A 48,604-nucleotide genomic window follows, 5' to 3' on the forward strand; every position below is an offset into this window, starting at 1 on the left:
TAAAGAGAAATCGAATTGACTGTTATAGTCACTCAGTTCAGTTGAGACTCTAAATTTTCGTGCGTCATTCAGTAAACTGAATTTCGCTGTTAGAACTCAATCTGTACGAGTGCCCACACAGATGATTGCTTCATATTTTTAAAGAACAGTGCGATAACTTGTCATCGCTGCGCTGTTAGCGCTGAGGGTTGTGCATTCTAATCACTTCCCATTTTATGTCAACACTTAATTTTGAAAAGTTTCAGAATCAAGTTTTATCTGACTTCCAACTCGTTGGCTTGTTGCTTTTCAGCGTTGTGCCCCGTGTTGGTGGATGCGCATTATAGGGAAATCGAACCTCAGCGCAACCCCTTTTTTGAAGAAAAATACCCAACCCGACTCATTCGAACAAATAACACACAAAAAAAACCGCTTAGCTTCAATTTAAGCCTGAAATTCATTCAAATAAAAAAGGTTTCCAGCTGAGCTTAGAAACCTTTTTATTATTCTTATAATATATTTTAGCCTGGAAGTAATAACCTGTGTCATCTAGAGAACGCCAAGTGTAGACACTATAAATGATTACCCAGATTGCTATAAAAAGAATACCTATTTATCTAGACGCAAACCGCATCATAAAAGTATCGCTTGTGCTTTTTTACCGATGTACCCGACTGCTCAACTTCCATCATATTGTTGTCATCCAGGCATACGTGGAATTCACTGTGCCCTGTAGACGCACTCAAAGGCATCACTAACTTAGGGTTAGACCAAGAGTCACCAAAACCAACCTCCAGATCTTGTAAATCCTCAAACTCGGCTGACAGCCTATAACAAGAGCCAGGAAATATCTGCGTCAGGGTAAGCGCTTTGATATCTCCTTTTTGACATAGAAATGCGAAAATTGGCTTTGATGTTTTGTTCTCATAAGTAACAGCAATATTTGTAATCACAGTGGCATTCTCTGACTGAATAATCTATGTGCAAACTATAGATTTCTGACAGATAAAAGCAATTACGGGCCATTACAGTTTTGTTCCTTACACATTACCTCACGCTCTTATGCTTATGTATCTGATGTAACTGCCACAGCACATTTAGGATCTGCCATTCGCCGGAGGCCGTTTTATATAAATGCATATAGTCTATCCACTCGTCAGTGATCAGTTTTACAGTAGCCACACGTTTATCAATATCTAAAATTCTCAGTTCCATTTTAGGTTGGGCTGCAAAACGAGTACCCACACGGTTGTATTCTGCGGCAAGTTCGATCATTCCTTGTTTACCCATAGCCATGACGAATTCCTCGCCTTGCTGATCGCGCCAATAAGTCCGCTTTATCAGCTCATCATCTGTTACTTTTGCCATCAACTCAGGGCGAACTTCTATCTGTGCAATCAAATAGCCCTTAGCTGCGAACTCTATCGCTTGCTTATCAGCTTCTGTTGTTGCATAGCTATATCCCGATACCAAAACACAGCAAGTTAAAATAAGTTGAATATATATCGCCATCGTTGGCTCCTTCGCAAAAACTGTTGTCATTCCGGCAGCCAGACACGGCTTCCGTGTCAACAAGGTTAAAGGTATCGCTCAGCCATACAACTTAAGGTTTTCTGATCCCGCCGTTTGAATAAATAAAACTCTTAATTTCAAAAAGGTAGTTTAATATTAAATCGACACTCTCCTCACTATTGGCTAGATTTGCTACTCTAGCGACTTCAAAAAGCAATTAAGCCAGAAAGGACTCTCATGTCGACCACAACGTGCCACGACCAACCCAACGAATCACCGATTGTATTTGCCTTAGTGTCAGCCATGCTATTTTGGGGAATGAGTTGGATTTCAGGAAAAATTATCGCAGAGGTTGCACCCGCTCAGGTCACCGTATTCTACCGACTTTTTCTGGCTGCAATCAGCATGCTTCCTATTATGTGGGTAATGCAAAAATTCAACTTGCTGAACCTCAGGTTCAATAAACGCGCTTTAGCATGGTCACTACCAGCAGGCTTTTTTCTCGCTTTTTACAATCAGTTGTTTTTTCTTGGCCTGGCCGATGGGTTGCCAGGTAAGGGTGGTATGCTGGTCACCACCTCCAATCCCGTGTTTACCTTTATTTTGAGTGCCATATTATTGGGGCAAGCCATCAACCGGCGTCAGGGGGTTGGGCTGGCGATGGGTCTGGGCGGTGGACTAATGATGATTGAAGTGTGGCATTTCGACCTTGATCAGATACTGGCTGCAGGTAATCTGTACTTTATCCTCGCATCACTCACCTGGGCCTTTTTGACCCTCATCAGCCAACGCGGGACCCGTTATGCTGACTTCATTACATTTAGTACGCTCATGTATTTTTGGGCTTCGTTATTAAGCTATGCATTTGCTTATCAACATGACCCTTTCATCGGTGCAGCAAAGTTTCCGGCGTATTACTGGCATCACTTGCTGTTTTTATCGATTGTCGTGGTAAGCATCGCAACCAGTGTATTCTTCCTGGCAACACAAAAGCTTGGTCCCAACCGTTCAAGCTCTTTCGTCTTCGTGGTACCCGTCACGGCAATGGGACTGTCCGCCTGGTACTTTGGTGAACGGCTCAGCGTAGGCGTTGCAGTGGGCGGTGCGTGTGCTTTGTGTGCTGTTTATTTGCTCAATAAGAAAGCGTCAAGCTAGAACGCAATAAAGAAAGCCGGTCCATAGTATCGGCTTTCTGACCACGACCAACCTTAGCCAGCCTCCCTCGTTACAGATTTGGTACCGAATCGTTCAAATAAGATGGGCAATACAAACAACGTGAGCAAGGTTGAAGTGAACAAGCCACCGATAACCACACTGGCTAAAGGTTTCTGAACTTCTGAGCCTACCCCCGAGGACAACAGAATAGGCATTAATCCCAATGCGGAGGTGAGCGCAGTCATCAATACCGGGCGTAATCGGGACGCGGCACCTTCTTGTATTGCAGTCGATAGCTCTTCTCCTGAGGCAATGCGACGATTAATGCTCTCCACGAGGACCACCGCGTTCAATACTGCTACACCAAACAACGTAATAAACCCTACAGAAGCCGGAACAGATAAGTATTGCCCAGACCAATATAAAGAAAAGACACCGCCAATAACGCCCAGCGGAATGCTCATCATTACAAGAGCAGCCTGACCTGCGGAATTAAAGGTCACGAACAGCAACAGAGTCATTAGCAGCAGAGCACAGGGAATAACGAGCGCCAATCTCTTGTAGGCACGTTGCTGGCTTTCAAACTGGCCACCAAGCTCAACACTGTAACCAGGAGGAAGTGATAACGCGCCGTCAATCTTTGCTCTGATATCTTCTACAACGCTGCCCATATCCCTGCCAGACACATTGGCCTGCACAACTATTCTGCGCTGCACGTCATCGCGGCGGATCTGTACCGGGCCTGACGCAAACTCTACATTTGCCACTTCTTTTAAACTGACCCAGGCACCTGAGGGGGACAGAAGTCTCAGAGATTCTATTACAGCGGAGTTGCGCCTGGCAGGTTCAGTCAGTCTGACGTAAATATCATACCTTTCATTCCCCTTTACAACCTGACCCGCCGTATTGCCCCCTAAACCACTGCTGACCAGCTCCATTACATCACTGACAGAGAGTCCAAAACGCGATAAAGCTTCCCTGTCTGGTGTGATCACCAATTGCGCCTCCCCACTCAGCTGCTCCAATGCGACATCCACTGTACCGGTGACGCTCTGGACTAAGTGCTCAAGCTCCTCTCCTTTTTCCATCAATACAGTTAAATCCGGACCGAGCAGTTTAATCGCTAGCTGAGCTTTAACGCCCGATAGCAACTCATCAACGCGAGTCGCTATTGGCTGAGAGAAGTTAAAAAGCAAACCCGGGTGAACGGCAAGTGCCACCGCCATTTTCTCTTGCAGCGCTCCCCTTGTGTCCGCATTTTTCCACTGGTCAACAGGCCTGAGTCCAATATAGATTTCAATGTTGTTGACCGGCTCGGGATCGCCACCGACCTCTGGGCGGCCAATGCGGCTCAGTGCATAAGTGACTTCTTCAAATTCCAATAACGTTTGCTCCAGTTTAGGCGCAACAGACAAAGCCGTTTCCAGACTGGCAGACGGTGCCAGTGTTACACGTAAATTCAAGGTCCCTTCTTCCAGCTCAGGGACAAACTCAGTGCCAATTTGTCCCAGTGTGTATATCGAAAATACAAACAAAACCGAGATGACCATAAGCAATGCTTTGCCGTATCGCTGCGCTTGTGTCAGTAACTGTCGATAGTACTCTTCCACTTTTGCTAACATCGCATTACGCTGCCCCGGTTTGCGGCTTTTCAGCAAATAGCAGGCTAAAGGCGGCACCACCAGTAAAGCAATCACAACGGCACACACCATGGCCAGCATAATGCTGATAGCCATGGGTACGAAGAGCTTGGCTTCAACGCCCTCGAAGGAAAACAAAGGCAAAAAAACCAACAGGATAATCGTGGAAGCAAAAAAGATAGGTCTGGCGACATCCATTGCAGCTGTGGTAACCAGTTCATGAAAGCGCCAGCTCTCCTCGCCGGAAGGCGCCAACTGACAGGACTGTCGTTGCAATATGCGCTCGACCATAACAACCGAGCCATCCACCAGCATACCAATAGCTACCGCCAGCCCACCCAGCGACATCAAATTTGCCGACATTCCCACCACAGACATCAGCCCCAGAGCCAGAATAATTGCCGCAGGCACCGAGAGTATAACCAGGATTGCCGCGCGCAGATTAAGTAGAAACAAGATTAACACCACGGCAATAAACACAAATGCCAGCAAAAGCGCCTGGGTTACTGTGCTCACAGCCTTGTCTATCAACATACTCTGATCATAGAAAGGTACAAATTTCACACCCGGCGGCAGCGCTCGGTTGATCTGCGCCACTTTTTCGTTTATCCCGTCAATTGTCGCTTTGGTATTAGCCCCCATACGTTTAAGAACAATACCACTCACCACCTCACCCAGGGGCTGCTGCTTGCCTGTATGATCACGCTGGGTCATGGTCACCGCTCCCTGACGGATCTCCCCCCCCAATTTGACCTGTGCAATGTCACTCACTCGAACCACAGTTCCATTCTCTGTCTTGACGGGGACCTGACGAATTTGTGCTAAGCCTGGCTCACCACTTGCGAACCAACCAACTCCACGGATCACAAGCTGTTCCTGACCCCGGTCAAGATACCAACCACCTACATTACGATTATTGTCTGTCAAGGCTTGCTGCACCTGAGCCTGGGTGAGCTTATAAGCCAACAAGCGCGCAGGATCCAGATCCACCTGGTATTGTTTAACCTGCCCCCCGAATGACAGCACGTCAGTCACCCCTTCTACCGGCATCAGCAAGAGTTTAACCACCCAATCGTTGATGCCACGCAGCGCCATTTCATCAAAGCCTGAACCGGGCTCGGCCACCAGCAGATATTGATAAACCTGACCCAGTCCAGAGGTATTCGGGCCCATATCTGGGGTTCCCACGGAATCAGGGATCAGTGAGCGGGCGGCCTGCAGCCGCTCAAACACCAACTGCCTGGCAAAGTAAATATCTGTCCCTTCCTTAAACACGACTGTCACCCCGGACAACCCTGTCTTCGACACTGAACGTACCTGCTCAACATCCGGCAGCGCATACATTACGGCTTCAATCGGGTAAGTGATCAACTGCTCAACTTCCTGTGCCGCTAACCCAGGCGCTTCAGTGTTTACGGTTACCTGAACATTGGTCACATCCGGAAAAGCATCCAGATTCAGGCGAGGTATTTGCCAAAGCGCCCAAGTCAGAATAATGAGTGCCACAAATAGCACCAGGGCACGGTGTGTAATTGCACCTTTTATTATCTTGTCTAACATCTTATGCGCCCTCAGTGGTTATGTGGATCAAAGCCACTTTTTGCTAATTCGGAGGCAACAAAGAATGCGCCTTGAATAACCACTCGGGTGCCCGCCTCAATCACTTGCGAGGGCGACGCAGATTCAATTGTCACCCTATCCCCGATCAGCTTGCCGCGTATAACAGGTATAGCGACAAACTCACCCGTGTCATGTTCTACAAACACCTGCCACTTGCCCTCAGTATCGCGCACCAGAGCTGATTCAGGCACTGCAATAACAGGGCTTGTTGTGTTGAACATAAAATACGCACTGACAAACATCCCGGCATGTAACGTATCGTCTGGATTGTCTACTTGCAGGCGAACCACTCGGGTACGTGTGAGAGGGTCCAGTGTGTGCCCCTGCTGGATCACCTCTGCCGGGTAGCGACGAAGATTGTGTTCAATCTCAACACGCGTATGGGTATTGATCGGGTCCTGCTGTGTGGCAGCTAGCCTGACTTCAACCCATAAAGTTGATTCATCGGCGAGCTGCATGATGGCCTCACCCGGCTCAAAGCGTTGGCCCTGCTCAAAGTTATCCGCCAGGACAATCCCGCTGCGCTGTGCGGACAAGGTATAGATACCCAACGACTGAGCCTCAGTCTCTTGTAAACGGCCGATATCAGACAGACTCATCCCCATCGCCAGCAGTTTGCCCTGCGCCGCCTTGAACTGGGCCTTCGCGACAACCTGCTGGTTTACACTCACGCTCGAATCGGTTAGGCGCGCGACTCGCTGCCATTCACTGGCAGCAATAAGATAGTCTGCCTGCGCCTGTGCCATATCCTGACTAAATAAGGTAACAAGCATATCGCCTTGTTTAACCATCTGGCCCAAAACGGCATGACGGCGCTCAATTACGGAGTCAATGCGTGGCGTAACGACATAGCTGGTAAAACTATTGGCTTTGAGTTCACCTGGTGCATAAAGTGGAATGCGTTCATATACTGGCTGGACTGCCATCAATTTTAGGTTGATCTTTGCCTGTTGAGCTTCGCTAAGCATCACACTTTGTGCATGAGGCTGGGTAACGTGAGAAGCCTCAACTGGCGCATGTTGTTCTTTATGGCTATGGTCTGGATCGGTGCTCAAACCGGCACTGACCTGCAGTGATATCAGCACTAACCCTGTAGCGTAACTAAAAATACCTTTGTTCATGGTTGTGTAAATCTCTAATTCGTAGCTTGTCGTGCATCAGGTATGCTCACAAGCTTCAGCCTGTCTGTTTCAGGCAAAAATGGGACGACCAATCGCACCGCCCATTGTCATATGACAACAGGCAAACGGCGGCGATCCGTCAAACGGAAAAAACAAACGCTGACCTAAACAAGATCAGGAGGCGCAGAATTAGGCGATGGGAGGTTTAAACTGAGATTCAATACGTCGGCGAACCTGAGTGTCGCCTGGTAAAAACGAGGTTTCAGGTTTTATTAATCCAGATACCAGTGAGAGCCTGGCTGACATCCAGATAGTATGACTACCACTACAATGACCACAATGGTGACAGTCGGAGATCACATGTCCCTGCTCATCAAAAATAAGCCTGTCCGAGGCAGAATAGTTGTCATCATGAACGTGCTTAGTTTGCAGGTGTGCTTGATCAGGTTGATGAAAGTTGCCGGGATCGACAGCAGCAGTCACCGATTGAACGCCAATCAGTAACATCATAATTATGCTGAGCAGACCCTGTAGTAAACGCAACTTACCTTCTCACGATTGATTAAGTTGCCAGCAATATAGGCGGGCCAGGAGGCGATGTCAATGCCTCTTTATAGCCTATGGTATTGATATGAAATAACATTATTTTTTAGTCGAGCCATTTATACATGATATGGCTATCAGTAAAGCCCAAACGAGGATGACGATAAGCCTTTGGAATTGTTCCGATTATTTGATACCCCAATCTTTGCCACAGCTGCACCGCCACCTGATTACTGGCAACCACTGAGTTAAACTGCATAGCCAGGTAGCCTCTTGCTTTTGCCTCATTTTGGGAATGCTCACACAAGACGCGCGCAACTCCTTTACCCCTAGCCTGAGTTGTGACCATATAGCCACAATTGCAAATATGATCGCTCGGGCCCATCGCATTGGCTTTTAAATAATAGCTTCCGAGGATCTCGTCTTCTTCGACCATGACATAGGCACAGTCTACTTTTTCGCACCACAGTGCATAGGCCGCCTGCTGCGACATGTCGGGGTCAAAAGCATAGGTCTCTTGTTGTTCAATCACCGCTTTAAAGGTTGGCCAGAAACGTTGAAAGTCGCTTTGTGTCATTATTCTTATCATTTTCTCTCCTGCTTCACGTTTAGTCTTATTCGAATACATGCCTGCGTAAAACCGCACTGGTGATCTCAATCCGCTTTTATAGCGTATGAATTTCATTCAACTACACCATGTTTTGACTATAATTTATAGCCCGTCGCCTGATAACAGCCGTATTTAATCAGCGCAGTCCAACACGCCGTGACTTGAAAGGAGACACAGCAATGCAAGCAAATGACCGCCCTGGCACCTGTCCGATATTACATAACAGCCCCACAACAGAGCAATTGGCGCAGCCAAAATGGTGGCCCAAAACATTGAATCTCGACATACTGCACCAACACGACAGTAAAACTAACCCAATGGGTGAGGAATTTTGCTATCGCGAAGCCGTCAAACAACTCGATTTTGACGCCCTTAAACAAGATCTGCATGCGCTGATGACCAACAGTCAATCCTGGTGGCCGGCAGACTGGGGGCATTACGGTGGACTAATGATACGTATGACCTGGCATGCCGCAGGGACGTATCGAATTGCCGATGGCCGTGGTGGTGCCAGCACCGGGAACCTCAGGTTTGCGCCGCTTAATTCCTGGCCCGATAATACTAATCTGGATAAGGCCCGCCGCCTGCTTTGGCCAATTAAACAAAAATATGGAAACCGACTGAGCTGGGCTGACCTAATCGCCTATGCCGGGACCATCGCATATGAATCTATGGGCTTGGCAACTTACGGGTTTGCATTTGGCCGCGAAGACATTTGGCATCCTGAGAAAGACATTTACTGGGGCCCGGAATCTGAATGGCTCGCCACCAGCGACAGCGACAACAGTCGCTATCACAGTGAGCGGGAACTACATAATCCTCTTGCCGCCGTGATGATGGGTCTTATTTATGTCAACCCGGAGGGGGTCGACGGAAAGCCGGATCCACAAAAAACGGCCGAAGATGTGCGCACGACATTTGCCCGTATGGCCATGAACGACGAAGAGACGGTTGCACTGACCGCAGGTGGACATACGGTAGGCAAATGCCATGGCAATGGCGATGCACAAGCACTTGGCCCCGAGCCCGAAGCAGCCGACCTGGAAGCCCAGGGATTTGGCTGGCTCAAAGACGGCGCCACTGGTAAACATGCCGTAACCAGCGGACTGGAAGGTGCCTGGACAAGCGAGCCGACTCGCTGGGACAACGGCTACTTTCATTTGTTGCTTAACTATGAATGGGAACTAAAAAAGAGCCCGGCAGGCGCCTGGCAGTGGCAGCCCATTAATGTGAAAGAAGAAGACAAATATCCGGATGTCGCCGACCCTCAAAAGCGCCATAGCCCAATTATGACGGACGCCGATATGGCGATGAAAATTGACCCCGTCTATCGTAAAATTTCTCAGCGTTTTTACGATGATCCGGACTATTTTTCAAAGGTGTTTGCACAGGCCTGGTTTAAACTTACGCACCGCGATTTGGGCCCCGTGTCGCGTTATATAGGGCCTGATGTGCCAAAGGAAACCAGTCTATGGCAAGATCCGGTTCCGGTCGGTAATACCAGCTACGACCTTCAGGCGCTCAGACAAGCCATCGCGACCTGCGGACTGAGTATTGCAGAACGTGTTGCGACGGCCTGGGACAGTGCAAGAACGTTTCGCGGTTCAGATCGGCGTGGCGGTGCTAACGGCGCGCGTATTCGTCTGGCACCACAAAAGGATTTGCTAGGTAACGAACCTGCACGACTGAGTAAAGTACTGGCTACCCTCACTCCCATCGCAAAGCAACACAATGCCAGCCTGGCTGATACGCTGGTGCTGGCTGGCAATCTTGCTGTTGAGCAGGCCGCGCAAGCAGCAGGTTTCGACATTCAAGTGCCGTTTACACCCGGACGGGGCGACGCCACCGATGAGATGACGGATGTCGAGGCGTTTGCCGTCCTGGAGCCATTGCATGATGCGTTTCGTAACTGGTTAAAAGCCCCCTATCAGGTGAGCCCGGAAGAGCTCATGCTGGACAAGGCCCAGTTGCTGGGGCTCACAGCCCCGCAGATGACGGCACTGCTGGGTGGCATGCGTGTACTCAACACCAATCATGGTGCCACGCAACATGGTGTATTTACAGCTCAGCCTGAAGTATTAAGCAACGACTTTTTTATTACGCTGACCGACATGCAATACCAGTGGCAGCCGAAGGATGAACACACTTATCTATTGATTGACCGTCAGAGCGGGGAAGTGGCGTGGACGGCAACCCGCGTCGATCTGGTTTTCGGCTCTAACTCAGTATTACGCAGTTATGCCGAATTTTATGCACAGGACGATAACCGTGCCAAATTTGTACAAGATTTTGTTGAGGTTTGGGCAAAAGTGATGCACGCCGATATGGCATAACGGTCAGACGAACAAGGCACCGACCCGGGATGAGTCGGTGTTTCAGGCTAGCCTTTGTTTTGTTGCAACCAGCGGTCCAGGCTGTTGGCAAACTGTTGTTTTTCTGCCTGCCCCAGCGGAGGTGGACCGCCACTGACCATACCACTGCTGCGCATGGTATCCATAAAATCACGAATATTCAGCCGGGAGCGGATATTTTCCCGGGTAAATTCTTCGCCACGCGTGCTCAGAGCTAGTCCCCCTTTCTCTATGGCCTCTGCCGCCAGCGGAATATCACTGGTGATCACTAAATCCCCCGCGTTCATGCGACGTACAATTTCGTTGTCAGCGACGTCAAAACCACTGCTTACCTGTAGCTTGTGAATGTAGGGTGACGGCGGTGTTTTTATATACTGATTGGCGACGAATGTGACGGGCATCTGGGTTCTTGCTGCGGCACGAAATAAAATCTCGCGGATCACCACAGGACACGCATCTGCATCCACCCATATGTTTTTCTTGTTGTCCAAAGTTGGCTCATTTACTCTATTGGTTATGCGACAAGTGTACAACTTGCCGCAGCCAAGCTAAAGCGTGAATTTCGACAGCAGCCCCTCTTGTTCATGAGCATGTTGTGCCAGCACCTTGCTGGACTCGTACTGACGAATCGCAAAACTCCCTACCTCTACGCTAATATCATTGATATTAGAGGTATTTTTATTAATTTCCTCAATCACCACGCTTTGTTCTTCTATGGCAGTTGCAATCTGAATATTGCGATCCATGATGTCTTTGACGGCTTCGGATATCTCATTAAGCATACCCGTGGCCTGCTCTGTTTGCTCCACACAAAGCAAAGTTTTATCGCGACTGCTGCCCATCGCACTTTGGACTTGTATCGACGAGGCTTGGATCTGCTCTATCATGGACTTAATTTCGGTAGTCGATTCTTGCGTTTTGGTCGCCAGTGAGCGTACTTCATCAGCGACCACGGCAAAGCCCCGCCCTTGCTCACCAGCCCTGGCTGCTTCAATGGCGGCATTCAATGCCAACAGGTTTGTTTGTTCTGCAATACCGTTGATGACAGACAAGATGTTTTCAATACTTTGGCTATATTCGGCCAGTTGCGTACTCATTTCGTGTGATGTATTAATTTCATCTGCTAACGCGCTAATTTCTCCACGGGTTTTCTGGAATACCTGCTGACCCTGCGCCGCTTTTTCATTAACGGAAGTAATAGATGTTGCCGCATTCTGCGCGCTGCCAGCTATCTCACTGGAGGTGGTGCTCATTTCGTGCATTGCCGTTGCCAGCCCCTCGATTAACTGTACTTGCTCAGTGAGCTGAGAGCTGGACTGATTAGCCAAAGTTCGTGCCTCGTCACAACTGGCAACCACCATATCAGCCCGCTGTTTCACGTCAGTTACCAAGCTATGTAACGACCCCAGAAACTGGTTAAACTCCTGCGCCACCTTACCGCATTCATCCTGGTGTTTTATGCGTACACGCTGCGTCAGATCGCCACTACCCGACGCAATGTTGGTGATCGCATCGTTGAGGTCTTTCAATGGTCTAAGTAGCTGAATTGCTAACGCACGACTCAGAAATGCCCCTAGCAGGATCGCCACGACAGCCAGCATCAGAGTGCTCATAGACAACTCTCTCAGATCACGAAACACCAGCGCTTTATCAAGCAAGACTGCCAGATACCAATCCGTACCGTATTGCTGAGACAATGGATAAAAGTAGAGTAGCTTCGCCTCCCCTTTTACTGTCACTTCCAATAGGGTCTGCTCTGCTGATTTATGCAATTGAGGCGATAAAGCACTTAGCGGCTTGCCATTGAGCTTGGCATTTTGGTGAGAGACAATGGTCCCTTTGCTGTCTACTAAAAAGGCATACCCTGTGCCATCAAAGTTCACTGCATTGACACTTTTGGCAATGGTATCCAGACTAAGATCGCCGCCAATGGCACCGCGAAACTGGCCACCCGAATTGATAGGTGCCACCACTGAGAGCAATAACTCTCCCGTCGCGGCATCCGTATACGGGCTGGTAAACACCGTCTTGCCTTTGTCTCTGGCCAGTTTGTACCAGCCCCGCTCCCGAAAGTCGACATCCGGCGGATTTTGCCGATTAGGATTGTTCGACCTTAAAATGGGCTCGTTGCTTAAAGTACCAAATGCCAGCAAAAATGCCTCTTTAAAATAGGGTGATTCAAGCCCCTTTTGAAATTGATCCGGACTAAAATCAGCTTCAATCTGACTTCGCAATAATCTAATCAAAGCGGCTTTCTCGGCCAGCCAGTTATCAATTCCCAGCGCCAGTAACTGCGCGGAATCACTCACATAGGCGGTGGTTTTCTTATTCATAGAAGTATTCACCAACCAGTACGTGGTTGTGCTAATCACTAAGATGATCACAAAGATGAGAAGCGCCGATGCCAAAGAGAATTTGCTGCGGATTTTCATATAATTTAGGCCAATTAAAATCACCCTTTGCCAAAGTGTTGTCTATAATTCGGTTTATCGCAACTAACGCAACGAATTTGGTAATTTGCTATGAAAATCGCGATCTCTTCTGTAGCTAAAGCTATCCTGCTAGCGCTGTGTATCCCATTGACCAGCAGCCATGCAAGCTCAGAGCGCCCTGTCACAATGGCAGACATCGAAGCTCTGGAAGCGCAACTGCGGGCATTAAAAGCACGCTTTGAGAAACAACACCCACCTACAACAGCAACGCACGTATCAGAGCCTGCTGCCAAAACCTCACAACCGACAGCGGACAAACAAAAGCCTGCTCATACATCCAAGGAAACAGCCCAGGAAGAAAAGCGTAAATTAGACGTCTATGCCACTATGCGCCCGACTTACGGCCGCCTTGAAACTAATGGCGAGGACAATTGGGACGTACGCGATGCACTGTCTCACGCGGGACTCAAAGTAACGCACGAATTCGACGAAGACTGGAGTGCTGAGCTGCATGGTGAATGGAGTATTGACGTTGCAAATGAAGGCAATTTTGGTCGCTCTCGGCGAGCCTACACTGCCTTAAATACACCCATAGGCCGCTTTGGTATTGGCAAGCAAAGACCCGCACAGTATTTATTCATCGCCGAATACGTTGATATCTTCAATCATGCTAACAGTCCGTTCGCTTATGATCCTGAGAGCTTGTTCTTTGTTGACAACCTAATAAGCTACCGACTTACCCCTGGGCCCTTTACTTTTGTTGCCGTTGCACAATTTAATGGAGAATCAGGCAGCAACTCTGACGATTTGGTCAATGTCGGCGTAAGCTACGATGCTAACGACTTACACGCTGCGCTCACCTATCAGCAAAACGATGTTTATGCAGACGATGTTCAGCTTGGAGACAATAATCTCTGGGCGACTTCTGTTGCTTATCAGTTTACTCCCCGCTTCTATGCTGCGGTTGCCTATCAGGACAAAAATTATGACAGACGCGCTCCGGGCGCCGATCGCAGCGGCCACACCTTTGATCTGTCATTCGCCTATCAACTGGCCAAAGCCTACAAGTTGAAAGCTGGGTATTTTGATTTTGATGACGGTTTTCAGGATTCAGATCCGGCAGCTGGCAGCTTTGATGGGTTTAACGTCACCCTGGAATGGAGCCCAATCAAGGTACTCAGGGTACACCTGGAGTACCTTAACAAGTCGTTTGTCAACGGTGATGACTTCGACTCCATTTCAATCGGTTTTAGGTACGATTATAAAACCACGATTGAGTACTAAGGCTGGCTTTGGTTGTAGAGTACGGGAGACTGACCCTGCCATTGCCGCCATAAGCCTGAGTCCAGTGCCAGCTGACACATAAAGTGGGCAACATTAATACGACTGGTTTGCCCGGCATTAAAAATGGCATCTCTTATTGGCGATGGGTGAACGTCGTAGGCACTCATCTCAGGCTCATCAATCAGTGAATCTGGACGAACGACCACCCAGTCAACGCCTGTGTCGACGGTCGAGTACGCCCGCAGGGTGCGTGCGGCCGCTTCGTTGTCCGGATGAGGTGGCAGACATAATCTGAGTGATGCGACTACCGCTCGATGTGCCAAAGATGGGCGTTCATTCAGCAGCTCATTGCGACATCCGGTACTGTTCATCAAGATGAATTTTACCTGAGTGTGGGCATGATTCTTATCGATTGCCTCACACACATTACGCACAGCATCACACACCAAACGGCGCGGCGGGCCATAAATGCCCTGAAACGTTGCTCTATGTCCCAGACAACAAATCACCGTCTGTACGCCCGATACCAAGGCATTAAGCTCATTAGTACTGAGCTCAGCGATATCACCGACTCTGACATCCAGTTGAGGGTTAGCTTTCAACCATGCCAGTTGAGTACTGCACTTTCGTACCAGCACTCTGACTGGTTCCTGCGCCGACAGCAACTGCTCAACAACCAGCTTACTCGTCGCGCCACTTGCGCCAAGCACTAAGATCATATTGCTTCCTTGGTTTTTAAACTGTCATCAGTGTACCGTGAGGGAGACGGATAAAAACAGGTGCAATTGTGACAATTGGTAAGCAAAGTTGTCAGCCGACCTGATAAGCCGGCCAAGTGCAGATAAATCAGTTCAGTTCTTTATCTTTCCAGAACTTGGTGCCTTTGATGGTCGCCTGTAACGCCAAACCACTTTCGGTAAACGTATAAACAGTGACATCCCCATAATAAACTTCACCTTCAATGGATGCCCCTTTTTCAGCAGCCCTGGCCGCCGCATCAGCGTTCCCGCCAAACGTCCACCCCGACTCGACGAATTGTTTCATGGCCGCTTTAGTGTGAAACACCATCACGATGCGATAATCCTTGGCACCCAGACCAAGCCCGACTCCTCCTTCAGCCATATTCATGTAGGTTGACTTGCCTGCGGTATTATCCTCCACTACGCCATAACCTGTACCGGCGGCGACAAAAATGATATTCAGATTCGCATTGGAAAACACCGCATAACCCGGCGCATTACTCAACTGCGCACGGATATCCGGTTTTTTACTATACAGTTTAGTCAGAGTTTCTCGTTTCATTTTATGGATTTCGGCGCGCTTTTGTGCGGCGTCGCCCGGTCCCATCGACGCACAGGCACTCAGCAACACAGATAAAACAACCGACATCAACAATGGAATTGTACGCATACCTTTTTCCTTTTACAGTGGTACAGACAATAAAAGCACTGTCTGTTGAAAAGTGTCATCTTAAAGGTAGGCAGGTTAGGCGCAGCTGAACAGAATAGACAGGCAAAAAAAAGGCCGCATAAAGCGGCCTTAACACACATCATGGGTAATCATGAAGGGATAAATGTGAAAACAAGATCATTGTAGCTCGCCCGTTATAAAATAAAATCATATTATTACGTTTTGTTAGTTCGTAATTTTCGATTGATTTTATTTGTCTTGTTGATCCTTGCTCACTAAACAAGGTTGCTGCAATGACAGCGCCTTAAGCAACGAAGCCGTATTACTTTTAATGGAACTGTAGAGGCACCTTTTCCTGCTGGAAGAAAACAGTGGGACACCTGCAGCATAAAAACTATTTTTAGGGTTTCAGATGCAACGCAGCAGAAAATGCTGACAAAAAAAAGGCCGCATAAAGCGGCCTTAATACACATCATGGGTAATCATGAAGGGATAAATGTGAAAACAAAATCATTGTAACTCGATACTTATAAAATAAAATCATATTATAACGCGCTTTTAGTTCGCTATTTTCGATGATTCAATCTTTACTTGCTCAAACAAGTTGCACCGAACTTAATCAAAGTTGCGTTAAGCGGCTGGCCAACAGTCACCTAGTTTCTGTTATTCGCTGTTTTCATTAGATTAATCAACTCCTGCTGCGGTATGATCCCGCACATCCTTGCTACACTGAGTAACTTACCTGATATGTATCACTTGATTTTTATCACCCTGGTGTGGGCATTTTCATTCAGCCTGATCGGCGTCTATCTGGCAGGTTCCGTTGACTTGTGGTTTGCGGCACTCAGTCGTATTGCACTGGCGACTCTGGTTTTCTTGCCGTTTATTAGCTGGCAGCAAACCGCCCGCCCTGTGATATTCAGATTAATGGCAATCGGCGCTATCCAGATAGGTGCTATGTATGGTTTCTATTACCATGCTTTTTTATTCCTGTCCGTGCCCGAAGTACTTTTATTTACCGTTATGACGCCGGTGTACATCACTTTACTCAATGATTTGTTTGCACGGCGTTTCAATGCCCGCTACCTAATGGTTGCACTGCTGGCCACACTTGGCGCTGTCGTGATCCGCCTCACTACGCCTAACCCTGACTTCTGGCTGGGCTTTATCATCGTTCAGGGCGCCAACCTGTGTTTTGCACTGGGTCAGGTCCTTTACAAGCGCCTTGCTGAGCAACACACGTTGGTGCATCATCAAAGTTTTGGTTTTTTCTTTCTTGGCGCGTTACTCGTCTCTTTGCTGAGTTTTGCTTTGTTTGGCGATCTGAGCCGGCTGCCAGCAACCCCACAGCAATGGGGGATCCTGATTTACCTGGGCGTTATTGCATCTGCACTGGGCTATTTTGTTTGGAACAAAGGTGTCACTTTGGTATCGGTCGGGGCGCTGGCGGTAATGAACAATGTATTGATCCCCGCGGGGATCCTGGTAAATATCCTGATCTGGAATCGCACTGCGGATCTGGTCACTTTGGGACTGGGCAGTGCAATTATTTTTGCAGCCTTAGGGCTCAATCAATACTTTGATACGCGCGTGCGTTAAAGCGCCTTGCGAAATCGGATCTGAACATCCAGCAATGTGTCTGTCGGCGTTGCTGGATGAGTCAGCTCCGCTATATGATAGTCATGGCTTACCAGCATCTGCATCATGGTTTTAAAGCGGTTCATCGTCTTAACTTCAATGTGACTGAAGCCCTGTTCACGGCACCAGTGCTCCTGCTCAAGCAATAGTGCGCGTGCCACTCCCTTGCCACGACAAGCTGGTATCACAGCCCCAAGCCAGCTATAAAACTGTTGCGCAGCCTGCTCATAACCGAGTTTATAGGCAACCGGCTGACCATCACAGCTGGCGACTAACGCCAGATATTTGCGCCCAGCCAGCCTCTGAAGGATGTCCTCCCGAGTCTTGGGGTTTGAAAACTCAGGGATCTGCTGCTCAACCACCAGCATGTCTTCAATGCTCCCCTGATGAATATGCCACTGCGCTTGTGTCATTACCTTACCTTTATAAGAGTTCCGTATACGTTATCGTTATAAATTAACGTCGACGCTTACCACGCTGACCCAGTACGCGCTTTTTATCACGTTGACGGCGAGATTTGGCTGAGTTTTGTCGCTCATTTTTAGGCTCACGGGTCAGATCAGGTTCATAACCGCTTAACCACTGAGGCGTAAGGCGCTCATCCAGCAGCACTTCGATCTCTTCCAGTAACCATTGCTCATCAATGCTGACCAATGAAATCGCTGTCCCCGCTTCTCCTGCCCTGCCAGTACGACCTATACGGTGTACATAGTCTTCAGCCACATAGGGTAGCTCCGCATTGATAACGTAATTCAGTTGCTGAATATCAATACCACGCGCCGCCACATCGGTTGCAACCAGTACTCTAATTTCGCCGTCTTTAAATTGTGCAAGCGCTTTATTCCGGGCCCCCTGAGACTTATCGCCGTGGATAGACTGCGTCTTCAGACCATCCTTATTTAACTCTTTCGCGTAGTCATCAGCTTGCTTTTTGGTGCGTGTAAAAATGAGCACCTGATGCCAGTTTTGCTTGCCAATCAGATGAGCGATCAGCTCACGTTTGCGTTCTTCATCCACCGCATAGAAGATTTGCTCGACCTTAGCTGCGGTTTGGTTCTGAGCTTCTATGCCTATTCGTTTGGGTTCTTTCAACCAGTCTTTGACCTGATTAAAAATGGCCTCATCAACCGTCGCTGAAAACAGTAAAGTTTGCCGCTCAGATGGCATCTTGCGCATAATACGACGTATTTCACCCATAAATCCCATATCAAGCATTCGATCCGCTTCGTCGAATACCAGATACTCTATCGCTGATAGCGTTAATGTGCCTTTGATCAAATGATCCAACAGCCGTCCGGGTGTGGCAACCACAATATCAGCACCCTCTCTCAGTGCTTTCTCCTGAGGCCCAATGTTGGCTCCACCATGCAGACAAACAGTCACCAACTCGTTGTGAGCTGCATAAGCATTGGCATGCTGCGCCACCTGCTGAGCGAGTTCACGAGTAGGGGCCAGTACCAAAGCGCGGACACCTTTAGCCGGTTTGCTTATCAGCTGTGTCATTATTGGCAACATAAACGCCGCGGTTTTACCTGTACCCGTTTGTGCACATGCCAGTAGATCATGACCTGCCAAAACTAAGGGAATACTTTGTGCCTGAACAGGCGTCGGCTCGATAAAGTCGAGCGCCGCAAGCCCGTCTAAAAGGGTCGGCGCAATGGCGAGAGATTCAAAGGACATAATTGTGTAAAGCTCAAAAAATTCGTCGCGGGAGTATAGCAAAAATGTCACTCAACACCGCAAAGAAATATGCACTTATGAAAGGTTTAGCTCCATATAAACGCTCAGCGGATCGGGCTCGTAACAGCCAAACGCCTCTCGTTCAATAAATCCCAATGACGTATAAAGCCCAATAGCTTCGGTTTGCCGGATCCCTGTTTCAAGCCTGAGTACCTTGAATCCGCATTGTCTGGCATACCCAATGAGTGACTGCATAATCTGTTTGGATACACCTAAACCTCGATATGGCGGCTGCACATACACGCGTTTGAGCTCCCCATAACACGCCAGCTCGCCAGCCTCATCGGTTTTTGGCACCAATGCCCCACAACCCATCAGCGCTTGTTCTGTTCTGGCCCCAACAAAATAGACATCCGGTGCAGCTAGCTCATCCGCAGGGATCAGCTGGTTACTGCTTGGTGGGTACAATGTATTCATCAACGCATCTATGTCTCTCAGTAACTGCGACACTTCCGGGTGATGCGGATCAAGATTAATTATTTCCATAGCGTGATTTACCTTGCTAGCCCAATCAGATTAACTGCACGACGCATGACGGTATTTGATAACTGGGCATGATATAGAGACTAAAATACTATGTTCTGTATTATGATACTAGCTTATTTTCCGACCCCGTTCGTACCTTTTAAAGTTACAAAGTCAAATATCGTGGTGCTACGTATCATTGCCCCTGGCCATATGGCTAGTATTCAACCAGCCTTGCTAAGTATTTGCTCACGTACAGACTGAGTACCGATGAAAACATGCATATCTGCCGTATTTTTTATATCATCCGCGCGCATATAATTCTAATCATAGGACAACAAGTATGAGTAATACCCCAGAAGGGCTCTCTGCAGCAGCACTCGCTGATAGGGAAAGCCAAAGTAGTCGGGGTCGCTGGACACAACATGACACCAACTGGGTTCTGAGCCTGTTTGGTACCGCTGTCGGCGCCGGTATTTTATTTCTGCCTATCAATATTGGTATCGGTGGGTTCTGGCCACTAATGATCATGGCAATACTGGCCTTTCCCATGACCTACCTGGCTCACCGAGGACTGGCACGGTTCGTTCTGTCTTCCGGGCATAAAGATAGTGATTTTACCGACGTCGTTGAAGAGCATTTTGGCGCAGCATCTGGCCGCTTAATCTCACTGCTGTACTTCTTTTCAATCTTCCCAATTCTGTTGATTTACGGTGTTGGTCTGACCAACACCGTAGACAGCTTCATGGTGAATCAGCTGGAGATGGCATCGCCTCCCAGAGTGTTACTTTCCGGCCTGCTGGTTGCGGGCACGATTGCCATTATGCTGGGTGGTGAAAAGCTGTTACTACGTGCATTTGCGTTACTGGTCTACCCACTGGTTGCCATCCTGCTTTTGCTGTCACTGTATCTGATCCCACACTGGCAAGCACCCGTTGTGGCAACGCCGGACATCGCCACCCTGAGTGAAACGCTGTGGTTGTCTGTGCCAATTATTGTCTTTTCATTCAGCCATGCTGCGGCCATTTCAAGCTTTGCCAATGCCCAGCGCCGTCATTATGCACACAGTGCCACACACAAAGCTGAAGCCATTCTGCGTAATACTTCGCTCATGCTGATTGTCTTCGTGCTGCTCTTTGTCTTTTCGTGTGTATTGTCACTGAGCCCCGAGCAAATGCGCGAAGCCAAAGAAGCCAACGTGTCTGTTTTATCTTATCTTGCCAATGTGTATGACAATCCGTTTATTGCCATGCTGGGTCCACTGGTCGCCTTTATTGCCATTACCTCATCCTTCCTTGGCCACTTTCTGGGGGCACGCGAGAGCTTTAACGGTCTGCTGAGCAAGCAGTCATCTTTATCTGTGGGTTTGATAGATAAACTGGGTGTGGGCCTGATGTTTATCGCCATTTGGGTATGTGCGGTGATGAACCCCAGTATTCTGGATATGATGGGTGCCATCTCAGGACCCATTATTGCCATGATCCTCTTTATCATGCCAACCATTGCTATTTTTAAGGTACCGACGCTACAAAAGTACCGTCACCATCTTGGCACCTATTTTATCCTGATAGTCGGCCTCTTAGCTGTCTCTGCACTGCTGTATAACATGGCGGGTTAAGCCGTAGTACTGGCAGTCAATTGAAAAGGGCCTAAGCGCCCTTTTTTTCCGCCACACAGGCCTGATTCCGGCCCTGGTGTTTTGCGTTGTAGAGCGCTTCATCCGCCGCAGCAATCAGCTGCGCTAAATCCTGATAGTGCTCACCCCGATTATTGCTCGCAACACCCGCACTGATAGTAACCACCCCAAACTCCGAATCTTCATGGACAATGTCCAGCGCTTTGACGGCATCAACAAATTGATCGGCAAGCTGTTTCGCCCCGTCAGGCTCTGTGTCTGGTAGTAAGATGGCAAACTCCTCGCCACCGTAGCGATATACCCCATCCATTGGTCTGCGTATCTGGCCATCAATCGCACTGGCAACGGCTTTGAGGGCATCATCCCCATTAAGGTGACCATATCGATCATTAAACTTCTTAAAGTGATCGATATCCAGCATCACCACAGAGCAAGTGTGTTGCTGACGAACGCTCTGTTTGAACTGACGCGCTCCTTCCATATCAAAAAAGCGCCGGTTGAATACTTTTGTCAGGCCATCGTAATACGAATAGCGCTTGAGCGTATCGGCCTGCTGTTTGTATTTTAAATGAGTTTTAACCCTGTTAATCAGAGTCTTGGCTACGATGGGTTTAGGAATGAAGTCAACCGCGCCAGCATCCCAGCACAAGTCTTGCTGTTGCTCACTGATATTGGAGGTCACAAAAATAATGGGAATATCAGACAGCCCTTCCATTTCCTGTAGCTGTTTGCAGGCTTCGACTCCAGACATACCTTCCAATACCCAATCCATCAGGATCAGGTCTGGCGGTGTAGCACGGCAAAACTCAATTGCCTTTTCGCCAGATGTCACCATATGTACCGAACAAATCCCCTCTAAAAAGCACGAGATGACTTTTTGCGTCAGCATTGAGTCTTCAACAATCAACACCAGACTCTCGCTCAGGTCTTCAATTTCCTTAAACAAAGTGCATTTACCTATTACTGTGATTCTTCGGCTCAACCTAGACCGGTTTTTTTCGGTCCCGATTGCAATTATAGCAGGCGCACAAATAAATACCCGTTAACATGTTATGACTAACTTATCATGCGTCTGTGCTTTATGAAATGGATTTGAAGCTTAAGATCAGTAATTTAACCCTCTCAAGTCTGTATGTTTTTTACACACAAACAGTACATATCATTAACGCGCTTGTTTCAGACTGTGCTGTCTGCGCCACAGCGCAGGCGTCACCCCATAGGCAGCCTTAAACTGACGAATAAAATGAGTGGTGTCTGACCAACCAAGCTCTTCAACCAAGGTCGCAATCGGGGTATGCGTATGCATGAGGCGATTACAGGCTTCACCAAGCCGCTTTTTTGTGAGCCATTGTCCGACTGAATAACCCGTTTCTCGTTTAAATAGAGTGGCCAGATAAGGGGCACTCACGAACACCGCGTCGGCCACCCCCTGCAAAGAAACCGGCTGCAACCCCTGACTCTCTATGTAGGACAGTGCCGCGACCACTTTAGGATGCATGCCCGCACGCCAGCTAACGGGTTGTTGCGCCAGTGACACTTCGTGCAGCAGCAAAAATACAAAGCTCTTCATGACCTCCAGTGGCAATGCCTGCTGCAACGCCAGTTCAAACTCCTGATATAAAGTCTGAACAAATTCGACGCGCTCACCTGACAAGGTCAATGCAGGTAAAGCACCCAGGCGCACCTGCTGAAAAGGTTGCAATAAAGTGGCATCGGGTTCAAGCCCCAGGCAATCAGGGCAAAAGCTCATCCAGTGAACATGTAAGTCGGACCCCGACAATAAAGTATGTGGCATCCCGCCGGGCACCAGCACAAACATGCCCTGCGTGGCGGTAAAAGTCTCCCCATGTAACATATCCAGTGAGCCTGAACGAATAAAACTTAAAACACTCTCGCTGTGTGTGCCATGCGGCTCTTGTGCCAGCCTGGCCACTTTCATCTGACCACAGGCTGCAACATGATTAGTCATCTTAATTTCACCCGCAATCTTAAAATAAGCCGATTAAATCAAAAACCCAACAATAACACCAGTTAGCTTTATTGAGAATAATAGACACAGATAAAACAATACACCGATTTTAAGGAGGCACGCATGACTTTATCACTCGTTTTGATGGGGCTGTCTATTCATGTACTTGTGTGGGAAAAGTTACCCGACTGGGGTACCTGGTTCAACGCTTTGGTGAAGCGTTTGCCGGCACCACTGGCCTATTTGTATTCAGTCTGGCATTGCCCGTACTGCTTTGGTTTCTGGGCTGCCTTAATCTTACAACTGCTCACTGGAGTCTATACTTTGCCTGAGCTGACCACTTTAACCGAGTCATTTGGTCTGGCTGGTACAATGATCGGTATGGGTCTGGATGCGCTGGTCACGGCGTTACTGATCATGATTGGCAGCCTGGCTCTGAAAGCACTCGCATTACCGGCAATAAAAGGGCACGAGCTCACTCAGGCATTTAAAGCAGGCATGTCAGAAGCGCAAGTCAACACAAAGGAGCAAGTTCATGACAAAGCTTGAATTCAGTACGGCCAGGTTAGAGGTCATCCCCGCATCCTTACTGGTCAACGAGCTCAGCCCGGCACAGTCAAATCAGTTAATACACTTGCTGACACCGAATACGGTGCACTTTTTACCCGAAGACTGGCAACACTGCCCACAAACTTCGGCTCAGCTTATTGATTGGATAAAGGACAAACTCACACACTGTGACCTGTTGCTGGTGCGAGATAAACAAGCACAGTGCCTCGGCCTGACAATGTTGTACTTTTCAACCAATACGATACAACTTGGCTATTTGATAGGCGAAGCACACTGGGGTCAGGGTTATGCCAGTGAGCTACTACAGGGGCTGGTGACTCACCTGCGAGAAATCCAGCCTGATGCCAGACTCAACGCCGGCGTTGCAGCCGATAACCCCGCTTCAATAAAAGTGCTGGAAAAAGCGGGCTTTGTACTTTGCCAGACTCAGTCGCCAAATAGCAGCTCGCAGCTGTATTATACTTTATCTTTGGCTGGTTTGACTTGAGCGCGTACCTCGCATCTGCTACTTTGCTTCGCAATTAACAATAACTTGCGGAGCACGACCTGGTAAGGTCCATGAGCATGCACTATACCCCTTTCAGTCAGACACAAATAACAGAACTCCTGACACGCTACGCGCAGCTGCCTAAAGAACAACAGATCATGCTGGAGGTCCTGGCATTGATCGGCAAACCAGTCGCAATAAGTAAACTAAAACGTTTGCTAAAGTTATTGGTTGAAGCACAGGTTCACGACTTAGCCGCGCTCAGTCAGGGTATGCTACCAGAACAAAGAACCACTCTGGCAGAAGCCGGGTTGTTGATCAGCAATCAAAAGGGCCTCAGGGTGCAGCCGCTCATTGAAGCCTCTTTGTGTCACAACGCGTTGCGTGAAGATCGCTTTATGAGCACTTTGAATTACGCCGAACAAGTCGTGCCTATAATTAATCTGTATGAATGGGAACGTGATTTTTCGGACGAACAGCGATTTATCCGCGACCTGCTCATGCTTGGCCAATATGACAAAGCCGCGGACCTGCTGTCGTTTCACAAGAATCCGCAATACTTGGATCATTACACCAACCAGGTGTTAGTCGATACGCTGTTTTTTCCGGCAGACGCCGACCGTCTGGCTGAGCTACCGCCGCTGCTACTATATCAGGCGTGTGCCACATTAGTTCATTCCTTACAAAGTGACTGTCAGAATAATTTTGCCGCGCTCAAGCTGATAGAGCAGCTTTGTCAGCGTCAGCCTGACAATCAACTGCTGCACTGCTTACTGGCCGAGCAATATCTGTATCGTGCACAGTTGGATCAATGTATCGCCAGTCTTGGCAACGACACCAGCTGCTATGCATTGCAGTTACGTGCCATTGTGGCCATGTGCTCTGGCGAGCAGCAAACCGCACATGCATTATTTGAACAAGCCATCGTGGCCAAAAACAAACTGGCCCGACGCAAACAGCAATATCTGGGTGGCCTGCCAGGTCTGTTTCATAAACTGACCGTTCTGGTCGAGGCCTGCCAGGGTCAGCCCCAGCTGTTTAAAACAGTGCGCCAGTTGGCTCGGGCCGAAGCTGCGGATAAAAAAGCACCCACATTTAACTACGCCATCCTGAACTTACTGGAGTATCTTGCCGCGTGCCTCGATGACGCTCAGACATTCAGCGAGCAATATCAAGATTATGAAGTACTCAGGAATACGCAGCCCTTTGATTTTGCCCTGCTACAGTTACTGATTGCCCTTGCTACACAGTGGACGGGTGCCCGCGCACAAGCAGCCAGGCTTAATCGCCTCAGCGAGGCTTGTACGACTTTCAGCACAATGCAGCAACCTTTGTTTGCCAGTATGGGGGCGGATCTTTTGCTGCTCCATCAGTCTCCGGTCCCCAGCCTACCTCAGCGATTGGTGCTCAACTTCGCCAATCTGATAGAACAAAAAAGCGGCTGGGAACTGGCACTGGAAAAGCTGCAAAACCTGGCACCAAATCACGCAGCCACTGAGGATAAATCACCACAGAGCCATCGACTCATCTGGCAGCTTGAGCAATCACGATTTGACCTCACCCTGAAGCCTCGGGAGCAAAAACTGGGGAAACAAGGCTGGAGCAAGGGCCGCAATGTCGCGCTGAAGAGGTTAATCGACGAGCCCGAAAGCTTTGAATACCTGAGCGACAAGGATAAAGAGATCATTGCGGCCATTCGGGTATATGAAAACCACAGCTACTATGGTGGACGCACATTTGAGCTCGAAGGCGCAAGTGCGCTAAGCGCAGCGGCGGGCGCTCAAAACCTGTATCTGGGCGAGGATTTAAATACAGAAATTGAACTGACCGAATATCCGGCTGAGCTTCAGATCAGCGATAACGGCGATGAGCTGATGATGTCGATCCCTAACCTGCCTCAAGGTATAGACTACCGGATGCAGCTGGATGAACATGCCAGACAGGACGAATACGCCTTCTATTCACTTCAGGGGCATCGCTATGGGTTTACCCTGTTCACACGTCAGCACTTGCAAGTGGCAGAGATCATCGGTGAGAGCGGGTTGGTGGTACCCAAAGCCGCCAAACCCAAGCTGCTCGAAAGTATCACAGCTATTGCCCCTTTACTGAATATTCAATCCGATCTCGAAGGGGTAGAAACCGGACTAAGCACAGTGGAGCCAGCCGAAGAGCTGGTGGTCAACATCACCCCCTACCAGGGCGGTTTGGAGTTTCATTGTGTCAGTATGCCATTTGGCGATCAGGGTCCGATGTTGCATCCAGGCATTGGCAGTCCCAATTTGACAACAGAAATTGATAACAAACGGGTAGCCACTCAGCGCAACTTAGCCCAGGAGCAATGCTGGCTGGAGTTGCTGGATGAACACTGCCCGGCATTCCTGGCTATGTCCGACAATCGACTGCAACTGGACGACCTGGAAATGGCGCTGGAAGCCTTGGAACAGCTCGAGCAATGTGTTGCAAAGCCTGTGAATGAATTGACATTAAGACTGCGCTGGCCAAGAGGGAAGAAATTCCGTCTCAGCAAACCACTTGAGTCCCAACATCTAGCCCTGGCCATGAGCAAACAGAATCAGTGGTTTGACGTGACCGGAGAGCTTAAGGTCGATGATGCACAGGTCATTGAGCTGAAAAAACTGTTAAGTTTGATGGCCACCAGCCATGGCCGCTTTGTCAGCCTGGACGGTGAACAAATTTTGGCACTGTCTCAAGACTTGCGTAATCAACTCGCCCAGCTTGATACGGTAACCGATGAGGGTCAATTCCACCCGCTTGCCAGTGGTCAGGTGGCCGAAGCCACCGCAGGCATGCGCATGAAAACTCTGCCAGCCTGGGAAGAACAAAGCAAAAAAATGTACCAAGCCAATGCACTGACACTCACCGTTCCTCCCACCTTGCAGGCGCAACTGCGCGATTACCAGCTGGCGGGATTCGATTGGGCGATGCGCCTGGCTCACTGGGGGGCCGGAGCCTGCCTGGCCGATGACATGGGACTGGGCAAAACCTTACAAGCTCTGGCCGTGATCCTGGCACGCGCCAGTGAAGGGCCAACCCTGATCATCGCGCCAACTTCTGTGTGTTTTAACTGGCAACAGGAAGCGAGTAAGTTTGCACCTGCTTTAAACATGATGCTGTTTAGCGATCATAACAGTGCGCAAGAGCGCGAGCAGTTGTTAACTCAGGCAGGCCCATTTGATTGCGTAGTGATCAGTTATGGTCTGTTGCAGCGTCAGGCTGAACTGTTAAAAGCCAAGCAATGGCATACCATCATCGCCGATGAGGCGCAGGCGCTGAAAAACCCGCTGGCCAAACGCACTGTGGCAGCTTGTGCTCTCAAGGGCGAATTTAAGATGATCACCACAGGCACCCCAATAGAAAACAACCTGACCGAATTGTGGTCACTGTTTCGTTTCATAAACCCCGGATTACTCGGCAATCTGAAGCGCTTTAATGCCCGTTTTTCACAGCCCATGGAAAATGCCGAACAAGACAAGCTCGCGGCACATAAAGCGCGTCAAAGCCTAAAGCAGTTGGTAAAGCCCTTTATTCTGCGGCGCCTGAAAAGCCAGGTTCTCACTGAGCTGCCAGAAAAAACCGAAATCAATCTGACTGTCTCGCTCAGCGATGATGAGATGAATTTTTATGAAGCGCTACGACAGCATGCCATCGATCAGATCACCGAATCTGCCAGCACCAGCTCAACAGCGGAACAGCGAATAAAAATGCTGGCAGAGCTGACTAAGCTCCGCCAGGCCTGCTGTCACCCTAAACTGGTCATGGCAGAAAGCACGCTGCCCAGCAGTAAGCTGGATGCACTGGGTGAGCTGCTCGATGAATTACGGCAAAATAACCATAAGGCGCTCATTTTCAGCCAGTTTGTGGGTCACCTTCAGATCATTAAAACACTCCTTGAAGAACGTGCAATAGCTTATCAGTACCTGGATGGTAGTACACCTGCCACACAACGTCAGGAGCGCGTTAATGCGTTTCAGCGTGGTAATGGCGAAGTGTTTTTGATCAGCCTAAAAGCCGGAGGCTCAGGCTTGAACCTCACCGCTGCCGACTATGTGATCCATATGGATCCCTGGTGGAACCCGGCTGTCGAAGCACAGGCATCTGACAGGGCTCATCGCATGGGTCAGCAACGTCCGGTGACTATCTATCGCCTCATCGCCAAGAACACCATAGAAGAGAAAATAGTCGCGCTGCACCAGCACAAACGAGACCTGGCGGATCAATTGCTGGCAGGCAACGAGCAGGCTGGCAAGCTGTCGGTCGAGGATATGCTTAACTTACTCAAAGAGGCCTTTTAAAGGCTGGCCACAACACAGTGGCCAGCGCTGCGTATTAATGGTGGTGATGGCTGAGCAATGGCTGAGAAGAAAACTGGTGCAATACCAGATCAGGCTCAGCCAAATTAACAAACACCGACCCCATGACGGTATTGCCTTTCCAGGTCCAGTTCTCGTGCTGATGGCTGTTTAGCGATACCGCAATCTGATTGACCCCTTCCTGAAACCAGCTGGCCGGCAAGTGTACATCTTGACCATAGACACGCATTTTTTTCTCCCCATTGATAAACAGATGAGCATGACCGGTCAGAGTTTGCTGTTTACGCTCCGCCTCGGCAGGCGAATTTAGCACATAGTTGGCAATGCCAATTGTCAGATTCAGACCATCTGTTTGGTCACGCACAACCGTCAGAGATACCCTGGGTAACTGGCTTTGCTGCTTAATTTCCAGGCTTTTATGTTGATGAATGGCGGTATCAGCTAACGCCACCGTGCTGCTAACACACAGGCATGCAGCAATGATCAGTGCGAATATTTTCATTGATTTGCCCCTATCCCCGACCCGGACCACCAGGTAGTCTGCCACCGCAACTGGTTAGCGCATTACTTTGCAGCTCTCCGGCAAATCTATCGCCTACCGTATAAGGAAATGCCGGTATCAGTTTGCCATTCTCTTCGCGGGCTGTGACGTGATAGTGATAGCCACGCTCAGCATCACTGTGACCATTATATTGGTCCAGATAATTACCGCCCTGAACGGTCAACGCTGTATTCCAATAGAAATCTTCTTTAAAGTAGCCGTTTTCAGCAACCAGCTCATTGTTGGACAGCGTGCTCACCACAGCAGAAAAACCGGGTCCGCTGGAAACAGTACGGGTGCCCTGGCTGACATCATATTGGTCATTCAGCACACAGCTTCGGGCATCGTCGCTTCACTGGCGCTATAGTCCCGGACTTCCCAACTACTGATTGCCAGTTGCCCTTGCGCCTCCCAGGGGCCATAAATCGCATACCCATCCGCGGCATAACCATAAATAGGAGAGTGACCTATACCAGTGTCCCCTACCATATCGGCCAGGCACGACGAGTAATAGTGGTGATGATAGTCACCCTGTGCAGCATGGCCGCCGCACACATCAACATCATATTGCTCTGCAACCGGTGCCAGTGTCTGCCAAGCTCCTTCGTTGTTATAGCTCTGTCCATCCCCCCAGTTATACACAGAGGTCCCGTTAACCCAAAAACCTACCGACCCTAAGCCCGTCTCGCAGGTTTCGCTAGTCTGTGTTGGCTGGTTTGGAAAGGTACCCGTTTTGTCCATCACTTCAGGGCATACCGGACCCGGCGGCCAGTAACCCTGTCCCGCATCTAGTGCACAACTGGTGTTGCTGTTGTACCCTATATCCTGACCAAACTCTACCACATCGCCAATCGCCACAGCGGGCGAACCTGTGGCAAAATCGGAATTGGCTCTGGGCCGTGAAGACAAGCTTGTCAATACCGCCTCGTCGATGACAACCTGGTAATCCGGCATACCAGACGCCGTAACCACGGTATAACCTTGGCCCGACTGCTCAATGGTGCTGACAGCCTGCACGTTAACCTGCGCAGGCTGTCCCGAACCATCCAGCATAACTGCGGCTGATTCTGCCTCTGAGCTCAAGATCCAGCCAGGTAGCGTGTTTGTTTCATCTGGGTTGTTTGATACTTGATCACCCTCGTCACTGGTATCACTCGGATCAGACCCGCTATCATCGCCATTTGATTCAGTACTGTCATTACTTTGGTTCGTTGTGCTCTGATCAGTAGCCGCTGACTGCGTATTCTGACTTTCTCCTGAGCCACAGGCACTGAGCACGGTGGCACTCATCATAAGTGCCAGTATTTTAAGTGTGCCTGGGTAGCTGAATTCGTTCGTTAACTTCATTGCCTGTCTCCGTTGCTGTTCGGCCTGATTTACACACTAGCGAAACAATGTGCAAAGAGATGGCAAACAATGTGCAAATAGTGTGTAGCACTCAACCCCCCCAGATGACATCATTTTAAAACACGTAACTATTTAAAAAATTTAGCTTTATTAATTACTTGATAGTGTCGAACTTTCTCCTCGTTAGCTTGTTTATGACAATTAAGTTGCGGTACCATAGCGCTCTAATAATAAATAATTCTTATCAAGGTTTGCATTATCTCTATGACACTTGCAGATTTAAAACCAAATGACAAAGCAACCATTGCGGATATTGATCATCCGGATGCAGCCCTGATCAGCCGAGTGATGGCGCTGGGCCTGATCCCGGGTGAAGAAATCACAGTGCTCAATGTCGCTCCACTGGGTTGTCCTATTCAGACCAAAGTAGGTAACACCTATATCAGTATCCGCAAAACGGATGCACGCTTTATCCAACTGAACCGCTAATTTAAAGGAGTAAGGTCACGTGAGAATCGCCCTCGTTGGTAACCCCAACTGTGGTAAAACCACCCTATTTAACCGCCTTACCGGCGCCAGGCAAAAAGTGGGGAACTGGCCAGGCGTCACGGTTGAACGCAAAAGTGGCGAGCTGACATTACAAAGTCAGCAGGTTGAGCTAATTGACTTACCGGGCCTGTACAGTATGGCTCAGATTGATCCGGGCCAGGATGAGCAGATTGCCATTGACTATATCCGCTCCCGGGACGCCGACCTGATAGTCAATGTTGTCGACTGTGCCAACCTCGAACGCAACCTCGTCCTGACCACCCAAATGCAGGAAACAGGAACGCCTGTGATTGTGGTTGCTAACATGACTGATGTCGCTCGCCAGCAAGGTAAAGAGCTTGACTTCGCGTTGTTGTCACAACGCCTGGGTGTACCCGTTATCGCTATGGTGGGCTCAACAGGCGAGGGAATGCAGGCACTGACCGATGCCTTGACTCACCACCTTGCATCAGATAAACCGGCAAAAAGCAGGCAGCCAGTCGCGAACTCAGACAGCAACCGCGAAGACACTGTAAAACGGTATCAAAGCGTCAAAAAGCTCAGTAACGGCGTCAGTATCATGTCGCAGACGCGCTCTGATTTCACCACCCGGCTCGACAAACTGGTACTAAATCGTTGGCTGGGCGTGCCTATTTTCTTGTTTATGATGTACCTGATGTTCACCATTGCCGTCAATTTCGGGGCCGTCTTTATCGATTTTTTCGATATTCTGATTGGTGCCATCTTTATCGACGGGACGAAACTGCTACTGACCAGCCTGGGGGCGCCTGAATGGCTTGGAGTGATCCTGGGTGACGGCTTTGGCGCCGGTTTACAACTGGTCGCGACCTTTATTCCTGTCATTGCAGTGCTATATTTCTGTTTGTCCATTCTTGAAGACAGTGGCTATCTGTCGCGTGCTGCTTTTGTTATTGACCGTCTGATGTCATCCATTGGTTTGCCGGGCAATGCGTTTGTGCCGCTGATTGTGGGCTTTGGTTGTAACGTCCCTGCCGTGATGAGCGCGCGCACAATGAGCCGAGAGTCGGATCGCCTCCTTACGGTAATTATGGCCCCTTTTATGTCCTGTGGCGCTCGCTTGACGGTATATGCCTTGTTTGCCGCGGCATTTTTCCCGGTCAATGGGGCCAATATTGTCTTTGCACTGTACTTGTTTGGCATTGTGGTTGCTGTGGGTTCTGGCTATCTGTTCAGAAAACGGGTGTTCAAACAGGAAAAAGTGCCCTCTTTTATTGAGATGCCCGCCTACCACCTACCGGTGTGGCGTAACCTGATGATGACCACCTGGCAGCGTTTACGGAGCTTTATTACCCGTGCCGGCAAAACCATAGTATTTGTCGTTGCGCTGCTGAGTATGATCAATTCTATCGGTACGGACGGCAGCTTTGGCCATGAAAACAGCGAAGCTTCTATGCTGTCTAAGGCCGCACAAGTGGTGACACCTGTGTTTGCACCTTTGGGTATAGAAGAAGACAACTGGCCTGCAACCGTTGGGATCGTGACAGGTCTGTTCGCCAAAGAGGCCATTGTCGGCACGATGGACGCCTTGTATGTCGGTGCACCGGAAGAACCACAAACATGGTCTCTTAGCAACTCTGCATACCAAGCGGCTATGACACTATGGGACAACTCGGTAGATTTGCTTTACAACCTTGGTGACCCATTAGGTCTGGGGGCCGTTGAAGAAGGCGGTGACGCTGGCAATGAGCTATTGACTGTCATGGCTGCTCAGTTCAATGGCCAGCTCGGTGCGTTTGCCTACCTGGTATTGATCCTGCTTTATACCCCCTGTGTTGCAGTACTGGGCGCCATTAAACGCGAGTCTGGCAGTCAGTGGATGTGGGTAGTCATTGGCTGGACAACCTCAATTGCCTATATACTGGCGACCCTGGTCTACCAGATAGGACAGCTGAGCACGGCACCGGCCTCGGCCGTAATGTGGATTGCGCTGATGCTTGGCGCCTTATTTGCCTGGTGGATCCTGCTCGGGCGCCTGAGCCAGCGAGTCAGTGCCGTGCCAACTTACAAGATCGAATTGAACTAATTCCACATAAAAAAATGGGAGCTGCCGGCTCCCATTTTTTATGCTGCTTTTTCTGGCTTGACTTTTACAAGCCCCATTCGGATAGCGGCGAAATAAAGACCTTCTGCAGCTAAAACAGTAGGTAACACCACCTTAATCCAGTACCCTTCAGAACCATAAAAATATATCAGGATGGTGCTTATCACCGCCAGTATGATGCTCGCAACAATACCAGCACTCACCAGACTCAGAGAAATCGGAGCTTTACAGCTGCTGCATTTTAGCTTGAATGGATTCGGCGTATTTAATACCGACATAAAAGAGATATCGCTGTCACATTTACCACATTTACTCATATTATTACTCATTGTGTTACGTTTTACTTGTCAAAATACTCTTTGACGTCGCTGGCATACAGTATCCACATTGCTGCTGCCGGATAGATAAACAAATCGACTAAATCCCAGACAGGTAAGGCGTCCTCTGTACCCAATAATAAGTCAGCACTCTGCACAAAAACACAGACCCACACGGTATAAAAAAAGAAATTACGCCCTCTGGGCTTTCTTTTCGCAATGTGCCACATTGCTACAAACTGGATAAATACCATGGTTAACCAAAACAACATCAGGACCATCGCCTCCGATGGTTGCTCTGATACCAGATAACCCAGCACAGAGATTGCTAAAGGCCAAAGCCCGTAGTTGATAAAACATACCAAAACCGTGATCAACACCACAAATGGGATCATAAGTTACAAATACCTTGTTATCTCTTGGCCCGGATAGGAGCCCAATTGCACTTGAAAGATGTTTAATTCAGGCGTACACCCCTCTTAATTACGCACATTGCGATTTAATAATCAGCCTGCCCACAGAAATGGGGCTGCAGTTTACAGCATTGCGGATATGGAAAGAATAGTTGGTTTACACTCGTATACATTTGAGTCAGCCGTCCCTGATCTTCTCTGGTCAGCTCATTTCATTTACTTTTCATTGCGCCATGCTAACCTAGTCCCGCTTTTACACACTTCGTACCTAAATCAGTGTGTATCCGGCAAAATACTTTAAAGGAAAACCATAACTAAAAAGGATCTATGATGAAGATCAAATCCCTCTTGCTCGGCACTATAATATCGCTGAGCACTGCAAGCTATGCCGCGGATCTTAGCGAATCTTATCCAATAACCAGTACCACTTACCTCTCGGATGGCACACCCGTCGATATGCCCTTTCATGTGCAAGGTGAAGCCACCAGTGCTGTCGTTGGATTGATTGATGCGAATGTTGCACAGTTCTTTTTATGGAACTGGCAATGGGAGCCGGTCCGGCTGCATTGCGAAGGCACCGCATCGAAAGGCATTGGCGCGCTGTATACGCAAAAAATTACCGCCAGCCCGGCGGGTGCCTATAACGAAACCATCTCAAGCTTTTATGTTAAGCGTCGTGGCAGTGTCGACCCCATTTTGCCCTGTCCGGGTGATATGACCGAGCCAAGTGCTCAACTGGATTTTACCGGCAAAGTGCTGGCAGCACTGGCAGCGGCAAACGCCGCACAGCAAGCTGCTGGAAAACCACATAATTATGCACTTTATAACCAGCACCTGATGCTTGATAACCCAGTAGCAATCAGAGCTGGCCGCGAGATCTGGGGCTACCCCAAACAAGCAGCCGATGTGTCGATTACCATCACGCCACGTCAGCATACGTTAACCCTGAACAACCAGTATACAGGACAGTCCATGCTGGATGTGTCCTACACCCGTCAGATTGGCGTCAACCTGCCACTGCATTCTGTTGGTGATAACGTGCTTCCTGACTACCTGTTACCCGATTACAGTAAAGTACCGCAATTGAGTGGTGTACTATCAAGTGACAGTGGCTGGATGATGCCATTTGTGGGGGAGTTTACGATTCATTCACGAGCCAGCCTGACAACTTTCTTCCTGGCCGAAAGTGATTTCACGCCAGTCGCTGTTGTGGAGTTCCCTGACGTCTCAGGGGTCGCCATGCCCCTGTATAATCGGGAGTAACACCTAAGCACCGACAGTGTATGCCTGCCCGCATAACCCATTACTGATTATTTTTTGTGGCAGGCCCCACCAGGGTTGTTTGAATTAAATGCTGGCACTTGGTACACCTGTGCCCCTTTATCATTACAGCCCTGATAACTGGGTTATCCACCAACTCAGTCTCTGATTCCAATACCCCTTTACCATTACATGTCGGCTTGTCGCATGAAACCGACACACTTTTAAAAAACAGGTAACGCAGCACCACACACAGCAGGACAGGTAAAATCACCTTGATCAGTATAAACCCAGCCATCCCGGGGATGAGCCCGTCAGGGAGTAATGAACCGCCGCCAATACACAGAGCAAACAAAGTAACGTCAGCCGTGTTACACACAACTTTATTCATAACAGGCATAATGTCCTTATCTATCTAACAAAAGGGTATTATACCAATGCATTATCATTAATAACAATAACTTATGAGAAGATCTAAGCAATTCCGCTTACTTTGCACGGGGAATGTTCAATAACCGAACAGCTCACCATACCCTCGCCCGGAAAACCCACCCCGGCTGCGTATTCGGCCTTCCCAGTAAGGCACGCTCAAAGTATTCAAAGAGTCTGATTGCAGCGCATCAATGATCACCGCTTCTTTGCCCGGTAACTGCAATTGCCAGCTAACAGGATGTGTCACGTCGTGCGTTTTCGCTCTGTCCAGCACTGTCAGAGTGACTTGTTCGTCGGGATAAGCAGTAACCTCTCCGGACGATGATATCTCTGAGGCACTGCAGTAAGCATAAGCGTGTTCTTCATCTCGAGTACAGAATGCCATCAGCGCACCTTGACCAGGCTCCGTGCTTTGTAAACTAAACCAGTCCCAGCCTCCGTGCTGACTGTGAATCAGGCCCGAAGACCATTCTCTGTCCAGCCAGGCCTGACCTGTGACCTCATAATGTGTGTCCGCATAGGTCAGTGTACCCGTCACCTGTAAAAAGGGGTAACTGTAGTAAAAGGAGGCATGACCCTGTTGTGTTTTCTGGCTGTATCCCTGCTCGCCATGCAACACCTGCGGGCTGTTTGCCAGTGTAATATCCAGGCCATAACCTGATTCCCGGGTTTGTAATCGCAAAGGTAAGAATGAACTCTCCCGACTTGCCAGTTGCCAGTTATCCAGCCGGGCAATAAAAGGACTGGCCTGGATCTCGACCTGCCCTGCTCTGCCATAACGCTCAAAGGCATGATGGGTACGGCCGTCCTGCAGGGCAAAATGCGCAAAGTACAGCTGGCCGTCCCACCAGGGCGACCCCTGAAAAGCAGAAAACCCTGGGTCAAGCACCCGGAACAAGGTCCACTGCATACCAAACTGTGTGCCATCCTGTGCGCTCAAATTTCCCGTCACGTACCACCATTCCACCCCCTGTTCAGGGTGCGCACCATGATCGCGGGGAAACACCAGAGAGTGCGCAGCGCTTACCGGCTCACCGAGTTCCTGGCCAAGGACAGCCATCGCTGCATTATTCTTTTTAGCTTCAGGTGCATCGGGCTGGCATCCCGTTAAAACGAATATAATGAGTAAAATTAACCCGGTAAACTGCATTCGTTACTCCTTATAACTGCGCCACATTGTCGGCCACATTGCGTCTGATCAGTTTCAACAACGGGATGGCACTCACCACCAGCGCCAGTAACAGTATCACAGCACAGAATCCCAAAATGTCGCCCCAACTGAGCACCATGGCCATACTCCAGCCAAAGGCGATGGGCATCACATATTCTAACAATACCCAGCCCAACAGAATGCCCAGAGGCACGGCCAGAAACAACGTCATACCCAGAATCAGCGCAGCCTGACATAATTTAAGCGCAAATAATTGCCACTGGGTCACGCCCAACGTTTGTAACACGGCCATAGGGTGTAATTGCTGCCGCCCAAGAGTGAGAAAGCTCACCCAGACACCGAATAAAGCAATGAGCATAATGCACAAGTTCAGCGCATGGGTAACCAGAAAAGTTTGGCTAAATAATTGTTTTGCGAAGCGCTTAAACACCTGGTTGTGAATTAACTGGTGTCCGGCCAGTGACCAACGCTGACTAATGACATCAGCAATCCGCTCTGAGTTAACTCCATCTTGCAGCGTCAACATAAAGCCAACCGCTTCATACAAAAAAGCCTGTTGTACTATGACCGACGAGCTTACAACCAGATTGATACCGGGCTCACCATAATCATAAAACACACCTTTAACCTTGCAATGAAATGCGCGTGGGCCCTGCTTTACCTCCAATATACTGCCCACTTTCAAAGCATGCCGTCTCAGACCGGGTTCATTGATAAGGCAGGATATATGCTGGCTTGTATTGGCCAGATGTGCCGCTTCTAGTGGCCGTTTGTTTAACAGGGTCAGATGCTGGTGATAAGTATGATCTTCACCAAAGCTCATGATAGTTGCGGGGATTACGTCATTTCCCAGTGTAATTTCGCTTTGTGCTGACCAGTACACACCGACCTGCTCAACTTCGCTCATTTCAGCCAGTGCCTGACGCATTTGGGAAGTCGGTTCATCGGGCCGGACATACAGATCGGCATTGAGGCGAGTTTGCAAATGTGCATCCAGTGCACTGCTAAAACTCCCTACCATCACCTGCATACCTATGGCTGCACCCATCGCCATCAAAATCGCGAGTACAGAGCTCAATAAAGCGGGTAACTGGGTCAGGCTGTCAGCTCTGAGCCAGCCGAGTAAAGGGGAGCGAGTTGGCCAGCGAACACGAAACACCTGGCCTGCCAGCACTGGAGTGAGCGCAAAAAATAACAGCAGTACGCAAACACACAAAAGTAGCGCTTGCCATTTAGTCTGTGCAAAATGCAACAATAGCAGACCGCCAAGACACGCCATGAAAAACAGGCCAGGTGCCAGCCACCTGGAAAGCTGGTGTGCCAGCGGGCTTTGTAACATAACAAATCCGGCCAAAATAGCCAGGTTGAGTAAACTCCCCACGAGCACCAGCCAGGCATTGAACTGCACCGTCAGTGCGCGGTCCAGTTGATAAAAGCTCCCCAGCACAGTGCTGATGTCACCCATCATCGCATTGGCCATCACGACACCAATCAGGTTGCCCAGCGTTGCCGCCACAATGCTTAATACAGAAACTTCCAGACACAGTGCCTTGAGTAATTGACCCTGACGGCAGCCCAGCGTAGCCATCTGTTGTTGTAGTGATAAACGGCTCTGATAGGCAAGTTTGATGGCATTGAGGCTTAAAAAGGCCCCCACCACATAACCCAGTAAGGCCAGTGCCTGAAGATTAAAGAAAAAGGCCCCCGATAGTGCATCGAAGGTTTGTGCCTGGGCAGACTCCAGTCTGGCTTCAGTGCCAAGTAGCGTAATCAGGCGTTGTGACTGAGACTCACTCAAACCGGATACTTCAAAGTAGCTACTCTGTCCACCCGCCTGCAACAGTCTATCCGCCAAACTGATGTCCATCAGGGCATAATGGCCCGTCCCATCTAACAGGCTGATCGGGTAGCTCGTTCCATCAATGTGCAGCACAGCTCCATCCAGTTTCATCCGGGCACTTAACTGAGGTGACAAAAACACAGTATCAAACAGCTTAGTTCGTGTTGCTTGCGCAACCGACTCATCTGTTGCTGGTTTTGAAGGACCTGCGGTTTGCCATTGCAGCAGATTGACACCCCGTACAGCCAGTGTCTGGCCTTCATCAGTTCTTAGCCGCCCTTCGAGCACCGGCTGGACCTGCTTAAACCCGGCTGCCGTAAGTCGCTGCCATAACGAAAAAGCCAGACCATTCTCCCCTAATGGTGGGCGGATAAAATGACTTACCGGTTGTGACAACAGCGCTGTGCTGGTGGTGTAACGCTGCGATGCTTCCTGATTTAAGCCCAGTGTTGCACTGAGCAAGGCGCTGCCCAAACTCAAACCCACCAGAAACAATACCAGCAGACCTTTATGGCGCCGATAGAACTGGCCATAGGTGACTAAGATCAGGCGTAGCTCATTCATGTATACGCCCATCGCGTAACTCCACCAGCCGTGGTAATTGCGCTGCAAGTGCGCGACTGTGCGTCACCATGATCAGGTTGACATGCTGCTCCTTACACAGCGCCATCAGCAACTCCAGTACTTCCTGACTTCGCACACTATCCAGGTTGCCGGTGGGTTCATCCGCCAGTAGCATGCGAGGTTGATTGAGCAGTGCTCTGGCTATCCCTACGCGCTGTTGCTCCCCGCCACTTAATTGCGATGGATATGCATCGAGCTTAGCTGCCATCCCCAGTCTTTCTGCCATAGCCGCAATGTCGCCATGGCTGACTGAACGACCATTCAAACGTGCCTGGAAAGCCATATTATCAGCAACCGTGAGCGGGCTGAGTAACTGATAGTGCTGAAAGATCATGCCAATTGTACGACGGTATAATGCCAACTCAGTGGTGTTGTAATGACTGATCTTCCGCTCATTGATCAACACAGAACCGGCATCTGGTGTCAACAAGCCTGCCAGAATATTGAGGAGTGTTGTTTTACCAGAACCACTCTCACCCGTTAACGCGACTTGCTCACCGGCTGCCACCGACCAGCTCAAGCCATCCAACACATGTCTGTACCCGATACCATCCGGGCGCTTAAAGGTGACTTCATCAAGTTGGATCATCGTATCTCCATTACCACTTAATTAACAGCAGCTTAGCTTATGTCTCTATGGTACAGAAACAACCCAGCTATGCTAGTGTATTCTGTCGGCTCACCACTTTGCACCTGTCCGGACACCCATCCACTGTCCGCGTACTGTCCGCTGTCCGTCCGCTGCTATAACAACACAACAGAGAAAAACAAAATAAACCTTTATTTTCATAAACTTAAGATTTGGCATTGATTTTGTTATAGGAAGTGTAATCCAGAAAACAAGGAGCCGTACCCGGCATGATCCGAGATACCAGACAACAAGACAAAGTGATCCAGCAAACACGCAGACTACCCCGCTGGTGGCTAGCGATGGCAACGGCCATCGGGCTAATAGGGGCAGCAACTGCTTCCTACAACAGTTTCGACCAACTGCTCAGCGCTGATCAGGTGGTGTCGTTACAAACCTTACGAACAGCCACCGTAGTGAGAGGCGATATGGTCCAGGATCTGCGTGTGGAAGGGCGTACCATGGCGGCAGATAGTCCCTCTATGTACGCCATTGCGGCCGGCACTGTTACTTTGTTTGTCAAAGCTGGCGATGAAATTAAGGCCGGGCAAGCATTGCTGACCATCGACAGTCCGGAACTACGTAACCAACTACTTCAGGAAGAAGCCACCCTGGCACGCCTGGAGATGGAAGTGAGCCGCCAGAAAATCGCCATCAAACAACAGCAACTGGACAACACGCAACAAATGGAACTAGCCAAAGTAGAGCTCGAGGCCGCACAAAGTGAAATGGCCAGAGCCCGCACCAGTATCGAAAAACAGATCATCTCCAAAGAAGAACTGGAACAAACTCAGGTTGCTCTGAAACGCGCAGAGCTGAATGAGCGCCATGCCATTGCCAGCCTGCAACTGGCGCAAGAGCGACTCAGCTTTGAGCTAAAAAGTAGCGAACTTAATCTCACTCGTCAGCGCCACCTGACACAGGAATTACGCCGCCAGGTCGAAGCGCTGACCTTGCATTCACCTTTGTCCGGCATTGTCGGCACACTGAATGTGCAGCAAAAGCAACATGTGCAGCGAGATACGCAATTGATGTCACTGGTTAACCTCAACGAGCTGGAGGTCGAAGCCTATATCCCTGAAAACCTCGCAGATGAGCTAGGCATTGGTTTGCGAGCCAATGTACAAATTAACAATGAACACTACGGTGCGACTTTAGTGGCTATTTCTCCCGAAGTTGAGCAGGGCCAGGTTCGTGGTCGGATCCGCTTTACCGAGCAGCCCGGAAATTTACGTCAGAATCAACGCGTCAATGCTCAGATCATTATCGCGCAAAAACAGAATGTACTTAAGGTTGAGCGCGGTGCCTTTGTCGAAACCGGCGCATCACGCACCGCCTACAAAATTGAACAAGACTCCGCATTCAGAACCCCTATTTCACTGGGTGTCAAAAGTGTCAGAGAAGTAGAGATTACCCAGGGGCTACAACCTGGTGATACAATCATTATCTCAAGTCTGGCTGCTTTCGGACAATCACAGCAAGTGATCCTCAGCGAATAATAATAAAGGAACATACCCATGTTACGCATGAAGAACATCAGTAAAATATATCGCACCGAGCTGGTCGAGACACACGCACTGTCAGACGTTAATTTCACAGTAGAAGAAGGCGAATTTATTGCCGTGACAGGTCCTTCTGGCTCAGGTAAAACGACCTTTTTGAATATTACCGGGCTGCTTGAAAGCTTCGAACAAGGCAGCTACGAACTGGACGGAGAAGATGTCAGTACATTAGGTGATAAACAGCTGTCTCGTTTGCGCAATGAAAAGATCGGCTTTATTTTTCAGGGATTTAATCTGATCAGCGACCTGAACCTTTACGATAACATCGAAGTGCCGCTAATTTTCCGCGGCTTGTCCGCTCAGGCGCGTAAAAAGCGTATTGAAGACAGCCTTGAACTAGTCGGCCTGGGCGGCCGCGCCAGCCACTTTCCCGCACAGTTAAGTGGTGGTCAGCAACAACGGGTCGCCATTGCTCGGGCACTGGCGGGCCAGCCGCGTTTTCTGCTCGCCGATGAACCCACCGGCAACCTGGATACTATGATGGCAAGACAGGTTATGGATCTGCTGGAGGAGATTAATCGTCAAGGCACCACCTTACTCATGGTGACCCATGATAATGAGCTGGCACAGCGTGCCCATCGAAATATTCAGATCCTCGATGGTCAGCTGCGCGACATCAATAAAAATGAACTGGTTGAACTGATCTCTTAGGTGACTGCAATGAAGGATTTAGTACAACTGGCCTGGCGTGGTCTGAAACAAAAACGCAAACTGACCTTGCTGATGGTCCTCAACCTGGCCATTGGCATTACGCTGCTGTTAACTATGGGCACCATAGTAACTCGCAGTGGGCATTCCCCCATAGACGAACGTGCCGATCGCATTTACCACGTAAGCTTAAACTTTATGGATCCCGATTATGAGAATCGCTCGCCTTTTAGTGTGCCACCACTTACCTACACAGATGCACAGTCACTTTATACCGACTGGGCAAATCACAACAGCGTAAGATTGTCATTGAATTATACGACGTCGTTCGTCATCGACTTGCCTGATCGCAGCGTCAGACCCGTCACAGCCGAAGCTTCGGCGGCAGATACTGGATATTTTGACTTACTTCAGGTTCCGTTTATCTATGGTGAACCCTGGCGCGCAGACATGGATAACACAGCCGTCATTGTATTGGATAAAAAAGCCAACGATCTATTGTTCGGCGGTGAAAACTCGGTCGGTCAGCAAGTTGTTATCAACAATCGCCAGCTTGAGGTAGTGGGTGTAATGGATATGTCTGCCTATTTGCGTCGTTTTCAGAACATGCGTTTTCGCGGCCGGATCAATGATATGGCTGTTGTACCGTTAGGGTATGCACATGCAAATAATATCGCCCGCACCGGCTATATGCCATGCCGCACCAAAGACGAGCCACTGCGAAGTCGCTATCGTCGTGACGATGTACAGGGATTAAAAAGTGCCGAGTGTGGATATCTGCATGCCTGGGCAGAATTTGTCCCTCACAACCAGGAACAAAGCCACGCAGAGCTCACCCTTTGGCTACGTAACTATGCAGAACAACAGGTTACTCTGGGCCGCTTTGGTCACGCCGAGCCCTTCTACCTGAGTCAACTTGCGACTCTGAACGACAGGATGAGTGACAACCTTTACTGGGAGCAGATCTACCTTAAGTTTGCCTATTTGCTGTTTGCGATTTGTCTTATCAACACCATAGGGATCTTGCTGGCAAAAAACCAAAGTCGCGCCAGGCTGGTCTCTTTGTATCGGGCACTTGGGGCCAACAAACTATATATTCTGAAGATCCAGCTTCTGGAGCTCAGCATGCTCAGTGGTGCCGCCATTGTGCTGGGATTACTGCTGGCACAATTTGGACTGGTTGCCATGTTTCACCTGGCCCTGTATCAGGCGGACTACCTGGCCGACGCCGAGCAGGTACGCCGCATGTACAGCATGGATATTCCATTTGCGTTGCAAGCCGCCATGGGTATTTTTATAGCAATATTTACCGCCGGGCTCTACCCCATTATCAAAGCCAGTCGCACAGCACCCGCAGCTCAGCTAAGAGGATAAGACGATGTCACTAAAGCATATACTTAAAATTATTGTTAAGCACCGTAATATCTCGCTGATGATCCTGATCCAGATAGCCATTGCCGTGACCATAGTTGGCAATGCCAGCTTCATCAGCTATGGGACGCTCAAAAACTGGCTGATACCCTCTCACCTGGACGAGTATGAGATACTCAACGTCTACACTAAGGTGTTTGACAACCAGGTTGATAAATCAGCCCTGATCCAGCGGGATTTAAGCAACCTCAGTGCATTGCCAGAGGTGACTCAGGTAACTTATGCCAGCAATGAACTGGTGCTGGCCACAGTCTCGGGCAGTAATCAGGTTTATAAAACTACCGACCAGGAAGAAGCTGGTATTGAAAATGCGCAGTTTGACATCACCTCTGAAGGCGTTGCTACTCTGGGCCTGACTATCACACAAGGACGGGACTTCTATCCTAATGAGTTTGTCTTTGCGGGTTCAGATCAGGGCCGGTTTGCCAGTGTCGCTTTGATCAGCGAAGCCCTTGCGAAGTCACTTTTTGGAGAACAAAGTGCGCTGGGACAAACCGTGTATTTACAACGCGCGCGTCTGCCTTATCGAGTTGTCGGGGTCTATGCGAATAAAATGCTCGGCGAAAGTGCCGTCTATGAGCAACACTGGTATCACTCGACGATTGTCCCTCAGGCGCAATTTGGCAGCACAGATGTCAACTATTTATTGAGAGTCAAAAAAGGCACCTCAGAAGCCATTTTAAAAGACGTTGAAGACGCACTGTACCAACAAGGTGGGCGCATAGTAGAACGAGTAGAATTTGCTGCCCGTGCAAAAAAGCGGTTATGGGATGGCCGCAGTACCTTCGCCTTTATCATGATTGGGATCAGTGTGATCGCTGTGGCGGTCACCACATTTGGGATCATTGGCCTGGTCTCATTTTCCGTCTCTATTCGCAAAAAAGACATTGGTATTTTGCGCGCTCTGGGTGCCAGCCAGAGCACAGTGCTTAAAACGCTGTTGATCGAAAACGCATTGCTGGCCATGGCGGGTATCCTGCTTGGCAGTTTTGCAGCCTTATGGCTGAACAATTATTTTGTGACTCATTTACGAGCACAAGGCCTGGTAGAACCCTGGCTGGCTGTCATGGTTGCCATCTCTGTCTGGTTGCTCAGTGCAGTGGCAGTCTATATTCCTGTTCGTAAAGCCGCTAAGATAGCGCCTGCAAGAGTCACAAAAACATGAACCAAGGGCTGCAAAGCCCTTGATACTGATAAAATAATAACGATAAATAACGCCATGCAGCACAAAATTCTGGTGATTGATGATAATACTGATGTTATCAAAGCGCTTAAAATTCTTTTTTTAATTAACGATATCGACTGCGAAGGTGCGAGTTCGCCAGAGCAGGGATTAGCCATGCTGCAGTCACAGGATTACGATCTGGTGATCCAGGATATGAACTTCACCCATGACACGACTTCAGGTGAAGAAGGTAAAACCCTTTATCATCAGATCCGGGCATTCAATCCGGATCTGCCAATTATCCTGCTAACCGCCTGGGCCCAGCTGGAAATGGCCGTAAAACTCATTAAACATGGGGCTGCTGATTATATTGCTAAACCCTGGCAGGATGACAAGCTCCTCAGCTCGGTGAACAACTTGCTGGAAATGTATCAGCTTCAGCAAGCTCAAACCCGCAGTAAAAAACAGTTTAAGGTCAGACAGGAGCAGCTTCGCCAGGATTACGACCTCTGTGGACTGGTCTTCGCCGATCAGAATATGCTGTCTTTGCTTGAAACAGCAACACATGTGGCACATTCCGATGCCCAGGTTTTGATCACAGGTCCCAATGGGGCTGGCAAGGAAAAAATCGCTGAGCTCCTGGTGGCCAACAGCGCCTACAGGGACAGACCATTTATTCGCGTCAATGCCGGTGCCCTGCCCGCAGATCTGATCGAAGCCGAGCTGTTTGGCGTGGTCAGCGGTGCATACACTGGCGCAACAAAAAGCCGTGAAGGCCGCTTTAGTGCGGCAGATGGCGGAACCTTATTCCTGGATGAGATTGGTAACCTGCCCCTTTGTGGACAACAAAAATTACTCAGGGTGCTGCAAACCGGCGAGTTTGAAGCCGTTGGCAGTAGCAAGACGCAAAAAGTCAACGTCAGGGTGATCAGTGCGACCAATGCGGATCTGAATGAGGCCATCGCCCGTGGAGAATTCAGACAAGATCTTTACTACCGCCTGAATATGATTGAACTGCGGCTTCCTCCCCTCGCTGAGCGACCTGACGATATTGTTCCGCTCGCTATGCATTTCCTCAGCAGCCACAAATCGCTGAGTGAAGGCGCGCAACGCTTGTTGAAGCGATATACCTGGCCTGGCAATGTGCGAGAGCTGCAAAATGTGATAGGACGGGCCGAGCTGCTCGCGGCTGGAGAGCGCATTGAAGCGACAGACCTGGGCCTGAATGCATCGGCGTCTACGCTGGCAAGCCATGAATTTACTATTGAGGACATTACCCAGGCCCTGGATAATCACCAGGGTAATGTAACGCATGCGGCTAAGAGTCTTGGTTTAAGTCGCCAGGCGATGTACCGTCGTATGGACAAATTTGGAATTAAGCGATGAACGTGCGCCTGCATTGGTCTTTCGCGGGCCAGATCCTGTTAAGCTGCACTGTAGTGCTTACTTGCGCACTGATGGCGCTGACGATGGCTTTGCACCATCAAATCCCCGTGATCATTGCCTGCTGTTCGATTCTGCTCATCTCCTTACTGACTTTACTCGTCCTGCTGAGCCGTTTAACTGCCCACCGTCAGCGGGTACTGGCGACTTTAGAAGATGGCATTAAGAGTATCAAAGATGGCGACCTGTCACTGCGGATCTCGCCAACATCCGATCCTGAGCTAACCAGCCTGATTGAGCTCTACAACCAGCTGACAACCAACCTGAAGCAGCAAAAACAAAAGCTCAATCAAAAAGAGTTGGTACTGGATAGCATAGTCCAGGCCTCACCAATGGCGACCCTGCTACTCGATAAACACCACCACATTGTTTACCACAATGCCGCTGCACGTCAGTTACTAAGTAAACAAGCCGGTGCACTCACAGGCAGTAAACTCGAAACGGCCTGTGATGCTTTACCCGCACCACTAGCCCAGGCACTCAGTCTGGGTTACACAGGTATGTTGAGCTTCGAGCAACAAGAGCAAAAGCACACTTTTTATCTTGGCATCGAACAGGTTACTCTAAATTATCAGCCCCATACACTGGTGATCTGTAAAAACGTCTCAGCAGAGCAAAATCGTGAAGAGATCATGCTGTGGAAAAATGCCATTCGTCTGATAAGCCACGAGCTAAACAATTCTTTGGCACCCATTCAGTCACTGACCAGCTCGGCACAGACTATGCTGAACCAGCAAAAACACCTTGAGCTGCTGCCAGACATGCTGGACACCATTTCACAGCGAGCGCATAACCTGAGCGAGTTTATCCAGCGCTATGCAGAGTATGCACGTTTACCGGCCCCCAGCAGCGCAACGCACGCTATCGCACCGCTTCTGGATAGATTGCAGACCTTTTACCCTTTTACACTACTGGGCACAATCCCCGATTACAGCGGCGACTTCGATCTTGCTCAGGTAGAGCAGGTGTTGCTTAATTTGCTCAAAAATGCCCACGAATCAGGCAGTGATAAAAGCGAGATATCCGTGCAGGTGGTTCGGGATCAAAGCCGGCTTCGCTTTGCCATCGTTGACCGCGGATGTGGGATCCAGCCGGGTAATTTACATCAAGCACTACAGCCATTTTACTCGACTAAATCTCAGGGTACTGGGCTCGGATTGAGCCTGTGTCATGACATCATCACAGCACATCAGGGACAGTTAAGACTGCGTAACCGCGAAAAGGGTGGCCTGATGGTAGAATTCGACTTACCTTTGGGAGAGAATGGACAGTAACCTACATTCACAAGGATCGACTGTGCATTCACCTTTGCTTTGGGCCATGCTATCTGGCACCCTAATCTTTACCGGCTGTAAAACGCTTCCACAGCCACCCGAAAAGCACCGGGAGACACACCTGCCCTGCTGGATTCAGTCGCCAAAACAAGCCGAACAACTTGGCTTCATTGGCACCGCGGCCCCGTTCAGCGCCATTCCGAATGGTTCAGAGCTGGCCAGTAGGACCCGCGCCCTCAAAAAGCTGGCGGCCTATCATGCCATTCAGTTGCAGCGCAGCGACCTACAAGGTGTGACACCGGATGAACCCACACAGGTGTTATCTTCCGGTCATACCGTCTATTACTCAGCGCCCTTCAATACCCAGGATACCCAATACAGCTATGTCAGCTTCATGCCACTTAAAGAAAGTGCCAACTGCCCTGTACGTCCCTGTGACTTTACGCTTTGCCAGCCTGCCTGGCTTTGTGAAAATGAACAGCGCAATCAGGTGCTGGGGGTGAGTTACTACACGGTATCGCCCCATCAGCAGATCTCAGTCAGTGAGCGCAATGCCAAAGCAGTGGCGAGCTTTTTGTTGCAGGCCCGGGTAAATGCGACGGAATACCTGCAAGAGCGCGCAATCAATCGTGATGGTACTTTGCGGCATGAAATAAACTTTAATCGCAATGGTAAAGTAACGGCACAAGGTGTACCCACTCGGCTGGCACTGCACCAAAGCTGTCAGTATGGCTCCACGCTAATCGGTCTGTATAGGCCAAATGCTCTGGAGGCTATAAGTATACCGACAACAAGCGCCCTGGCTGACATGAAGCGCAGTGGACACCTGGTTTTAGGCGCGTTTGGTGAAGATGGCACCATGACCTCAGATAATCTGCTCAGCACCGCTATCAAACTTGCCATTCAGGATGCCCTGACAGAGCTTGCCAAGAACAAAGGGATCACCATAGATGCGCAGGTAGAAGTAAAACACCACCAGGGGCAATACCTGCTCACCAGCAGCGAATTTACCATTAATGAAAGTGTCAGCGGTGAGCTGGTCGATCTGAGAATTCAATATAAAAACGATATACCCGTGATTTACGTGTGGTTATTGGAAACAACTGGGAAAAGAATTTAGAAACAGGTAAATCGGGAAGAAAATGGAGGCGGAACCCGGAGTCGAACCGAGGTAGACGGATTTGCAATCCGCTGCATGGCCACTCTGCCATTCCGCCACATTGTGTTGATACTTAATGTATCAGAGAGATTGGAGCGAGTAACGAGGTTCGAACTCGTGACCTCAACCTTGGCAAGGTTGCGCTCTACCAGCTGAGCTATACTCGCGTTCCATATTGCTTTTTAACTTAGCTGCTAAATGTAAGAGGCAAGGTTGCGTCTTTTCATTCATCCAGCTGAGCTATA

Annotated in this window: 42 protein-coding genes and 2 tRNA genes; 18 read left to right on the forward strand and 26 right to left on the reverse strand. The window is 49.3% G+C overall.

Features of this window, described 5'->3' with window-relative positions; all coding sequences use genetic code 11:
• Window positions 1–596: 596 nt before the first annotated feature.
• Entirely contained in the window at window positions 597–932 is a 336-nt protein-coding gene (locus tag CWB99_RS14360) for a hypothetical protein (protein ID WP_138552951.1), read from the reverse strand.
• Between the two features lie 94 nt (window positions 933–1,026).
• Window positions 1,027–1,491 carry a nuclear transport factor 2 family protein gene (locus CWB99_RS14365; RefSeq protein ID WP_138552950.1) on the reverse strand — a complete coding sequence of 155 codons (465 nt, stop codon included), beginning with the start codon at window positions 1,489–1,491 and terminating at the stop codon, window positions 1,027–1,029.
• Window positions 1,492–1,728: 237 nt separating this feature from the next.
• On the opposite strand from CWB99_RS14365, the gene CWB99_RS14370 reads away from it, so the two are divergent.
• Entirely contained in the window at window positions 1,729–2,646 is a 918-nt protein-coding gene (locus CWB99_RS14370; RefSeq protein ID WP_138552949.1) for a DMT family transporter, read from the forward strand.
• 53 nt (window positions 2,647–2,699) lie between these two features.
• Here the strand turns inward: CWB99_RS14370 and CWB99_RS14375 are convergent, their stop codons facing one another.
• From CWB99_RS14375 to CWB99_RS14390, 4 genes are all read right to left on the reverse strand, one after another.
• Complete coding sequence (locus tag CWB99_RS14375; RefSeq protein ID WP_138552948.1) at window positions 2,700–5,846, reverse strand: efflux RND transporter permease subunit; 3,147 nt, start codon at window positions 5,844–5,846, stop codon at window positions 2,700–2,702.
• Window positions 5,847–5,857: 11 nt separating this feature from the next.
• On the reverse strand, window positions 5,858–7,027 hold the full coding sequence (locus CWB99_RS14380; protein ID WP_138552947.1) for an efflux RND transporter periplasmic adaptor subunit: 1,170 nt from the start codon (window positions 7,025–7,027) through the stop codon (window positions 5,858–5,860).
• Window positions 7,028–7,216: 189 nt separating this feature from the next.
• Entirely contained in the window at window positions 7,217–7,537 is a 321-nt protein-coding gene (locus CWB99_RS14385; protein ID WP_138552946.1) for a hypothetical protein, read from the reverse strand.
• Between the two features lie 139 nt (window positions 7,538–7,676).
• On the reverse strand, window positions 7,677–8,159 hold the full coding sequence (locus CWB99_RS14390; RefSeq protein WP_138552945.1) for a GNAT family N-acetyltransferase: 483 nt from the start codon (window positions 8,157–8,159) through the stop codon (window positions 7,677–7,679).
• A gap of 200 nt (window positions 8,160–8,359) precedes the next feature.
• Between CWB99_RS14390 and katG the strand changes: the two genes are divergently transcribed.
• Window positions 8,360–10,513 carry a catalase/peroxidase HPI gene (gene katG, locus CWB99_RS14395; RefSeq protein ID WP_138552944.1) on the forward strand — a complete coding sequence of 718 codons (2,154 nt, stop codon included), beginning with the start codon at window positions 8,360–8,362 and terminating at the stop codon, window positions 10,511–10,513.
• Between the two features lie 47 nt (window positions 10,514–10,560).
• Here the strand turns inward: katG and CWB99_RS14400 are convergent, their stop codons facing one another.
• Together CWB99_RS14400 and CWB99_RS14405 are read right to left on the reverse strand one after the other, a co-directional pair.
• Window positions 10,561–11,022 carry a YaiI/YqxD family protein gene (locus CWB99_RS14400; RefSeq protein ID WP_138552943.1) on the reverse strand — a complete coding sequence of 154 codons (462 nt, stop codon included), beginning with the start codon at window positions 11,020–11,022 and terminating at the stop codon, window positions 10,561–10,563.
• 57 nt (window positions 11,023–11,079) lie between these two features.
• Complete coding sequence (locus CWB99_RS14405; RefSeq protein ID WP_249331927.1) at window positions 11,080–12,864, reverse strand: methyl-accepting chemotaxis protein; 1,785 nt, start codon at window positions 12,862–12,864, stop codon at window positions 11,080–11,082.
• A 189-nt stretch (window positions 12,865–13,053) separates the two neighbouring features.
• On the opposite strand from CWB99_RS14405, the gene CWB99_RS14410 reads away from it, so the two are divergent.
• Window positions 13,054–14,247 (forward strand): porin, encoded by a 1,194-nt coding sequence (locus CWB99_RS14410; protein ID WP_138552941.1) that lies wholly within the window; start codon window positions 13,054–13,056, stop codon window positions 14,245–14,247.
• On the opposite strand, the gene CWB99_RS14415 is transcribed toward CWB99_RS14410, so the two are convergent.
• Together CWB99_RS14415 and CWB99_RS14420 are read right to left on the reverse strand one after the other, a co-directional pair.
• Window positions 14,244–14,966, reverse strand: a complete 723-nt coding sequence (locus CWB99_RS14415) for an NAD(P)-binding oxidoreductase (RefSeq protein ID WP_138552940.1) — start codon at window positions 14,964–14,966, stop codon at window positions 14,244–14,246. The two genes, CWB99_RS14410 and CWB99_RS14415, sit on opposite strands and share 4 nt — an antisense overlap.
• Window positions 14,967–15,093: 127 nt before the next feature.
• A complete protein-coding gene (locus CWB99_RS14420; protein WP_138552939.1) occupies window positions 15,094–15,657 on the reverse strand; it encodes a YSC84-related protein in 564 nt (187 codons plus the stop codon).
• 747 nt (window positions 15,658–16,404) lie between these two features.
• Here CWB99_RS14420 and CWB99_RS14425 point away from each other — a divergent pair.
• A complete protein-coding gene (locus tag CWB99_RS14425; protein ID WP_138552952.1) occupies window positions 16,405–17,256 on the forward strand; it encodes an EamA family transporter in 852 nt (283 codons plus the stop codon).
• Here CWB99_RS14425 and CWB99_RS14430 read toward each other — a convergent pair.
• The 3 genes from CWB99_RS14430 to CWB99_RS14440 all read right to left on the reverse strand — a co-directional run bounded on the left by CWB99_RS14430 (window position 17,253) and on the right by CWB99_RS14440 (window position 19,521).
• The gene (locus tag CWB99_RS14430; protein WP_138552938.1) at window positions 17,253–17,708 is read right to left on the reverse strand and encodes a GNAT family N-acetyltransferase; all 456 of its coding nucleotides are present in this window, start codon (window positions 17,706–17,708) and stop codon (window positions 17,253–17,255) included. The genes CWB99_RS14425 and CWB99_RS14430 overlap by 4 nt on opposite strands.
• A 43-nt stretch (window positions 17,709–17,751) precedes the next feature.
• Window positions 17,752–18,975, reverse strand: coding sequence for a DEAD/DEAH box helicase (locus tag CWB99_RS14435; protein WP_138552937.1), 1,224 nt, complete (start codon window positions 18,973–18,975; stop codon window positions 17,752–17,754).
• Window positions 18,976–19,050: 75 nt separating this feature from the next.
• Window positions 19,051–19,521 carry a GNAT family N-acetyltransferase gene (locus CWB99_RS14440; RefSeq protein WP_138552936.1) on the reverse strand — a complete coding sequence of 157 codons (471 nt, stop codon included), beginning with the start codon at window positions 19,519–19,521 and terminating at the stop codon, window positions 19,051–19,053.
• Window positions 19,522–19,843: 322 nt separating this feature from the next.
• On the opposite strand from CWB99_RS14440, the gene CWB99_RS14445 reads away from it, so the two are divergent.
• Complete coding sequence (locus CWB99_RS14445; RefSeq protein WP_138552935.1) at window positions 19,844–21,118, forward strand: aromatic amino acid transport family protein; 1,275 nt, start codon at window positions 19,844–19,846, stop codon at window positions 21,116–21,118.
• A gap of 31 nt (window positions 21,119–21,149) precedes the next feature.
• Here the strand turns inward: CWB99_RS14445 and CWB99_RS14450 are convergent, their stop codons facing one another.
• Together CWB99_RS14450 and CWB99_RS14455 are read right to left on the reverse strand one after the other, a co-directional pair.
• Window positions 21,150–22,082: a GGDEF domain-containing response regulator gene (locus CWB99_RS14450; protein WP_138552934.1), complete on the reverse strand. Its 933-nt coding sequence runs from the start codon at window positions 22,080–22,082 to the stop codon at window positions 21,150–21,152.
• A gap of 216 nt (window positions 22,083–22,298) precedes the next feature.
• On the reverse strand, window positions 22,299–23,105 hold the full coding sequence (locus tag CWB99_RS14455; RefSeq protein WP_138552933.1) for a helix-turn-helix transcriptional regulator: 807 nt from the start codon (window positions 23,103–23,105) through the stop codon (window positions 22,299–22,301).
• A 123-nt stretch (window positions 23,106–23,228) separates the two neighbouring features.
• Between CWB99_RS14455 and CWB99_RS14460 the strand changes: the two genes are divergently transcribed.
• From CWB99_RS14460 to CWB99_RS14470, 3 genes are all read left to right on the forward strand, one after another.
• Window positions 23,229–23,654 (forward strand): hypothetical protein, encoded by a 426-nt coding sequence (locus tag CWB99_RS14460; RefSeq protein WP_138552932.1) that lies wholly within the window; start codon window positions 23,229–23,231, stop codon window positions 23,652–23,654.
• Complete coding sequence (locus tag CWB99_RS14465) at window positions 23,641–24,162, forward strand: GNAT family N-acetyltransferase (protein WP_138552931.1); 522 nt, start codon at window positions 23,641–23,643, stop codon at window positions 24,160–24,162. Before CWB99_RS14460 ends, CWB99_RS14465 begins: the two co-directional genes overlap by 14 nt.
• Before the next feature lie 77 nt (window positions 24,163–24,239).
• Complete coding sequence (locus CWB99_RS14470; RefSeq protein ID WP_138552930.1) at window positions 24,240–28,475, forward strand: DEAD/DEAH box helicase; 4,236 nt, start codon at window positions 24,240–24,242, stop codon at window positions 28,473–28,475.
• Between the two features lie 34 nt (window positions 28,476–28,509).
• Here the strand turns inward: CWB99_RS14470 and CWB99_RS14475 are convergent, their stop codons facing one another.
• From CWB99_RS14475 to CWB99_RS14480, 3 genes are read right to left on the reverse strand one after another with little or no spacing between them, the layout of a single operon-like run.
• A complete protein-coding gene (locus CWB99_RS14475; RefSeq protein ID WP_138552929.1) occupies window positions 28,510–28,995 on the reverse strand; it encodes a hypothetical protein in 486 nt (161 codons plus the stop codon).
• Window positions 28,996–29,005: 10 nt separating this feature from the next.
• Window positions 29,006–29,365: a hypothetical protein gene (locus CWB99_RS24615; RefSeq protein ID WP_249331929.1), complete on the reverse strand. Its 360-nt coding sequence runs from the start codon at window positions 29,363–29,365 to the stop codon at window positions 29,006–29,008.
• A complete protein-coding gene (locus CWB99_RS14480; RefSeq protein ID WP_249331931.1) occupies window positions 29,359–30,381 on the reverse strand; it encodes a YHYH protein in 1,023 nt (340 codons plus the stop codon). The genes CWB99_RS24615 and CWB99_RS14480 overlap by 7 nt, the downstream gene beginning before the upstream one ends.
• 264 nt (window positions 30,382–30,645) lie before the next feature.
• Between CWB99_RS14480 and CWB99_RS14485 the strand changes: the two genes are divergently transcribed.
• The gene (locus CWB99_RS14485) at window positions 30,646–30,870 is read left to right on the forward strand and encodes a FeoA family protein (protein ID WP_138552928.1); all 225 of its coding nucleotides are present in this window, start codon (window positions 30,646–30,648) and stop codon (window positions 30,868–30,870) included.
• A gap of 19 nt (window positions 30,871–30,889) precedes the next feature.
• Window positions 30,890–32,974: a ferrous iron transport protein B gene (gene feoB, locus CWB99_RS14490; RefSeq protein ID WP_138552927.1), complete on the forward strand. Its 2,085-nt coding sequence runs from the start codon at window positions 30,890–30,892 to the stop codon at window positions 32,972–32,974.
• Between the two features lie 38 nt (window positions 32,975–33,012).
• Here the strand turns inward: feoB and CWB99_RS14495 are convergent, their stop codons facing one another.
• A complete protein-coding gene (locus CWB99_RS14495; RefSeq protein ID WP_138686212.1) occupies window positions 33,013–33,309 on the reverse strand; it encodes a hypothetical protein in 297 nt (98 codons plus the stop codon).
• Between the two features lie 23 nt (window positions 33,310–33,332).
• Window positions 33,333–33,704: a hypothetical protein gene (locus CWB99_RS14500; protein WP_138552925.1), complete on the reverse strand. Its 372-nt coding sequence runs from the start codon at window positions 33,702–33,704 to the stop codon at window positions 33,333–33,335.
• Between the two features lie 345 nt (window positions 33,705–34,049).
• On the opposite strand from CWB99_RS14500, the gene CWB99_RS14505 reads away from it, so the two are divergent.
• Window positions 34,050–34,985, forward strand: a complete 936-nt coding sequence (locus CWB99_RS14505) for an acetoacetate decarboxylase family protein (protein WP_138552924.1) — start codon at window positions 34,050–34,052, stop codon at window positions 34,983–34,985.
• 40 nt (window positions 34,986–35,025) lie between these two features.
• On the opposite strand, the gene CWB99_RS14510 is transcribed toward CWB99_RS14505, so the two are convergent.
• The 4 genes from CWB99_RS14510 to CWB99_RS14525 form a co-directional block, all read right to left on the reverse strand.
• A complete protein-coding gene (locus CWB99_RS14510) occupies window positions 35,026–35,373 on the reverse strand; it encodes a hypothetical protein (RefSeq protein ID WP_138552923.1) in 348 nt (115 codons plus the stop codon).
• Window positions 35,374–35,490: 117 nt separating this feature from the next.
• Window positions 35,491–36,564 (reverse strand): lipocalin-like domain-containing protein, encoded by a 1,074-nt coding sequence (locus CWB99_RS14515; protein WP_138552922.1) that lies wholly within the window; start codon window positions 36,562–36,564, stop codon window positions 35,491–35,493.
• Window positions 36,565–36,574: 10 nt separating this feature from the next.
• Window positions 36,575–38,989: an ABC transporter permease gene (locus tag CWB99_RS14520; protein ID WP_138552921.1), complete on the reverse strand. Its 2,415-nt coding sequence runs from the start codon at window positions 38,987–38,989 to the stop codon at window positions 36,575–36,577.
• Complete coding sequence (locus CWB99_RS14525; protein ID WP_138552920.1) at window positions 38,982–39,638, reverse strand: ABC transporter ATP-binding protein; 657 nt, start codon at window positions 39,636–39,638, stop codon at window positions 38,982–38,984. Before CWB99_RS14525 ends, CWB99_RS14520 begins: the two co-directional genes overlap by 8 nt.
• Window positions 39,639–39,907: 269 nt before the next feature.
• On the opposite strand from CWB99_RS14525, the gene CWB99_RS14530 reads away from it, so the two are divergent.
• The 7 genes from CWB99_RS14530 to CWB99_RS14560 are packed head-to-tail and all read left to right on the forward strand — an operon-like array spanning window position 39,908 to window position 48,320.
• Entirely contained in the window at window positions 39,908–41,176 is a 1,269-nt protein-coding gene (locus CWB99_RS14530; protein WP_138552919.1) for an efflux RND transporter periplasmic adaptor subunit, read from the forward strand.
• A gap of 18 nt (window positions 41,177–41,194) precedes the next feature.
• The gene (locus CWB99_RS14535) at window positions 41,195–41,890 is read left to right on the forward strand and encodes an ABC transporter ATP-binding protein (RefSeq protein WP_138552918.1); all 696 of its coding nucleotides are present in this window, start codon (window positions 41,195–41,197) and stop codon (window positions 41,888–41,890) included.
• Window positions 41,891–41,899: 9 nt separating this feature from the next.
• Window positions 41,900–43,261, forward strand: a complete 1,362-nt coding sequence (locus CWB99_RS14540; RefSeq protein ID WP_138552917.1) for an ABC transporter permease — start codon at window positions 41,900–41,902, stop codon at window positions 43,259–43,261.
• A gap of 4 nt (window positions 43,262–43,265) precedes the next feature.
• Window positions 43,266–44,483 (forward strand): ABC transporter permease, encoded by a 1,218-nt coding sequence (locus CWB99_RS14545; RefSeq protein WP_138552916.1) that lies wholly within the window; start codon window positions 43,266–43,268, stop codon window positions 44,481–44,483.
• Between the two features lie 54 nt (window positions 44,484–44,537).
• A complete protein-coding gene (locus tag CWB99_RS14550; RefSeq protein ID WP_138552915.1) occupies window positions 44,538–45,869 on the forward strand; it encodes a sigma-54-dependent transcriptional regulator in 1,332 nt (443 codons plus the stop codon).
• Window positions 45,866–47,200: a sensor histidine kinase gene (locus CWB99_RS14555; protein ID WP_138552914.1), complete on the forward strand. Its 1,335-nt coding sequence runs from the start codon at window positions 45,866–45,868 to the stop codon at window positions 47,198–47,200. Before CWB99_RS14550 ends, CWB99_RS14555 begins: the two co-directional genes overlap by 4 nt.
• A gap of 22 nt (window positions 47,201–47,222) precedes the next feature.
• Window positions 47,223–48,320: a hypothetical protein gene (locus CWB99_RS14560; RefSeq protein ID WP_171045353.1), complete on the forward strand. Its 1,098-nt coding sequence runs from the start codon at window positions 47,223–47,225 to the stop codon at window positions 48,318–48,320.
• 23 nt (window positions 48,321–48,343) lie between these two features.
• On the opposite strand, the gene CWB99_RS14565 is transcribed toward CWB99_RS14560, so the two are convergent.
• Together CWB99_RS14565 and CWB99_RS14570 are read right to left on the reverse strand one after the other, a co-directional pair.
• Window positions 48,344–48,417: transfer RNA gene (locus CWB99_RS14565), tRNA-Cys, on the reverse strand.
• Between the two features lie 33 nt (window positions 48,418–48,450).
• Window positions 48,451–48,526, reverse strand: a tRNA-Gly gene (locus tag CWB99_RS14570).
• Window positions 48,527–48,604 lie beyond the last annotated feature (78 nt).

Origin of the sequence: Pseudoalteromonas rubra (assembly GCF_005887095.1) — a bacterium.
In the GTDB taxonomy this organism is placed as follows: Bacteria; Pseudomonadota; Gammaproteobacteria; order Enterobacterales; family Alteromonadaceae; genus Pseudoalteromonas; species Pseudoalteromonas rubra_E.

What these genes read in the sequence shown, in the direction of transcription:
- CWB99_RS14540 (WP_138552917.1), top strand. Translation starts at nt 41,900, where the DNA reads ATGAAGGATTTAGTACAACTGGCCTGGCGTGGTCTGAAACAAAAACGC.
- CWB99_RS14485 (WP_138552928.1), top strand. Translation starts at nt 30,646, where the DNA reads ATGACACTTGCAGATTTAAAACCAAATGACAAAGCAACCATTGCGGAT.
- CWB99_RS14555 (WP_138552914.1), top strand. Translation starts at nt 45,866, where the DNA reads ATGAACGTGCGCCTGCATTGGTCTTTCGCGGGCCAGATCCTGTTAAGC.
- CWB99_RS14545 (WP_138552916.1), top strand. Translation starts at nt 43,266, where the DNA reads ATGTCACTAAAGCATATACTTAAAATTATTGTTAAGCACCGTAATATC.
- CWB99_RS14430 (WP_138552938.1), bottom strand. Translation starts at nt 17,708, where the DNA reads ATGACACAAGCGCAGTGGCATATTCATCAGGGGAGCATTGAAGACATG.
- CWB99_RS14495 (WP_138686212.1), bottom strand. Translation starts at nt 33,309, where the DNA reads ATGAGTAAATGTGGTAAATGTGACAGCGATATCTCTTTTATGTCGGTA.
- CWB99_RS14460 (WP_138552932.1), top strand. Translation starts at nt 23,229, where the DNA reads ATGACTTTATCACTCGTTTTGATGGGGCTGTCTATTCATGTACTTGTG.
- CWB99_RS14440 (WP_138552936.1), bottom strand. Translation starts at nt 19,521, where the DNA reads ATGGAAATAATTAATCTTGATCCGCATCACCCGGAAGTGTCGCAGTTA.
- CWB99_RS14525 (WP_138552920.1), bottom strand. Translation starts at nt 39,638, where the DNA reads ATGATCCAACTTGATGAAGTCACCTTTAAGCGCCCGGATGGTATCGGG.
- CWB99_RS14515 (WP_138552922.1), bottom strand. Translation starts at nt 36,564, where the DNA reads ATGCAGTTTACCGGGTTAATTTTACTCATTATATTCGTTTTAACGGGA.
- CWB99_RS14475 (WP_138552929.1), bottom strand. Translation starts at nt 28,995, where the DNA reads ATGAAAATATTCGCACTGATCATTGCTGCATGCCTGTGTGTTAGCAGC.
- CWB99_RS14535 (WP_138552918.1), top strand. Translation starts at nt 41,195, where the DNA reads ATGTTACGCATGAAGAACATCAGTAAAATATATCGCACCGAGCTGGTC.
- CWB99_RS14500 (WP_138552925.1), bottom strand. Translation starts at nt 33,704, where the DNA reads ATGATCCCATTTGTGGTGTTGATCACGGTTTTGGTATGTTTTATCAAC.
- CWB99_RS14410 (WP_138552941.1), top strand. Translation starts at nt 13,054, where the DNA reads ATGAAAATCGCGATCTCTTCTGTAGCTAAAGCTATCCTGCTAGCGCTG.
- CWB99_RS14405 (WP_249331927.1), bottom strand. Translation starts at nt 12,864, where the DNA reads ATGAATAAGAAAACCACCGCCTATGTGAGTGATTCCGCGCAGTTACTG.
- CWB99_RS14365 (WP_138552950.1), bottom strand. Translation starts at nt 1,491, where the DNA reads ATGGCGATATATATTCAACTTATTTTAACTTGCTGTGTTTTGGTATCG.
- CWB99_RS14530 (WP_138552919.1), top strand. Translation starts at nt 39,908, where the DNA reads ATGATCCGAGATACCAGACAACAAGACAAAGTGATCCAGCAAACACGC.
- CWB99_RS14425 (WP_138552952.1), top strand. Translation starts at nt 16,405, where the DNA reads ATGTATCACTTGATTTTTATCACCCTGGTGTGGGCATTTTCATTCAGC.
- CWB99_RS14455 (WP_138552933.1), bottom strand. Translation starts at nt 23,105, where the DNA reads ATGACTAATCATGTTGCAGCCTGTGGTCAGATGAAAGTGGCCAGGCTG.
- CWB99_RS14445 (WP_138552935.1), top strand. Translation starts at nt 19,844, where the DNA reads ATGAGTAATACCCCAGAAGGGCTCTCTGCAGCAGCACTCGCTGATAGG.
- CWB99_RS14520 (WP_138552921.1), bottom strand. Translation starts at nt 38,989, where the DNA reads ATGAATGAGCTACGCCTGATCTTAGTCACCTATGGCCAGTTCTATCGG.
- CWB99_RS14435 (WP_138552937.1), bottom strand. Translation starts at nt 18,975, where the DNA reads ATGTCCTTTGAATCTCTCGCCATTGCGCCGACCCTTTTAGACGGGCTT.
- CWB99_RS14505 (WP_138552924.1), top strand. Translation starts at nt 34,050, where the DNA reads ATGATGAAGATCAAATCCCTCTTGCTCGGCACTATAATATCGCTGAGC.
- CWB99_RS14390 (WP_138552945.1), bottom strand. Translation starts at nt 8,159, where the DNA reads ATGATAAGAATAATGACACAAAGCGACTTTCAACGTTTCTGGCCAACC.
- CWB99_RS14480 (WP_249331931.1), bottom strand. Translation starts at nt 30,381, where the DNA reads ATGAAGTTAACGAACGAATTCAGCTACCCAGGCACACTTAAAATACTG.
- CWB99_RS14420 (WP_138552939.1), bottom strand. Translation starts at nt 15,657, where the DNA reads ATGCGTACAATTCCATTGTTGATGTCGGTTGTTTTATCTGTGTTGCTG.
- CWB99_RS14465 (WP_138552931.1), top strand. Translation starts at nt 23,641, where the DNA reads ATGACAAAGCTTGAATTCAGTACGGCCAGGTTAGAGGTCATCCCCGCA.
- CWB99_RS14370 (WP_138552949.1), top strand. Translation starts at nt 1,729, where the DNA reads ATGTCGACCACAACGTGCCACGACCAACCCAACGAATCACCGATTGTA.
- CWB99_RS14550 (WP_138552915.1), top strand. Translation starts at nt 44,538, where the DNA reads ATGCAGCACAAAATTCTGGTGATTGATGATAATACTGATGTTATCAAA.
- CWB99_RS14385 (WP_138552946.1), bottom strand. Translation starts at nt 7,537, where the DNA reads ATGATGTTACTGATTGGCGTTCAATCGGTGACTGCTGCTGTCGATCCC.
- CWB99_RS14380 (WP_138552947.1), bottom strand. Translation starts at nt 7,027, where the DNA reads ATGAACAAAGGTATTTTTAGTTACGCTACAGGGTTAGTGCTGATATCA.
- CWB99_RS14375 (WP_138552948.1), bottom strand. Translation starts at nt 5,846, where the DNA reads ATGTTAGACAAGATAATAAAAGGTGCAATTACACACCGTGCCCTGGTG.
- CWB99_RS14415 (WP_138552940.1), bottom strand. Translation starts at nt 14,966, where the DNA reads ATGATCTTAGTGCTTGGCGCAAGTGGCGCGACGAGTAAGCTGGTTGTT.
- CWB99_RS14510 (WP_138552923.1), bottom strand. Translation starts at nt 35,373, where the DNA reads ATGAATAAAGTTGTGTGTAACACGGCTGACGTTACTTTGTTTGCTCTG.
- CWB99_RS14470 (WP_138552930.1), top strand. Translation starts at nt 24,240, where the DNA reads ATGCACTATACCCCTTTCAGTCAGACACAAATAACAGAACTCCTGACA.
- katG (WP_138552944.1), top strand. Translation starts at nt 8,360, where the DNA reads ATGCAAGCAAATGACCGCCCTGGCACCTGTCCGATATTACATAACAGC.